The following is a 55,593-nucleotide window of genomic DNA, read 5'->3' as shown; positions in this document are numbered from 1 at the left end:
GGCGACCCGGACGATCCCGATCGTGATGGCCAACAGTGCCGAGCCGGTCAGTGCGGGACTCGTCGCCAGTCTGGCGCGCCCGGGTGGCAATATCACTGGGTTTAGCTCTGAGCCCGGCGATGAGATCAACGGCAAGCGGCTCGAATTTCTGAAGGACACTCTGCCGAACCTCTCGCGTGTGGGTATTCTATGGAATCCGGACTTTGCGCCCAATCAGGACCGGCTGGCGTCGCTGCGGGAAGCTGCCAAAGCGCTGGGGTTGACGCTTGTTCCGGCCGAGGCGCGCGGCTCGGACATACTTGAACAAGCGTTCGCGACAATGGTGAGTGAACGCGCGCAGGTGCTCGTCGTGCTGAGCGATGGAGTGCTGTTCAACCATCGCGGCCTGATTGGCGTCATGGCCGTCAGACATGGGCTGCCTGCAATCTCTGCGGTGAGAGAATACGCAGAAGCGGGCTTCCTCTTGAGCTACGGAACTGACTTGCCAGATCAGTTTCGCCGGTCTGCGACCCTCATCGACAAGATTCTCAAGGGTACGAAACCTGGCGATCTGCCGGTCGAACGGCCGACCAAGTACGAACTTGTAATAAACCTCCAGACTGCCAAAACACTCGGCATCAATATGCCACCGGCCCTGCTGACGCGGGCCGATGTGGTGATCGAGTAGGCACTCTGACGTCGCTTATCGGCCCAAGCCGAACTCAGGGCGAGTGGCCCGCTGCAATCAGGGGCGAAGCAGATCTCGGACGAAGAGCAGCGCTAGCTAAACGGTTGGCGAACGCTCTCGCCGCGTCCAGGTCGCCCGTTCGGCGAACACGCGGCTGACTTCCGTCATGTGCTCCGTGCCCCACGCGCAGAGCGGCACGAGCGCTTGGGCAAGGCTGTGGCCTAAGGGAGTGAGGCTGTAGTCCACTCGCGGCGGCACCTCCTTGTAGTCGGTCCGCTTCACGAGGCCGTCGGCCTCCAATTCCTTGAGCTGCTGGATCAGCATCTTGTCGCTGACGTCGCGCACGGCGCGCCGGAGTTCGCCGTAGCGGGTCGGGCCGTCCTGGGCGAGGAAGTACAGGATCAGCGGCTTCCACTTGCCGGCGATGACCCGCAAGGTCGCATCCAGGCCGCATGTGAAGCCGGGCAAATTTTGCGTGCAACTCTGGACGTTTGGCGGCGACGGCGTCGGCGGAAAGGCTGGGTCTGACATTTTTGGGTACTTACCAAAAGGTGCATACTTGTCGATAGGTGGGTACGCCGCCAGCTCAGTGCAACCTCAGTGAAGGAGCACATCATGAGCAGACTACAAGGCAAGACGGCGGTGGTGACCGGCGGTGGAACCGGCATCGGATTTGGGGCCGCGAAACGGTTCATCGACGAAGGCGCATTCGTCTTTACGATCATATCTTCGACGTCAACGTGAAAGGGCTGGTCTTCACCGTGCAGAAGGCCCTGCCGCTGATGAGAGCAGGCTCGTCGATCATCCTGACCGGTTCGAGCACCGGGGTGATGGGGACGCCGCAGTTCAGTATCTACAGCGCGACCAAGGCCGCGATCCGCAATCTGGCGCGCAGCTGGGCGCTGGACCTGCGCGGCACCGGCATCCGCATCAACGTGCTGTCGCCGGGACCGACCAAGACCGAGCTGGCGTTGGAGATCGTCGGCGAGGAGGCGTTTGATGCGCTTGGGAGCATGACGCCCATCGGGCGCGTGGGCGACCCCTCCGAGACGGGTGCGGTGGCCGCGTTCCTGGCGTCCTCGGACAGCAGCTTCATGACCGGCGGCGAGGTGTTCGTCGACGGCGGCCTGGCGCAGGTCTGAGTCTTGAGCGTGAGGGCTTCGGTCATTCGATCGAATGCCGCCCCAATTGAAATGTGCTCCCTCCCCCGCTTGCGGGGGAGGGTTGGGGAGAGGGTATCTCCACAACCGAGAACCCCCAAGTGAAGAGAGCCCTCACCCGGCGCGTTGCGCCGACCTCTCCCGCAGGCGGGAGAGGTGCACCGAGCCCTTGGCCGCTTGATTCAACCCAAGCCCATCGCGCTTTAGATCCCCAGCAGCTTCCGCGCGTTGGCCTTGAGCACCTTCGGCCGGATCTCGTCGCGGATGTCGATCTTGGCGAAGTCCGACAGCCAGCGGTCCGGCGTGATCACCGGCCAGTCCGAGCCGAACAGCATCTTGTCCTGGAGAATCGAGTTGATGTAGCGCACCAGGATCGGCGGGAAGTACTTCGGCGACCAGCCCGAGAGGTCGATGTAGACGTTCGGCTTGTGGGTCGCGACCGACAGCGCCTCCTCCTGCCAGGGGAAGGAAGGGTGCGCGAGGATGATCTTGAGGTCGGGGAAATCCGCCGCAACATCGTCCATGTACATCGGGTTGGAATATTTCAGCCGCATCCCCATGCCGCCCGGCATGCCCGAGCCGACGCCGGTCTGTCCGGTATGGAATAGCGCGACCGCGCCGCCATTGTTGATCTCTTCATAGAGCGGATAGGCCATGCGGTCGTTGGCGTAGAAGCCCTGCATGGTCGGGTGGAATTTGAAGCCGCGCACGCCGTATTCCTCGATCAGCTTGCGCGCCTCGCGTGCGCCCAGCTTGCCCTTGTGCGGGTCGATCGAGACGAAGGGGATGAGGACGTCGAGATGGTCGGAGGCGGCCTCGATCATCTCGTAATTGTTGTAGCGGCGGAAGCCGGTCTCGCGCTCGGCATCGACCGGGAAGATCACCGCGGCGATGTTCTTGGAGCGGTAATAGGCCGCAGTCTCCGGCACGGTCGGCGGATGCTTGTTCGGCGACTTGAAGTATTCCGCCATCTGCGCCTGGAAGTCGTCATAGCCGTCGTCGGCATGGCAGCCGCAGGGCTCCTCGGCATGGGTGTGGATGTCGATGGCGACGACATCGTCGATATTGGGCAGCTTCAGCTTCGGCATGGGTGTCCTCCCGACGGGTTGCCGAATTGATTATATGATATAACGAATTTGGCAAGGCGTCCTTGAAAGCTTCGGATCCTTTGCGATAAATCAGGCCGGTCCGGCCCGTTCTACTGTGCATGGGGTTGTTTTCGCGAATTTGCCGGTTCGGAAGGCGGCAGTTAACATTGACAGCCCCGCCCGCCATGCCTTAAGAACCGCCCCGTCCCGGGCGGTCAGTCCGCCAGCGGGAAAAATCTCATTTTGCCACATTCGCGCGTGCCGAAACGGTAGTGCCGAACACGGCCTTTCGAACGTTCAGGATTCTGCCATGAAGGTCCGTAACTCGCTGAAATCGCTGCGCGGTCGCCATCGCGCCAACCGCCTGGTCCGCCGCAAGGGCCGGGTCTATGTGATCAACAAGGTGCAGCGCCGCTTCAAGGCTCGCCAAGGCTGATCTGAGGGCTGATCCCGCCCTCGCGGTCGCCTCGCGCGTTCCCGCAAGACCACGGTCTCACACGAGTTTGACGCCGCCCTGCTTTGCAAGGGCGGCTTTGCGCGTTTAGACTTTGGCCATGGCTTTGAGATTCCTTTTTCCGCGCACCCTGTGTCTGGCACTTGTGCTGGGAACCGCTGGCCTCGCTCCAGCTCTGGCGCAGCAGGTTGATCCACCCGGCAAGCAGAAGAAGCTCCCCGAAGCGCCGGCCAAGCTGCCCAAGGTCGATCGCACCAAGAATCTCGATTTCCTGTTCGGCGCGTTGAAGGCGGCGCCCGACGAGGCCAGCGCCAAGCATGTCGAGGCGCGGATCTGGGCGATCTGGCTCCAGACCCCGAGCGACACCGCGGCGCTGTTGATGGCGCGCGCCAAGACCGCGGTCGACGCCAAGAAGATCGAGGTCGCGATCAAGCTGCTGGATTCGGTCATCAAGCTCAGGCCCGACTATATCGAGGCCTGGAACCGGCGCGCCACGCTCTATTACATGCAGAACGATTATGGCCGTTCGCTCGGGGATATCCAACAAGTGCTGGTCCGGGAGCCGCGCCATTTCGGCGCGCTCGCAGGCCTCGGCATGATTATGCAGGAGGTCGGTGACGAGAAGCGCGCGCTCGAGGCCTATCGCAAGGCGCTCGCCGTCAATCCGCATCTCGAAAAGATCCCCGATCAGGTCAAGGCGCTGACCGAGAAGGTCGAAGGTCGCGACATCTAGCCGACAACTCGATCATTTCTTGAGGGAACGTGGCGTCTTCAGATTAACCACGACCGGAAGCGCGGCATCGTGAGGACTATTGCTGGGCCTGCCGCAGGCCTACCTGCATGGCAGGAGCGAAAGCCATGAAGCGTTTGATCTTTGCAGGGTGCTTGCTGATCGCGTCGGGGACGTTGAGCTTCGCCGACGGACTGTTCTGGGTGGTCGGCAACCGCGCCACTGGAAAATGCAATATCGTGACCAGCAATCCGGTCATCATCGGCGACATCTGGTTCGGCGACGGTCCCTACAAGTCCAGGGCCGATGCCAAGCTTGCCCGTTCGACGATCCGCGCCTGTCCCGGGCTCACGCCCGACGAGGAAAAAGACGAGGACGGCGCGAACTAGCCTGCATTCCAAGCACGATCCGGACCCGAAGGGCCGCGTTCGCGAAAAGTGTGCAGCGGTTTTCCGACAAGCTCATGCTCAAAAGAGAGCCTAAAGTGCGATCGATCGCACTTTAGTGCAGGACGCTGCCGCCGCGCTCGGCGAGGCTGTGATCGGCGGCTGCGGCGTAAGCCTTTGCAAGCTCCGTCTCGAGATGCTCGTTGATCAGGAGCAGCGCCCGCACGGCACCGCGCAGGTCGCCGTTGCAGCTCGCGACGATCTCGTCGATTGCAGTGTCGTTCGATCTGAAGCTCATCGAAAATCCTCCGGTTCAAACCAGGACAATTCTGCCGGTCTTTCCCACATCCCCTGGGGCCTGCGAGGAGGATCGGCGCCCACCCGCGCCTAGATGGCGGAACCGACCATGGCGATTATATGGAAGCCGCGATGACGGCCGCATGAAGCTGTTCCGAGGCTTGCGTGTCCTCTCGGAATATTGTTGATTCCATTGAGTTTTTACGTTCCTCAATTATGCACATATCCACAGCCCCGGCAGTTTTGGTGGAAGCATGGAAAGCCGGTGCAGCGAAACTGCCGCCCACAAAACCCGTAACTCCCCTGTGCCCAGCATCTCCCGGATTCTCTCAATGATCGTGATGTCAGTCGTGACGGCGCTGGTTCTGCTGGCGCTGGTCACGCAGGCCGGAATCGTCGCCGTGCAGCGCGCCTTTCCGCAGCAAGGCAGGATGGTCGAAGTCGACGGCGCGACGCTTCACGTCGTCGACATCGGCCCGCGCGACGCAGGGGTGCCGATCGTGATGCTGCACGGCGCGAGCTCCAATCTCGAAGCGATGCGGCGCCCGCTCGGCGACCTCCTCGCCAAAGACCATCGCGTCATCCTGGTCGACCGTCCCGGCCATGGCTGGAGCACGCGGGCGCGGCGCCAGGATTCAACGCCGCAGATCCAGGCGCAGATGATCGATGATGCGCTTCATAAGCTCGGGATCGAGCGTGCCGTCTTCGTCGTGCATTCCTGGAGCGGCGCGCTCGGCGCCCGGATTGCGCTCGATCATCCCGGCCGCGTCGCGGGCCTCGTTATGCTCGCGCCCGTCACCCATCCCTGGCGTGGCGGCGTCGGCCGTTACAACGAGATCATTGCAACGCCGGTGATCGGCCCGCTGCTCGCCTACACCGTCACGCTGCCGCTCGGTTACTTCGTTGCCGAAGCCGGCGCGCGCAGCGTGTTCCTGCCGCAGACGATGCCTGACGGTTTCGTGCAGGATTCCGCGACGCCGCTGTTGTTGCGTCCGCGCGAGTTCATCGCCAATGCCTATGATCTGGTGACGCTGAAGGAAGCGGTGGCGGCGCAGGTCGCGCGCTACGGCGAGATCAAAGCCCCGGTCACGGTCATCGCCGGCGAGCCCGACAAGACGGTCAGGACCAGCATCCACGCCCGCCCGTTCGCGGCCATGGTGCCGAATGCAAAGCTGATCGTGCTGCCCGATCTCGGCCACATGGTGCAGAACGCCGTGCCGGATCTGGTGAAGACGGAGATCGAGACGATGATCGGGAGAATCGTCCCGGCACAAGCGGCCGCCGATTAGAGCGTCTTCGAGCTCTCGTAGGGTGGGCAAAGGCGCACTTGCGCCGTGCCCACGATCTCTCGATGACGGCGAAAGTCGTGGGCACGCTTCCGCCTTCGCTCTTCGAGCTACGGCGGACAAGTCGCTTTGCCCACCCTACGGCACCTTGCTGTGTCGCGCCGCTGTCAATCCTCCGCCGCAAAAATATTCCACTTTACCGAAATTCGGTTTCGGCGTATGTGTCGCTCATCCCGGCTCATCCAAGAGGGGCGATCTTGTGTCGTCACGCATCGCGAGCCGGGCTTGCGGTGGACGCGGCAGCGTCGGCACGAGAGGTGCGGGCAGGGCGGGTAGTCCCTGTGAGCCCGCAACCCGCGTGCGGACGAGCGGCGCTGCCAGGTTCGTCTCGCCTGTAAGTTTCGCAGCTCCGTCGACAGGGCTGGAAAAACTGCGGCGACATGGCGGGCCGTGCGTACGGCAAAACCGTGTGGTCCTGGCCGTCGTTGCTACGGTCAAGCCCTTCGAAGATGCGAGCGAGCCCAACCGGGCAGACTGCATCATCCAATTCGCGGGGCGAGGGAGGCCAGAAGGAAAGTTCGGCTCCCGGGAGATCACGGCATAAGCCGTCCGACCATCGCGCAGGGACGGCCGAGTGTTCGGCACCACCTGTATGCTGCTGTGCGGTTTTTCTGCGCGTGCTTTTCGCGCAGCAGACCGCGGGTGCGAGCTGGCACCCGGCCTTCCCTGCACTCTCTTGGCTCAAGAGGGTGGAGCGACCAAGCAAAGCTCGGGCGAAACCAGCCGCGAGGCTGAAGAGGCATGTCCGTAACCACACACGCACTGTCATCGCCCGCGAAGGCGGGCGATCCAGTATTCCAGAGACGGCAGTGATTGAACCGAGAAGCCGCGGCGTACTGGATTCCCCGCCTTCGCGGGGAATGACAGCGGTACTTGGAGGATGACGGCGTTGCCTCATACGCCGTCATTGCGAGCGCAGCAGAACCCCTCCGCGGAAAGATTCTGGATTGCTTCGTCGCAAGAGCTCCTCGCAATGACGCCGTGGAGAGAGAGTGCCGAAACAAAAGGCTGCAGCTTCGGTCCTGATTCGATCAGAACCGAAGCTGCAGCGATTGCCTTGTGCGCGCTTACTGCTTGATCTTCCCGTCCTTGTCGAACTGGGCGACGAAGGACCAGAGATTGTTGATCTCGGTCTCGTTCTTGACGCCGGCGAACGCCATCTTGGTGCCGGGAATCTTGGCCTTGGGATCCTTGATGTATTCCTTGAACGTGGCCTCGTCCCAGGTGATGCCGGAATTCTTGTTCGCGTCCGAATAATTGTAGCCCTCGGCGGTGCCCGACTTGCGACCGTTGAGACCGTTGAGCTCGGGACCGACCTTGTTCTTGGCGCCTTCGCCGATCGCGTGGCAGGCCAGGCATTTGTTGAACGATGTCTTGCCGGCCGCGACATCCTGCGCCATCACGGCGGGTGCGGTGGCAATCACGGTGAGGATCGTCAGTGCGCCAAAAGTCAATTTTGTCATCGGTTGCTCTTCGTCTCTTCCCTGGTGGGTCTGGCTGGTCAGTCTCTTGCCTGATCGGCAAATCGCCCAACCTGCCGGTTTTGGCAGGCCTGCGCGGCCTGGACAAGTCACCAAACCATGACAGGTTTCATGATTTCCTACTTGTCCCAGAGCGAACTCGCTTGAGATCGTCGATCCGACTTTCGGATAGCCTACCCAAACAGGCGCGGACGTGATTGATTTGCCGAGACAAATTGATCATGGGCTATGAGCCGGAAAGATAGATCATGAAGGATTCGACATGGCCATCATGATGCCTGCGAGCGACCAGGCGGTGCTTGCACGCCGCGCGGGGATCATTGCTGCGTTGCGCGCAATCGTGCCCGGCGAGGGCGTGATCGATACGCCCGCCGAGATGCGGGCCTATGAATCCGACGGCCTGACCGCCTATCGGCAGCCGCCGATGGTCGTGGTGCTGCCGGATACGACCGAGCAGGTCTCGCTCATCCTGAAATATTGTTCAGAGCAAGGCATCAAAGTGGTGCCGCGCGGCTCCGGCACATCGCTGTCAGGCGGGGCACTGCCGCTCGAAGACGGCGTGCTGCTCGGCCTCGGCAAGTTCAAGCGCATCCGCGAGATCGATTTCGACAACCGCGTCGTCGTCACCGAGCCCGGCGTCACCAATCTGGCGATCAGCCAGGCGGTTGCCCATGCCGGCTTCTACTATGCGCCCGATCCGTCCTCCCAGATTGCCTGCTCGATCGGCGGCAATGTCGCGGAAAATTCCGGCGGCGTGCACTGCCTCAAATACGGCATGACCACCAACAACGTGCTCGGTTGCGAGATCGTGCTGATGAGCGGCGAAATCCTGCGCATTGGCGGCAAGGGATGCGAGAACGCGGGCTACGACCTGATGGGCGTCATCACCGGCTCCGAAGGCCTGCTCGGCGTCATCACCGAGATCACGGTGCGCATCCTGCAGAAGCCGGAGACGGCGCGCGCGCTGATGGTTGGATTCGCGCAAGTCGAGGCCGCCGGCGAATGCGTGGCGCGCATCATCGGCGCCGGCATCATCCCCGGCGGCATGGAGATGATGGACAAGCCCGCGATCCACGCCGCGGAGGCCTTCGTCCACGCCGGCTATCCGCTCGATGTGGAGGCGCTGCTCATCATCGAGCTCGACGGTCCCAAGATCGAGGTCGACGAGCTGATCACGCGCGTCGAGGCAATCGCCAATGGCTGCGGTTCGACCACCTGCCAGATCTCGACCTCGGAGGCTGAGCGCAATCTGTTCTGGGCCGGCCGCAAAGCTGCATTCCCGGCCGTCGGCCGGATCTCGCCCGATTATCTCTGCATGGACGGCACGATTCCCCGCGGCGCGCTGCCGAAGGCGCTGGCGCGCATCCGCGAGCTCGGCGAAAAATACCAGCTCGGCTGCGCCAACGTGTTCCACGCCGGCGATGGCAATCTGCACCCGCTGATCCTCTACGATGCCAACAAGCCCGGCGAGATCGAGCGCGCCGAGGCCTTCGGCGCCGACATCCTGCGCGCCTGCGTCGAGTTCGGCGGCGTGCTCACCGGCGAGCACGGCGTCGGCATCGAGAAGCGCGACCTCATGCCGGAGATGTTCAGCGAAATCGACCTCAACCAGCAGCAGCGTTTGAAGTGCGCCTTCGACGCGCAGGGCCTGCTCAATCCCGGAAAGGTATTTCCGACCTTGCACCGCTGCGCCGAGCTCGGCCGCATGCATGTCCATGCGGGCAAGCTGGCGTTCCCTGACATCCCGCGGTTCTAGCGTCAGTCGCTGTGCCTTCACTGCAATGCGCCAAATTTGCTTTCCCTTGTAAACTTGGATACCGGCTCACTCGTGGATACGCTCAAAGTCAGAGACGCCAAAGACGTCGAAGAGGTGGTGCGCGCGGCGATTGCCAATGAGCAGCCGCTCGAGATCATCGGTCATGGCTCCAAGCGCGGCATCGGCCATGCCATGGCGACCAATGCCGTGCTCGACCTCTCCGCGCTCAATTCCGTCACCTCCTACGAGCCGAACGAGCTGATCGTCACGCTGCAGGCCGGTGCGCCGCTGCACGACGTGCTGTCGCTGATCGATGCCAAGAACCAGCAATTCGCCTTCGAGCCTGTCAACACCGCGCCGCTGCTCGGCACGCCCGCGCTTGGCACCATCGGCGGCATGATCGCGGCCGGGCTCGCCGGCCCGCGGCGCATCAGGGCGGGCGGGGCGCGCGATCACCTGCTCGGGGCGCATGCGGTCTCCGGTTTCGGCGACAGCTTCAAGACCGGCGGCAAGGTGGTGAAGAATGTCACCGGCTACGACCTCTGCAAGCTTCTCGCGGGGTCCTGGGGCACGCTGTCTGTCATGACCGAGGTCACGCTGAAGGTGATGCCCAAGCCTGAGGCCGAGCGGACGCTGCTGCTGCGCGGGTTAGATGATGCCGCCGCCAACAAGGCCATGACCGCGGCGCTCGGCTCGCCCTTCGACGTCTCCGGTGCGGCGCATCTGCCGAAATCGGCGTTCCGGGCCAAGACCGAGGGGTTTGGCGATCTCGAAGCGGAGGGCGAGGCGCTGACCGTGCTGCGGCTCGAGGGCATTACCGCTTCCGCCGCCCACCGCGCCGGATCGCTGCGCGAATTGCTGGCGCCGTTCGGAAACGCGACGCTGGTCGAGGACGTGGCCTCTGCGGCGCTGTGGGCGACGATACGTGACGTGCTGCCGTTCGCGGCCAGCGGCGCGCTCGGCGCCTGGCCGGTCTGGCGCATCGTCTGCCCGCCGGCCTCGGGCGGCACGCTCGGCGAGCAATTGGCACGCGAGACGGGGGGCGATGTGATCTACGATTGGGGCGGCGGCCTGATCTGGGCGGCGCTACCGCCGAAGTCTGACGCGCATGCCCCGGCCGTGCGCGCGCGTGCGAACGCGGTCGGAGGGCACGCCACGCTGATCCGGGCGGCCGAGGATGTCAGGCGGGATGTCGACGTATTTCATCCGCAGGCGCCAGGTATTGCAGCACTGAGCGAGCGGGTGCGCGCCAGTTTCGATCCAAAGACCATTCTCAACCGCGGACGTTTGAGGCGGGGCGCTGGGGCATGAAGACCGAATTCTCACTGGCGCAGCTCGCCGACCCCGATGTCGCGGAAGCCGACAAGATCCTGCGCGCCTGCGTCCATTGCGGCTTCTGCACCGCAACCTGTCCGACCTATGTGCTGCTCGGCGACGAACTCGATAGCCCGCGCGGCCGCATCTATCTGATCAAGGAGATGCTGGAGAAAGACCAGGCGCCGACGGCCGAGGTGGTCAAGCATATCGACCGCTGCCTGTCGTGCCTGGCCTGTATGACGACCTGCCCCTCGGGGGTGAACTACATGCATCTCGTCGACCAGGCCCGGGTCAGGATCGAGCAGCGCTATCAGCGGCCGCTCACCGAGCGGCTGCTGCGCCAGGTGCTGGCCTTCGTGCTGCCGGACCCGCAGCGTTTTCGCGTGAGCATGGTCCTGGCGCGGCTGGCCCGCCCGCTTGCCGTGTTCCTGCCGACGCCTCGTCCCTCGGCCACGCCGGGCCTGATCCAGCGCCTCAAGGCGATGCTCGCGCTGGCCCCACACCGGCTGCCATCGCCGGGCCCCGCCGGCGGCAGCGTGTTCGCGGCGCTGGGCAAGAAGCGCGGCCGGGTCGCGCTGCTGCAGGGCTGCGCCCAGCAGGTGCTGGCGCCGCGCATCAACCAGGCTGCCATCAGTCTTCTCACCCGCCACGGCATCGAGGTTGTCCTGGTCCGGGACGAGCAGTGCTGCGGCGCGCTGACCCATCACCTCGGCAACGACCAGGATGCATTGGCGCGGGCGCGGGCCAATGTCGCGGCCTGGCGGAAGGAAGTGGCCGGCGAGGGGCTCGACGCTATCCTCGTGACCACATCCGGCTGCGGCACGGTGATCAAGGACTATGGCTATTTGCTGCGCGAGGATGCTGCGTTCGCCGCCGACGCGGCGAAGATGTCCGCGCTCGCCAAGGACATCACCGAATACATCGCCGGCCTCGGACTCGAACCGACCGCGCGGCAGGACAACATCGTCGTCGCCTATCACTCAGCATGTTCGTTGCAGCACGGACAGAAAATCACGACCCTTCCGAAAGAATTGCTTTCCAAGAATGGATTCGTGGTGAAAGATGTGCCGGAGAGCCATTTGTGTTGCGGTTCGGCGGGGACCTACAACATTCTCCAGCCCGAGCTTGCGGGCCGGTTGCGCGATCGCAAGGTCGCCAACATCGCGAGCGTCAAGCCGGACATGATTGCCGCGGGCAATATCGGCTGCATGGTGCAGATTGCCAGTGGCACGTCAGTTCCGGTCGTACACACGATTGAGCTTCTCGATTGGGCTACGGGCGGGTCGCGGCCGGCATTGAACGCGCAAGTTTGAGCTTTCGAAGGCCAAGCTTTTGTCCGGAGGTGACGGCAGAACGAACGCCCGATCGACCATTGTTTGGCGGCAACAGGAGGACCACGATGGCGAAAGCGAAAAAGAAGAAAAGCAAGAAGGCCAAAAAGGCGAAGAAGGCTGTAGCGGCGAAGAAATCCGCCAAGAAGGCAGCCAAGAAGTCCGCGAAGAAGTCCGCGAAGAAGTCTGCGAAAAAATCGGCCAAGAAGTCGGCCAAGAAAGCTTCGAAAAAGGCCGCGCCGAAAAAGGCCGCCAAGAAGGCCGTGAAGGCAACGGCCAAGAAGGCTGCACCGAAGAAGGCCGCGAAGAAGGCGGCACCGAAGAAGGCGAAGGCAGCTCCCGCGCCGAAGCCATCAGCACCGGCGGCAGCTCCGGCCCCCGAGCCGGCAGCCGAGACAAGTTGGGCGATGCCTTCGTCTTCTGCGGAAGCGGCACCGGCTGAGGGGCAAAGCTAGGTCCTACCCGGCGTCCGCGATCGACAACAGGAAGGCCGCTGCGGTGACGCTGCGGCCTTTTTGCATCGCTCAAGTCCCGCCGGAAGCGGTCCCTTTCCCGCCCCTGTCTGATTCGTAGCCCGGCCGCCACGCGGCCCGCCGACCCCGTACTTGCACGGTCCCTCCGTGCACTTTGGAATACAAATAATGTGATCGAGAAGACACACAGGCTGACAACCTTTCTTGGAATTGTCAAAACGCCCAAAAAGTCGGCAGATGCCCGTGATTTTTGCTTCACGGCCCACATCCCTCAATCCAGATTGTCGCAGTAACGCAATTTTGCACGCAGGTCGTTCGCCCGGGGGGCTTCCGGGATCCGACTGGTAAGAGCTTGGCGATGGGGATCGAAATGAAAAAAGTGGCTTTGTTGGCAACGGCGCTGGCAATCGTGACGACGGGTTCGGCTTTCGCGGCAGACTTGCGCGTGAAGGCATTGAAGGCCCCGCCGCCGGCGGCCTTCGATCCCTGGGATATCGCCTTCGGCGGCGCGGTCATGAGCGACTACATCTTCCGCGGCATCACCCAGTCGAACCACAAGCCGTCGGTCTCGGCCTATTTCGAGCCGCGCTACAACGTCACCAAGGACCTCCAGCTCTATGTCGGCGTCGCCGGTGAGAGCATCTCCTTCCCGAACCGTGCCGCCGCCGAGATCGACATCTACGGCGGTATCCGCCCGACCTTCGGTGCGTTCGCCTTCGACATCGGCGTCTGGGGTTATCTGTATCCGGGTGGGACCTGCTATTACGGCGCCCCGATCGACACCGCCGGCAACCCGCTCAGCGCGCAGTGCGCCGCGAACGCCCTGCTCAACGGCAACGTGATGAAGAAGGACGTCAGCTTCTTCGAAGTCTACGGCAAGGTGAATTACACCATCAACGACAATTGGAGCGTTGGCCTCAACGAGTACTACACGCCGAGCTTCCTGAACTCCGGTGCGTGGGGCGATTACGTCTCGATCACCGCCAAGTGGACGGCACCCAGCACGACGTTCGGTGCGAGCGGCGTCGGCATGTACGTCTCGGGCGAATTCGGCCGCCAGTTCCTGGGCACGTCCGACTCGTTCTACGGCACGGGCATCGCCGCGCCGGGCTTCGCCGGTCCGTTCCCGAACGGCATCAAGTACGCCGACTACAACACCTGGAATATCGGCGTCGGCTTCACCTACAAGGTCTTCACGCTCGACCTGCGTTACTCCGACACCGACCTGTCGAAGGCGAACTGCAACGCGTTCACCAGCGACTACACGGCAGTCGCCAACGGCAGCTTCAGCAACATCAATCCGACCGGCGTCGGCTCCAACTGGTGCGGCGCGGCCGGCATCGCCAAGCTCTCTTTCGACCTGACGGCGATGACCAACCTGAAGTAAGTTTCCTCCCGAGACATCTACGAGGGCGGCAGAGCAATCTGCCGCCCTTTTGCTTGGGGGGCGCGAGTGCTCGGCCATCGTGGGCTCGAGACGCCCGCCTGCCTCTCAGCGCGCCGCGGTCGGCTCCACCCGGGCCGGCTCGCCGGTTTTGCCGAGGACGTGGATCTCGCCGTCCTCCACCAACGCCACCTTGCGGGTATGGAAGGCATCCAGCGTCGAGCGGTGGCCGATCGAGACGATGGTGGCCTGTGGCAGCTTCTCCGTCAGCAGCCGATAGAGCCGGTCCTCGGACGGCTCGTCCAGCGAGGCGGTCGCTTCGTCGAGGAATAGATGGTCGGGCCCGTGCAGCAGGGCACGAGCAAGTCCAAGGCGTTGCTGTTCGCCAAGCGACAATGTCCGGTTCCAGTGACCGTGCTCGCCGAGCCGGTCCGCCAGCCGCTTCATGCCGACTGCAATCAAGGCGTCGCGAATCTTCTCGGGCGGGATGGAGCCGTGCTCGGCCGGGTAGATGACGGCGTCGGCCAGCGGGCCGATTGGGAAATACGGCCGCTGCGGCAGCATCATCAGCTTCGACTTCTCGGGAATGGCGACCGTGCCGGTGCCGAACGGCCAGACGCCCGCAATGGCCCGGAACAGTGTCGACTTGCCCGAGCCCGACGGGCCGGTCACAAGCACCCGCTCCGACGGCTGGATCGTGAAGGCATCGGCCGCGACCAGAGGCTCGCCGTTCGGCAGTCTGACCAGCAATTGCTCGAGCGCGATGGCCTTGCCGTTCGACGGTGTGACGTCGATGGTCGGTTCGAGCGCCGCGCCGTGGGCGGAACTGACCGACATCTCGAAGCCATCGAGGCGGGCGATCACAGCGCGCCACTCGGCGAGCGAACGATAGGCGGTGACGAAGAAGGACAGCGCATCCTGCACGCTGCCGAACGCCGAGCCGGTCTGCATCATGTCGCCGAGCTGGATGCGCTTGGCGAAGTAGGCCGGCGCCACCACCACATAGGGAAAGATCGTTGCAGCCTGACCGTAGCTTGCCGTGAACGCGGTCAGGCGCTTGGTCCGGCTCATGATCTCATACCAATTGCCGATGACGAAGCCGAAGCGCCGCAGGAGATATCCTCGCTCCGCGTTCTCACCTTTCAATAGGGCGATCTGCTCGGAATTTTCGCGCACGCGGATCAGGTTGAAGCGGAAGTCGGCCTCAAAGCGTTGCTGCTCGAAATTGAGATTGATGAGCGGGGCGCCGATCCAGTGCGTCAGCCCGGTCCCCAGGATCGCGTAGACCAGCGCGCACCAGACCAGAAAACCGGGGATGAGGATATCGGTGCCGTAGATGTACAAGGGGGCCTTGTAGGACAGACCCCAGAGGATGACGACGAACGAGGCCAGCGTCACGATGGACGACAAAAGGCCAAGGCCGATGGTCAGCGTCTGTTCGACGAAATTCTTGACGTCCTCGGTGATGCGCTGGTCCGGATTGTCCGCGGCGTCGCCCTTGAGCTGCATGCGGTAATGCGTGGCGCCTTCGAGCCATTCGCCGAGATAATGTTGCGTCAGCCATTGCCGCCAGCGGATCTGGAGCCATTGGTTCAGATAGAGCTTGTAGACGGCCAGTGCGACGAAGGTGAAGGCAAGGCCAAGGAAGATCCAGACCTCCTTGACGAACTCGGGCAGATCGTAGGCCTGCAGCGCGCTGTAGAACCGGTTCTGCCATTGATTGAGGAGCACATTGATCGCGACCAGCACCAGCTCCATCGCGACGACGACGGCGAGCAGGCCGCGGCCGACCCATTTGTCCTCCGACCGGAAATAGGGGGCGGCGATTCGCCAAACGATCGCGAGCGTGGCGCTAATATTCTTCACAGAGCAGAGTCTCCTCGGGAAATGTGCATAAATGCCCTTAGCCAAGAACTTGAAGCCATGGCGGAAAGCGGCGCGCTTAGACTAAAGTCGCAAGTTCTGTAATTTGCGTTGTCTTGTCGCACCCTGCAACCCTAGCATGGCGTTCGACGGCGCGGGGTGGGGGTGCTCCGGGATTTCGCGAGCTTGTGAGCGGACGGGAACCGCTGCAATCGCGAGGCATTCGCGTCCAACCCGGGGCTTATCGCTTCCAGCGTCAAGCAGGATCGGCTCTCCACGCGGGCCGTCTGCCGCAAATATGCGTGGGGGAGGAAGATCATGTGGAATCAAGTCTATGATCCGCTGCACAGCCCGGTGCTGTCGACGATTGCGGCGGCAGTGCCGGTCGTCACGCTGCTGGTCCTGATCGCGAGCGGCCGCGTCCAGGCGCATATCGCGGCGATCATCGCCGTGATCGTCGCCAATCTGATCACGATCTTCGTCTTCACGATGCCGGCGAACATGTCGATCCGCGCCTCGGTGCTGGGCATCGTGACCGGCTTCTTTCCGATCGGCTGGATCGTCCTCAACGTCATCTTCCTCTATCAGGTGACGGTGAGCACGGGACGCTTCGAATTGCTCAAGCGCGCCGTCGGCGGCGTCACCGAGGACCGGCGGCTGCAATTGCTGCTGATCGCGTTCTCCTTCGGCGCGTTCTTCGAGGGCGCCTCGGGCTTCGGCACGCCGGTCGCCATCACCGGCGCCGTGCTGATCGGCCTCGGCTTCTCGCCGCTCGCAGCCTCCGGCCTGTCGCTGATCGCCAACACGGCGCCGGTCGCCTATGGTGCGCTGGGCACGCCGATCCAGGGCCTGGCTTCGGTCACCGGGCTCGATCCCTACATCCTCGGTGCGATGGTCGGCCGGCAATTGCCGTTCTTCTCGCTGATCGTGCCGTTCTGGGTGGTGTGGGCGTTCGCGGGCTGGAAGGGCATGAAGGATGTCTGGCCGGCGATCCTCGTCACCGGCGTGTCGTTTGCGGTCCCGCAATTCGTGATCTCCAACTTCATCAATCCCTGGATCGTCGACATCGGTGCGTCGCTGATCTCGATGGGCGCGCTGATCCTGTTCCTGAAGGTCTGGCAGCCCAGGCAGCTCTGGCTGTCGCCGGCGCTGCGCGGCAATGACGAATCGGCCGCCACCATGGCCGCGGCAAAACCACTCGACAAGACGCCGCTGACGCAGAGCGAGATGTTCAGCGCGCTGCTGCCGTGGATCATCGTCTGCATCGTGATGCTGATCTGGGGCAACGGCGCCTTCAAGTCCTGGGCGAATTCGATCTTCGTCTGGAACTATCCGGTGCCGGAGCTGCACCAGATGATCAACAAGATGCCGCCGGTCGCGCCAGCGCCGACCAAAGAGAGCGCGGTGTTCGGCTTCACCTATCTGTCGTTCACCGGCACGGGCATGCTGATCGCGGCCATCATCTCAGGCTTCCTGATGGGCGTCGGTCCCGGCAAGCTCATGACCGAGTACGGCCGCACCATCCGGCTGTGCGCGATCTCGCTGATCACGATCTCGGCGATGCTGGCGATCGGCACCCTGACGCGACTCTCCGGCGTCGACGCGACGCTCGGCCTCGCCTTCGCCGCAACCGGCGTGCTCTATCCCTTCTTCGGGACGCTGCTGGGCTGGCTGGGCGTGGCGCTGACGGGATCGGACACCGCCTCGAACGTGCTGTTCGGCAATCTGCAGAAGATCACATCCGAGCAACTCGGCTTGTCGCCGGTCCTGATGGCTGCGGCAAACTCGTCCGGCGGCGTGATGGGCAAGATGATCGACGCGCAGTCGATCGTGGTCGCCTCCACGGCCACCAACTGGTACGGCCACGAGGGCACGATCCTGCGCTTCGTGTTCTGGCATTCGATCGTGCTGGCCTGCCTCGTCGGTGTGCTCGTGACGTTGCAGGCCTATGTCTGGCCGTTCACGGCGCTGGTCCTGAAATAGCAGGCCACGCCCGGCTTCGGTGCAAATCCCCGCGAGGTTCGCCCTCGCGGGGATTTTTGCATCCGATGTGAGCGAACCTTCTCAATGGCGCCGCCGTCTTATAAAAAGGTGCGGCAAATCAGGTCGGTCGAGAGGTCTCATGGTTTCGCTCAAGCGGTTGGTGTGTGCGGCGGTTGCAATGCTCGCGATGTCCACGCTCGCGCGTGCCGAGGACGGTTTTCCGTTCGGCACCGAGATGACGCTGGAAGCACTGCCGCAGCCCGGCTCCAAGCGGATTCCGAACATCGAGATCGGCGACCATGGCGAGGTCGTGCTCGAGCTCTGGTGCAAGGGCGGCAAGGGCCAGTTCTCCGTCGCCGGCAACACCGTGATCTTCGTTCCCGGTCACATCCAGGATCGTTCCTGTCCGCCGGCGAGGGCGCAGGCCGACGACGAGCTCGTGGCCGCGCTCGGCAGCGTCGAGACCTGGAAGCGCCAGGGCGACGTGCTGACGCTGATCGGCCCGAAGTCGCTGCGCTTTCGCACGACGGGGAATTGACCATTAGGTCATTCCGGGGCGCGCGATGCGCGAACCCGGAATCTCGAAATTGTAGCGCGAGATTCCGGGTTCGACGCTGACGCGTCGCCCCGGAATGACTACGTCACTTCCACACCGACTTGTCGGCATCCCAGCGCTGACCCCTAAGCTCCTTGGTGAGCGCCTCGATCGAACCGTTGTCGTCGGGCTGCTCGCCTTCCTCGTCGACGGATGCGTCATCGGAGAGATTGAGCTTGGCGCCGCTGCTCTCGTCGGCAGTCGTCGTCGCGGGGCTGCCGATCCAGAGCATGAGCTTGTCGGTCGTGCCGGGCTTGTCGGGCGAGACGAGCCCTGCGACCTCGATCGTGTCGGTGAGCTCGAGCGCGGGGAAATCCTGGTTCGGCCGCTTGAAGACCAGCTTCAGCTTGCCCGTGGCGGGATTGAAGCTTTGCGAGACCGGCTTTGCCGCCAATGTTCGGCTCAAAACGTTCGAGACGGCGGCCGCGAGCTTGTTGCGGCTGATCTTGTCGCCCTCGCGCCAGTCGGCCGCGGCGAAGCGGATGGTGCGGTCCATTTCGGTCATGCCCGCGGTCCAGCCTGCGGCGGTGACGCCCGGCATCGCCTTGAATTTCGCCAGCAGCGCGCCGGCGCGCTCGGGATCGACCGACATGTTGATGGTCTGCTCGCCGGCGCGCAGCGCATCGCAGCCGACGTTGAGGCTCGCCAGCGTCACCTCGACCTCCTGGCCCCTCAGGCTCTTCAGGAAGTCGGTCGCCGCATCGAGCTTGACCTTGACCGCGATCGCCTCCGGCGAGACGTCGGTGAAATCCTTCGGCTGCGGCATGATGCCGTCGTCGGAGGTCTGGTTGTCCTGAAATTCCTTCTCGCTGAGGTCGGAATTGTCGGGTGAGGTCACCTCGGTCACCACCTGGCCAATGCTGATCTGGCCGCGGAATTCGAAGCTATCCCCGGCCTGCTTGCGCAGCAGCTTGACGCTGACAGGAGCCTTCTCGCTCATGCTCTGCGTGGTGCCCGTCAGCGTTTGGCCGGCAACCTGGAGATTGACGACGAAGCGGTCCTTGCGGTCGGAATTCTTTGCGACGGGATAGCAGACGTCGAGCACGGCCGCCGTGACCGTCTTGCCCTGACGCGTCTCCTTGAGGATCACATCGGCATTGCCGTCCATGAGCCCGTCGATCGAGGTGAAATAGCGTGTCTCCACGCCCCCGGGCGCCGTGGCCTTGGGTGACAGCTTCATCTGGGCGGAGGCGACCTCCGGCGAAGCTGCGAGCAGAACCGCCAACAGGGCTGTCGAACAAACCAGAAGCGCACGCATCGATGAAACCTCGCGCAATCGAATCGGCGCGCCACCGTAGTGGGTTTTGGCCGTCGGTTGAATCGGAAAGCTGAAGGCAGGGTCTGCAAAAAAGAAGGCCGCCCGGAGGCGGCCTTCGCAACATTGTAATGAAAGGATCGGCTTAGAAGCCGCCCATGCCGCCGCCGGCGGGCATGGCGGGCGCGGCTTCCTTCTTCGGCGTCTCGGCGACCATGGCCTCGGTGGTGACCAGCAGGCCGGCCACGGAGGAGGCGTCCTGCAGCGCGGTGCGCACCACCTTGGCGGGATCGATGATGCCCTTCTCGACCATGTCGACATAGTCCTCGGTCTGGGCGTCGAAGCCGAAGGTCTCGGACTTGTTCTCCAGGATCTTGCCGACCACGATCGAGCCTTCCACGCCCGCGTTCTCGGAGATCTGACGGATCGGGGCTTCCAGCGCCTTCAGCACGATGTTGATGCCGGCCTGGACGTCGGCATTGGCGTTGGTGAGACGGCCCACGGCCTTCTTGGCGCGGAGCAGCGCGACGCCGCCGCCGGGGACGATGCCTTCCTGCACCGCGGCGCGGGTGGCGTTGAGGGCGTCCTCGACGCGGTCCTTCTTCTCCTTGACCTCGATCTCGGTCGCGCCGCCGACGCGGATCACCGCGACGCCGCCCGCGAGCTTGGCCAGGCGCTCCTGGAGCTTCTCACGGTCGTAGTCCGAGGTGGTTTCCTCGATCTGGGCCTTGATCTGGCCGACGCGGGCCTCGATCTCCGGCTTCTTGCCGGCGCCCTTGACGATCGTGGTGTTCTCCTTGTCGATCACGACCTTGCCGGCGCGGCCCAGCATCTTCACCGTGACGTTCTCGAGCTTCATGCCGAGGTCCTCGGAGATGAGCTGGCCACCGGTCAGGATCGCGAGATCCTCGAGCATGGCCTTGCGGCGATCGCCGAAGCCAGGCGCCTTGACGGCTGCGACCTTGAGGCCGCCACGCAGACGGTTGACGACCAGGGTGGCCAGCGCCTCGCCCTCGACGTCCTCCGCGATGATGACGAGCGGCTTGCCAGACTGCACCACCGCTTCCAGCACCGGCAGCATGGCCTGCAGGCCCGAGAGCTTCTTCTCGTGCAGGAGGATGTAGGCGTCCTCGAGCTCGGCGGTCATCTTCTCGGGGTTGGTGACGAAGTAGGGGCTGAGATAGCCGCGGTCGAACTTCATGCCCTCGACGATGTCGACTTCGGTGTCGAGCGACTTGTTCTCTTCGACGGTGATGACGCCCTCATTGCCGACCTTCTGCATCGCCTGAGCGATCATCTTGCCGATGGCGGCATCGCCGTTGGCCGAGATGGTGCCGACCTGGGCGACCTCGGAGGAGGCCGCGACCGGCTTGGCGCGCTTCTCGATGTCCTTGACGACGGCGGCCACCGCGCTGTCGATACCGCGCTTGAGGTCCATCGGGTTCATGCCGGCGGCAACCGCCTTGGCGCCTTCGCGCACGATAGCCTGGGCCAGCACGGTCGCGGTGGTGGTGCCGTCGCCGGCGAGGTCGTTGGTCTTGGAGGCGACCTCACGCACCATCTGGGCGCCCATGTTCTCGAACTTGTCCTCGAGCTCGATCTCCTTGGCGACGGTGACGCCGTCCTTGGTGATGCGGGGCGCGCCGAACGACTTCTCGATGACGACGTTGCGGCCCTTCGGGCCCAGCGTCACCTTGACGGCATTGGCGAGAATGTCGACGCCGCGCAGCATGCGATCGCGCGCGTCTCCGGAAAACTTGACCTCTTTGGCAGCCATATTCTGCAATCCCTCTGGTTTCGTGATGTGTCTATCGCTCGCCTCGTCGCATCATGTCCGGGGGTCCGCAGGTCGAACCCGGTGGAATGATGGATGCCCGGATCTCGGCGACCCGGGCATGACATTCAGCGGCTGTTCAGGCTGACGGCCTTAGGCCAGAACGCCCATGATGTCCGACTCCTTCATGATCAGGAGATCTTCGTTGTCGATCTTGACCTCGGTGCCCGACCACTTGCCGAACAGCACGCGGTCGCCGACCTTGAGGTCGATCGGGGTCAGCTTGCCGGCCTCGTCGCGGCCACCGGGGCCGACGGCGACAACCTCGCCCTGGGATGGCTTTTCCTTGGCGGTGTCCGGAATGATGATGCCGCCCTTGGTCTTTTCCTCGGCGTCGATACGTTTGACCACGACACGGTCATGCAGCGGACGAAATTTGGATTTAGCCATGACGTTTCCCTTTGGAGGCTCGCTTCGGAAGTAGTGGAAGTGGGTGGGGCGGCGCTTCCGTCCACCCCCTATCCCGAGGATCGAACGGCGCGCTTAGCAATCGGGCTTTCCGAGTGCTAATAGTGGGCCCGGAAATATGGCTTGGCCGCGATCCTGTCAAGCAAAGGTGGTTAAGCGATTGGTGAGGCGGATATAGCATGGTGGCATTGGAAACTTGTTCGGGGCGCCGACGTATCAAAGGACGTCATTGCCCCGGCAGCGGTTTTGCGCTTGGCTGCGGGAGGGGTGCGGCCATGGTTTTGTCCGGGGGAATGCCATGATCAGTTCAGCTCACGCGCGCACGGTTGCCAATCTGGCGGCCGCCTCTTGTCTGGCGCTGCTGCTGGGCGCATGCGGCGGCGGCATGAGCCTGCCGTCCTTCTCGTCGTCCTCGCCGCCGCCCGAAGCCGAGCCGGGAGTAGCCCCGGAAATGCCTGCGACCATTCGCGGCGACGAGATCGTCGGCCGCTGGGGTCTGGCCTCGTTCCAGAACCCGGCCGACCGCGCCCGCACCGAGGCGGCCGCGCGGGCCCAGTGCAAGAATCCCTATGTGATCACCGCCGGCTCCTCCGGCGGCGTGATCATGCACCTGGCCGACCAGGCAACGCCCCAGGAGCTGCGGCTGAAGGGCTCGCCGAGCGGCAAGAACTACATCGGACCGGCGGGGCCGACCCCCGGCGACCAGGACCGCGAAATCATCTCTTTCGACGGCCGCGTCCTGATCACCCGCTTCATCGACAAGGACGCCGCCACCCGCTACGGCAACATGGTCTACGTCCGCTGCGCGCCCAGGGCGTGAGCGGGCACCGGTCCAACCACACGTCATTGCGAGCGTAGCGAAGCAATCCAGACTGTTTCAGCGGAGGCAGCCTGGATTGCTTCGTCGCTTCGCTCCTCGCAATGACGACAAACAAAAAAACGCCGGCTTGCGCCGGCGTTTTGTTCTTCTCTATCTCGCGTCCGCTTAGTCGAACAGCGCGTCGATGTCGTCCTGCGAGGCGTGGCCGACGTCGCCGGTGAGCTTCGGACCGTTGAGAAGCTTTTCGTCCTCACTGCGATTGTCCACCTGCGCCGGCACGTGGGACTTGATCGCGTCGACCCCGCCCCAGATGTCCATCATCGCATTGATGTGCTGCTCGATGAACTTCATCGTGCCCATGACCTTGCTGATGCGCTGGCCGGTCAGGTCCTGGAAGTTGCAGGCCTCGAAGATCGAGATGACGCGTTCCTGGATGTCGTCGGCGAGCCGCTTCTGCTGGTCGACCGAGTCCACCTTGGACATTGCGCTGGCGGCCTGGTCGATCGATTCCGCGGCTTCGAGGATCTGCTGGGTCGCCTGCTCGGTGCCGCCGACGACCGCGCCGAGCTCGCCGTTGACCTTGGCCATTTCGCCACCGTCAAAGCTCTTGCCGTGCAGCGTCGCGATCTCGCGCTTGGTGCGGTCGATGGCGTCATGGATGAGGTCGAGCTCGACCTTCAGCTTCTCGCACTGCTCGATCTGCGCGCGATAGGTGTCGAGCATGGTACGAGCCTCGGAGAGCTCGTGGGCGGTGGAGGCGTCGATGGCCGCCATGGCTGCGCTACCCGACAGGGGCACGCTGCCCTTCGCCATCTGGGCGCGGATCGCACGTAGTTCGGCCATGATCTCGCTATGCATCGGGATTGCCTCTTCGGTTACGTCCAAAATCGGCATCTCGCCACCAGCGATATCCTCGACGCGAAAACGTTTGCGGTGAACAGCCATCAGGATACTCCCCCCACCTCACTCACGCGTCTTTGTAGTCAGAAGCGATTTAACACGAAGTTCACAGCCGGAACTGTTGTGCGGCGTCGCGCGACGGCGCGCAAAGAAGCGATTAACCATGGCCTCGCCGCGTTCATCGAAAATAAACGCTGATCGCCAAATTGCCCCTCGGTTGACGACGTGGTGAATCCAAACGCCCGATACGTTTACCAAACGAAACGGCTTTTGCTTTTTATTGACCACGTCGAGGGGCGCGGACCAGCCATCAGCTCTCCACGGCGCATGTGATCTAGACGAAACAGTACAGAGTACGTCGATGTTCAAGAAAATGTCTGTTGCGCTGCTCGGCAGCGCTTGCACCTTCATTGCCGGCGCAAACAGTGCCAGCGCCTTCGACAATAGCGTGCCGAACGATCCGCCCGCGGTGCTCTACCAGCCGCGGGTGCCGCCGGCGCCAGTGCGCGTCGCGTCCAATTCGAATATGGGCGGCGGCTTCATCGAGTTCCTGTTCGGTGACGGCCCCGGCCGCGGCCCGGCCTACGCGCCGGAGCAGCCGGTGTATCAGCAGCAGCCGGGCTATTACGACCAGCGCCGCCTGCCGCCGATGGGCGAGCCGCAGGTGCAGGGCGGATATCAGCAAGGCACGCTCCAGCAGGAGCCGGTCGATCCACGGCAGCGTCCGTTCGATCCGCGGTTCGAGAAACAATCTGTTGACTATAGCGGCAAGGAAGGTCCCGGCACGATCGTGGTCGATACCCCGAACAAGTTCCTCTACCTCGTCGAGGGCAACGGCAGGGCGATGCGCTATGGCATCGGCGTCGGGCGTCCCGGCTTCACCTGGTCCGGCGTGAAGTCGATCACGGCCAAGCGCGAATGGCCGGACTGGACGCCGCCGGCGGAAATGATCGCGCGCCGCCCCGACTTGCCCCGGCACATGGAAGGCGGTCCGGAAAACCCGCTCGGCGCCCGCGCGATGTATCTGGGCTCGACGCTCTACCGGATCCACGGCTCCAACGAGCCCTGGACCATCGGCACCAACGTCTCCTCCGGCTGCATCCGCATGCGCAACGAGGACGTCATCGACCTCTACGGCCGTGTCAATGTCGGCACCAAGGTCGTGGTGATGTGAGGCCTGATGCGCTCGATGCGAGCCGTCAACTCGGCGTGCCGCGCCGGCTCGCGATGCGCGGCATCGAAGCCGTTGCGTGCGGCCGGCGCCTTCCGGCGACGGTCTATGCGCGCTGACGACGCCTCGCCGACCTGCGACGAGGGGCAACGGAGCCGCGACGGCGCGTCGATGAATGGGAGGCCGCTGCGCGAGCCGAGCGTTTCAACCGCCCCGCCGACAGCTCCGCCTTCCTGACGCGCTCGTGCAGTCCCTCCAACTCGTACAATTCGGTGATGAGATGCGTCGTCACGTCGGCCAAGGTTGCAATGCGGTGCTGAAGAGGACTCATTTTTGAAACCCCGAAGAGGCAGCTACATCGTGTGTGGCATGAGCAACGTGTTCTTCCAGTTGAACACCCATGTCCGAATTTGGAAATCCGGGAGTCTACGTACCGGAATGCGATTTCGTTTTTCATGGTGAACTGAGGCGCGTCCGGCAGTCAGTGCAATCTCCGGGCGCATTAGTCATACTATATCGCGCGGGCTTCTCTGCGTGCTGTGGCGCAGAAGGCGCTCGAGTGGGGCGCAAAAGAAAACGGCCGCCCTGGAGGCGGCCGTTTCGCATCTACTGGGCGAATTGCTTACGCGTAGTCGCTGTCGCCATCATCACCGCCGCCGAAATCGCTGTCGTCGGCCATGTCCATATTGCCGTCGTCGCGATTGTCGTCGTAGTTCTGATCGTTGTTGTTGTTCCGATCGTCGTTCGACGCCTGGTCGGAGAAGCCCTGACGGGAATCGCGATTCGAGCCGATGTCGTTGACGCCCGCATCGCGCGCGAGTGAGCCGCCTGACTGGTCGCTGCCGCTCCAAGGGCTTCCACCAGTGCTGCGGTCGCCGAGGGCATTGGTATCGCCGAAGGCCTGCTGGTGCGATCCACCCATCATGCCGCGGATGCTGGACAGCAGCAGCGAACCGCCGACGACGCCGGCTGCGGCCGCTGCCGCGGTGCCGAGGAACGAGCCGCCGCCACCACCGACCGGGGGCGCACCGTAGCCCTGGCCCGGGCCTTGGCCGGGACCCTGGCCATAAGGCGGCTGGCCGTAGCCCGGCTGGGTCTGCTGCATCGCCTGCCCGCTGTTCCACACCGGCCGTGCGTCGCGCGGCGGAACGTTCGGAACCGAGCCGCGCGAGGGGCCTCCGCCGAACAGCGTGTCACGCATCGTATCGAGGAAGCCGCCGGACGGCGCGGACTCGGGCGCATGGGCCGCTTCCAGCTCCTGGATGCGGTTATGAGCACGTTTCAGCGCTTCGTCCTGCAACAGCGTGGTCTGCACCAGCGCGTAGATCGCGCCCGGCGCTTTGCGCAGGCCGTCCGAGATCGCGGCGATGGCGTCGGGATCGCGGGGTGCATTTTCCAGTTTCGAAAGCCGATCGAAAAGGTCGTCGACGAGCTGGCGTTCCTGCGGCGTCATGATCAATCTCCTTCGCGCAAAACAAGCGCGCAGCAGATGTAGGGTTCCATTGTGGCCCCAACAGTGCCGGCCGGATTAAATTTCGGTATGCGACAAGCTGCCCCTGCAGCTTGCTTTCAGCCGGATTCATCCCAGCGTGGCGCCGCTGTCCGCCAGCAAACGCACGAAGGCGTCGCCTGAGAGATACGCGTGCTCGCGTTCGCGGACATCCGTCATCGGGTCGAGGCCGGCGAGGATGTCGTCGACGAAGCCGGGATGGCACATCACGAGGCCGCCATCCGGCAAGCCTTCCAGGAATTGCCGCATCAGCTCGCCAAAATCGGCCGCCCGCGTGAAGTCATAGGCGCCGGCAAAGCCGGGGTTGAAGCTGAGGCCGGCGCTGCCGGCGCGGCGGCGGAATTGCGCGCTCAGGATATCGAGCACCATGGCCTTGGGCGAGGCCAGCCGCTGCTTGAGCGGCAGGTCGCGGCCGCCCTGGCGCACCCATGCGTTTGGCGCGACTTCGGCGACCGCATCGACAAAGCCGTCGCGCACCTGGGGATAGAGCTGCACGTGCTGATGGCCGTCGACGAAATCAGGCGCGCGCCCGAACGCCTCCGCGAAGGCGGCGAGTTGCGCCTTCACCTCGTTGCGGAAGAATTCAGGGTCGAGCCGCCGCAAAACGCCCGCGCGCAGCAGCTTCGGAAACGGCATGAACATGTCGCCGTCGAGCGGGCGAAAATGCATGGTGAGCGGCCGGAACGGCGCCGACAGCGTCACGTGCAATCCGATCGCGCAGCGCGGGTTTTGCCCGGCTGAAGCCTGAAGCGCCTCGACCTCGCTGCGCTCGATCGCCGGGCCCACCATCATCACCGAGGTGGCGTTGAGGCGGCCGCGTTCGATCAGGTCGCGGATGGCGCGGTTGACGCCCGGGCTGATGCCGTAATCGTCGGCGCAGAGCCAGATCCGCCGCAGGACCGCGGCGGCGCTCATTCGGCCGCGGTCCTCTTTGGGGCGTCCTGACTTGGAGCGTCCTGGCTTGAAGCGTACTGGGCCTTGTCGGTTTCGAAGGGCTTTTCACTGTGCTCGGCGACGAAGTAGATCGGACGCGCCTTCAGCTCGGAGAGAATCTTGCCGATATATTCGCCGACGATGCCGATCATGATGAGCTGGACGCCGCCGATCGTCATCAGGCCGATCACGAGGGAGGGATAGCCGGGCACCTGCTTGCCGGTCGTGAACACCTCCCAGAGGATCGAAAGGCCGAACAGGAAGGCGCCTCCGGCGAGAATGACACCGAGCAGGCTCGCGAAGCGCAAGGGTGCGACCGAAAACGAGGTCAGGCCCTCAATTGACAGGCCAAGCAGGCTTGCGGCGTTGAAGGTGGTGACGCCATGGGCTCGCGCCGCAGGCTCGTAATCGACGCGGATCTGGCGGAAGCCGATCCAGCTGGCGAGGCCCTTGAAGAACCGGTTGCGTTCCGGCAGCTGCCTGAGGGCCGCGACCGCGCGCGGCGAGAGCAGGCGGAAGTCGCCGGCGTCCTCGGGAATCTTCTGGCGCGCGCCCCAATTGATCAGCGCGTAGAAGCCGTGCACGGCGAGCCGGCGCAGGAAGGTCTCGTTGTCGCGATGCGCCTTGGCGGTGTAGACGACGTCATAGCCGTCTTCGATCCAGTGCCGCACCAGCTGTTCAATCAGGGCCGGCGGATGCTGGCCATCGCCGTCCATGAACATGACGGCGCCGAGCCGGGCATGGTCGAGGCCGGCCATCAGCGCTGCCTCCTTGCCGAAATTACGCGACAGCGACACCACCTGGACGCCGATCGCATCGGCCGGCAATGAACGCGCAATCGAGAGCGTCGCGTCCTTGCTGCCGTCATCGACATAGACGACCTCGCAAGCCAGCCCATAGCGCTCCCGCAAGGTCTTCGCGAGATCGCAGATGCGCTGATGCAGGGCGGCGAGGCCCGCCGCCTCGTTGTAGACGGGGACGACTATCGACAGTCCCTTCGCGGCGGCGTTGGCCGCGGTGGTCGTCATGCCGGAAACGTCAGAGCCCAGCGTCATCGATCAAGGTTCCAGAGGCGTTCAAAGTCATCTCAACAGCATATGGTAGCTGCCGTTTGCTGTCGCAAAGCTGAACGGAACAGCTGAACGGACACGGGGCTCACCGCCGCAGGAACGCCTCGAGCTTGGCGAACAGCGGGTTCTCCCGGTCGAACACATAGTCGAGCGAAACCACCGAGACGGTCTCGGCGCCATGCTCGCGCAGGAAGCTTGCCAGCGCATAAAGCTGCCCCGGTGGGCAGTGCAGCGTCAGCATGCCTGACGAGGTCGGCCCGCCGAACGGGGTCTCGACGCCGTACCGGCTGTGGGCTTCGTCGAGCAGGGCGGCGTCGCATTGCCGGAAGCGGGTGCGGACCTCGCGGTACTTGTTGGCCCGCGCCCGCGCTGCGATGTGATCGAGGATGACGCGCGCCGTCTCCCGCGCCTGCGGCGACCAGTCGGCCTCCTTCGACGCCACGAGATTGGCCTGGCTGCGCAGGATCACGCCGTCGTCGAGCACCCGCAAGCCGTTGGCGGCGAGCGTCGCGCCCGTGGTGGTGATGTCGACGATCAGCTCGGCGCTGCCGGCTGCCGGCGCGCCTTCGGTTGCGCCTGCGCTTTCAACGATGCGGTAATCGGTGATGCCGTGGCTCTGGAAGTACGCGCGGGTGAGATTGACGAACTTGGTCGCGACCCGCATCCGCATGTGATGCTGCTCGCGGAAGCCGGTGGTGACGTCGTCGAGATCGGCCATGGTGCGGACGTCGATCCAGGCCTGCGGCACCGCGACGACGACGTCGGCGTAGCCGAAGCCGAGCCCTTCGATCAGCGACACGCGCTTGTCGGCATCCGCGATGGTCTCGTGCACGAGGTCCTCGCCGGTGACGCCGAGATGCGCGAAGCCGCGCGACAGCTGCGAGGCGATCTCGCTCGCCGAGAGATAGGCGACCTCGACATTGTCGAGGCCTGCGATCGTGCCGCGATAGTCGCGGGCGCCGCCGGCCTTCGACAGCTTGAGGCCGGCGCGGGCAAAGAAGGCTTCGGTGTTTTCCTGGAGGCGGCCCTTGGAGGGAACGGCCAGAACGAATGGCGCGCTCATGTTAAGCTCCCACCTTGCGGCCGATCCGGGTCAGCGCGTCCACCCAGACCGAGAAGCCGACCGCGGGGATCGGCTCGCCTGAACCGAGCTGGGTCATCAGCCCGTCATAACGGCCGCCGGCAACCAGTGGCTCGGCGCCGTTGCCCCGGTGATGCAGCTCGAATTCGAAGCCGGTGTAATAGTCGAGGCCGCGTCCGAACGCGGTCGAGAAGCGCGTCTGCTTCACGTCGATGCCGCGCGCAGCCATGAAGCCGACCCGGCTCTCGAACTGATCGATCGCCGCAGCAAGGTCGAGCTTGGCATCAGTGGTGAGCGCGCGCAGCCCGGCGATGGCGTCGTCGGGATTACCCGCGATCGACAGGAAGCGCTTGAGCACGGTGATCGCCTCGCGCGGCAGCGCGCCGCCCTTCAACGTCGATTGCTCGAGGAAGCGGTCGGCGATCTCGGCCGTGGTGCGCCCGCCGACATTGGTGGTGCCGGCAATCGACATCAGATCGGTGACGAAGGCGAGCGCCGCCTTGCGATCGGAGCCGGCCAGCGCGGCGAGCACGCCCTCATATTCGCTGGGGGACGCGGTGGTCGCGGCCGCCAGCCGCTCCAGATCCTGCTCCAGGCTGATCTTGCGGTTGAAATCCTTGACCAGGCGGCGTCGCCAGACCGGATAGAGATCGAGCGCGTCGAGCAGCGCATTGAACAGCGCCACGTCGCCGGTGCGGATCTCGACGTCCTGGACACCGAAGGCCGCGGTCGCCTCCAGTGCCAGGGCCAGCGTCTCGGCGTCGGCTGCGGCGCGGTCCTGGCGGCCGAACGATTCGATGCCGGCCTGCAGGAATTCGCTGGCCTGGCCGCTGCGGTAACGGAACACCGGGCCGAGATAGCTGAACCCGGCCGGCTGGCCGGCGCTGTCGGAGGCGAGATAGTCGCGGGCAACGGGAATGGTCAGGTCCGGGCGCAGGCACAGCTCCTCGCCGGACAGATCCGTCGTCAGATACAGACTCTTGCGGATGTCCTCGCCAGAAAGGTCCAGGAACGGCTCGGCCGGTTGCAGGATGGCGGGCTCGGCCCTGACATAACCGGCCTGCGCGAACGACAAGAGCAGCGTGTCCGCCCAGGCGGCGGAGCCGGCAGCATTTGAGGTGGCAGTCGCGGTCATAACAGGGTCCATTGTCCCGGTGGAACCGGGCAGGCAGGGGATAAGGACAGGATTGGCGCAGCCCTTAGCATGGTCGATGCGCGGTTTCGACCTCCAAAGGATCAATCGCTTAACGGCGGGATCAGGCGGTCTTGCCGCCCCAATCGCCCAGCACCGCCTGCACCAGCGCCAGGGCCGCCACTGCGGCGGTGTCGGCCCGCATGATGCGGGGGCCCAAGGCCAGCCGGAGGATCTTTGGCTGCCGCAGCAGCAGGGCCCGTTCCTCTTCGGCAAAGCCGCCTTCGGGGCCAATCAGGACGTCGATACCCTGTCCGGCCGCCCGCGCGGCTTGCAGGCTCTGAACCGGGTTTTGGACCTCCGCCGCCTCGTCGCAGAAGATCAGCAGGCGGTCGGCCGGGCGCTGGCTGAGGAAACGCTCCAGTGGCACCGGTTCGGCGACGGTGGCGATGCTCAAAATGCCGCATTGCTCGGCAGCCTCGACGACATTGGCGCGCATCCGCTCGGTGTTGACCCGAGAGGCCTGGGTGAACCGGGTCAAAACCGGATGCAGGGCGGCGGCGCCCATTTCGATGGCCTTCTGGACCATATAGTCGAGCCGGGCGTGCTTGAGCGGGGCGAAGATGTAAGCGAGGTCGGCAAGCCGGTCCTGCGGCCGGGTCTGCTGGAGGATGACGAGGCCGTCCGGCCGCTTGCGGCCTTCAATGGCGGCCTGCCACTCGCCGTCGCGGCCGTTGAACGCCAAAACCTCGGCCCCCGCGGCAAGCCGCAGCACATTGCCGAGATAATTGCTCTGGTCGCGGTCGAGTGTGACCCTGGCGTCCTGGGCCAGGGGAGCATCGACGAACAGGCGGGGAGCGCGAAAATCGTGGGAAGGCATCGTTCAAAAGTCCAATCTGGCGCCGTTATTAACCGAAAGCAGCCATTTCGGGGGTAAATATTGCCAAACCGGTGCGTCGGCGCGCCGCGCTCTTGCCCTATTCGGCGGGTTGTTAAGCGCCGGCGGGAATCGTAAAATCGCGAGCACGCTGGTTGCGTTTCAGTTTGTGAAACGCCGAACCCCGTAAGCTCCTGCCGGAGAGACTGTCTTGATGATCCGTCATTTGATGGTTCCGATCACTGCCGCCATGGTCACCCTGAGCGCCGCGGGCGCGTATGCGCAAAGCGCCTTCCCGGCGCCGCTGCCGAACCAGGCCCCTACCAGTTCCGCGTTTCCCCCGGTGAACGGCTCGGCGCCGGCCGCTTCGGTCGGCGCGGCGCCGCAATCGTCCTTTCCCGTGAATGGCGCCGCGCCCGTCGGTGGCGCTGGTGCGTTCAGCGCGGCTCCGCCGACGCAAGCCGGCCCCGGCGAGGATTGCATGAAGGCGTTCATGCCCCTGCGCGAAGAAGCCGAGAAGCGCGGCAAGCTGATCAAAGCCGCCAGCGACCGTCACGCGCCGCCCGACGAGGCCTGCAAGCTGATCCGCAATTTCAGCCAGGCAGAGGGGAAGATGCTCAAGTACATCGAGGCCAATGCCGCGAAGTGCGGAATTCCGCCGCAGGTCGGCGGGCAGATGAAGGAAGGCCACAAGAACACCGAGGCCATGCAGGCGAAGGTTTGCAACGTCGCGCAGCAAATGCAGCAACAGCAGGCGCGTCCGGCCGGCCCATCGCTGAGCGAGGTGCTGGGTTCGGGCTCCGCGCCTGAGGCCAATGCCGGCAAGAAGGGCGGCAGCACCTTCGACACGCTCAACGGCAACGTCCTGACGCGATGAGCGATACATCCGCCCGCGTTGCCGATTCCACCGGTAACTGGGTCGATACGCTGGCGCCGCCATGGGCGCGGCCCTATCTCCGCTTGTCTCGCTTCGACCGTCCGATCGGCTCCTGGCTGCTGTTGATGCCGTGCTGGTGGTCGGCGGCGCTCGCGAGCGGCATGGCGCATGACGTCCGCGGCCTGCCGCTCACCATCGTGCTGTTCTTCGTCGGCGCCTTCGTGATGCGCGGGGCGGGCTGCACCTGGAACGACATCACCGACCGCGACCTCGACGACAAGGTCGAGCGTACGCGCTCGCGGCCGCTGCCGTCCGGCCAGGTGACCACGAAGCAGGCGCTGGTCTTCATGGTCGCGCAGGCGCTGATCGGTCTCGTGGTGCTGCTGCAGTTCAACCGCTTCGCGATTGCGACCGGCATCGCCTCGCTTCTGATCGTCGCGATCTACCCCTTCATGAAGCGCATCACCTGGTGGCCGCAGATCGTGCTCGGGCTTGCCTTCTCCTGGGGTGCCCTGATGGGATTTGCCGTCACCTTCGGGCGTATCGACGTCACCGCGCTGGTGCTCTATGCCGGCGCGATCTCCTGGGTAATCGGCTATGACACGATCTACGCGCATCAGGATGCCGAGGACGACGCGCTGATCGGCATCAAGTCCACCGCGCGCCTGTTCGGCGCGCATACGCACCAGGCGCTGATCCTGTTCTACGGACTTGCAGTGATGCTGATAGGCGTCGCACTGGCCTCGGGCGATGCCCGCTGGCCGGCCTGGCTCGGGCTCGCCGCCTTCGCCGTGCATCTGGCATCGCAGATCGTGCGTTTGCGGATCGACGATCCCGAACTGTGCAAGCGCCTGTTCTATTCGAACAGGGATGCGGGGCTGTTACTGTTTGCGGGATTGCTGGTCGACGCGGTGATGCGGGCGGCGTAGGTCTCGTAGGGTGGGCAAAGGCGCGCTTGCGCCGTGCCCACGATCTCCTAGTGATTGACAAAAACGTGGGCACGCTTGCGCTTTGCCCACCCTACGGCACCGTGATTGCCGCTCAATCCCTCGCGATGATCTCGCGTTCTTCGCGATGAACCGGCAGCTCGCGTGCGATACCGGCGCGGCGGCGCATCAGGAATTTCGGACGGCGGGCGCGGATCGCATTGGCGCGGCGGCGGCGGGCCGCGGGCTTGCGCGCACCTTCGTCGAGTTGGGGCAGCGCGAAGAGCTCGCTCCAGGTCGCCCAGGCCTCGGTGAGCTCGTCACCGTCGGCGCCGACCAGCAGCGGCACGGACAGCGAGGGATCGCGATGCACGAGGACGAGGGCTTGTGCCTCGTCATTGCCGCGCAGCGCGACACCGGTGAAGTCGCTGACGCGGACGTTGATCGCCATCTGCATGCCGCGGACGGCGCGGCGCAGCACGACACGTTCGCGATGAAGCTCGATCTGCCGGACATGGCCGTCGGCGCGCGGATCGTGCGCGTCGAAGCGGACCGGAAGGGAAAGAGGGTCGAGCCGCAGGGAGCGGCTCGACCCGGCGGGAGTGACCCCGCATGTTGCTGTTTGACGCCTCACGGCTTTAGTTCTCCCCGCCGGGATTATGTTCCCGGTCGATGCGAGGACCTTAGCGCGCGGCTTTCCGAAACCGCTTAAAAAGGCTGGTTAACCCACCGTCACTGCTGCTCATGATTGACAAGAGCTTGGCGCACATGATTGACGAGACGTTGCGCGCAAGCTGCGAATCTGAGCTTTTGGCAGGCTGAAAATGCTTGAAGTCCGCGCCATTAGGGCACATCTGTGGGTTCCGGTCCCGACCCCCGCCCCAACAGGATTTCGTTCGTGAACTCTTCACCAAGCTCGACGCTTTCGCCTAAAGCCAGTCGCGACCTGTTCGATCAGTCCGCGCTCTCCGACCTCGCGCAGCGGCTGGTCGAGGCGGCCAAGCGCGCCGGCGCGGACGCGGCCGATGCGGTCGCGGTGCGCGGCGTCTCGCAAGGTGTCGAGGTGCGCGACGGGCGCGTCGAGGAATCCGAGCGCTCGGAGGGCGACGATGTCGGTCTGCGCGTGCTGGTCGGGCAGCGCCAGGCGGTGGTCTCGACCAACGACGTAAGCGGCGATGCCGTCACCAAGCTCGCCGAACGCGCGGTCGCGATGGCGCGCGTTGCGCCCGACGACAAGTATGTCGGCCTCGCCGATCCCGCGCTGCTCGCACGCGACTTTCCCGATCTCGACCTGCTCGATCCCGACGTGCCCGCCACCAGCGAGCTCGAGCGTCGCGCGCTCGCGGCCGAGGCTGCGGCCCTCGCCGTGAAGGGCGTCACCAAATCCGGCGGCGCCTCGGCCTCCGCCGGCATGGGCGGCATGGTACTGGTCACCTCGACCGGCTTCCACGGCTCCTATTTGCGCTCCAGCCAGGGCATCTCCGCCACCGCCATCTCTGGCGAAGGCACCGGCATGGAGCGCGATTACGACTTCACCTCGGCGCCGCATGGCGCGGACCTGTTGTCGCCGCAAATCGTCGGCCGTTCCGCCGGCGAGCGCACCGTGGCGCGCTCCAATCCGCGCAAGGTCGAGACCTGCAAGGTGCCGGTCGTGTTCGATCCGCGCGTTGCCGGCTCCCTGGTCGGCCATGTCGTCGGCGCCATCAACGGCGCCTCGATCGCGCGCAAGACCAGCTTCCTGAAGGACAAGCTCGGCCAGCAGCTGTTTGCGAAGAACATCCGCATCGTCGACGATCCCTTGCGCAAGCGCGGCCTGCGCTCGCAGACCTTCGATGCCGAGGGCGTCGCGGTGAAGAAGATCGCGCTGATCGACGAGGGCGTGCTGACGACCTGGCTGCTCGACTGTGCCACCGCGCGCGAGCTCGGCCTCACCACCACCGGTCACGCCCATCGCGGCGTCTCGTCCTCGCCGTCACCGGGCCCTTACAATCTGCATCTCGAGCCCGGCACGCCGACGCCCGCCGAGCTGATCTCCGACATCAAGCAGGGTTTCTACGTCACCGATCTGATCGGCTCGGGTGTGAACGGCGTCACCGGCGATTACAGCCGCGGCGCCTCGGGCTTTTGGATCGAGAACGGCGAGATCACCTATCCCGTCAGCGAGGTGACGATCGCCGGCCATCTGTTCGAGATCTTCAAGTCGATGCAGCCGGCGAACAATCTCGAGTTCCGCTACGGCGTCAATGCGCCGACGGTGCGCATCGAGGGTTTGACGCTTGGCGGACGTTGAGGCGAACGCCCCGGGCGAAACCATCCTGACGCGCGACGCCGCGCTGCTGCGAGACACGGTGCGAGAAGCGGGTGCGCTGGCGCAGTCCATGTTCCGCACCGAGCTGAAGAAGTGGACCAAAGGCGCCTCTTCGCCGGTGTCGGAAGCCGACATCGCCGTCAACGACCTGCTCGAAGCACGCCTGCGCGCGGCGACGCCGGATTATGGCTGGCTCTCGGAGGAAAGCGTCGACGACGCGGCGCGGCTGTCGCGGCGGCTGACTTGGATCGTCGATCCCATCGACGGCACGCGCAACTACCTGGGCGGCCACGACGACTGGTGCGTCAGCGTCGCGCTGGTCGAGGATGCCACGCCGGTGCTCGCCGCGGTGTTCGCGCCGACGAGCGGGGAGTTCTTCTTCGCCGCACGCGGCCAGGGCACCACGCTCAACGGCGCGGCCGTGCAGGCTTCGCCCGGATCCGCGCTCGACTTCTCCCGTGTCGCCGGCCCGAAACCGCTGGTCGAGCGGCTCAACAGCTCAGGCAGCGAGATCAAGCTGCATCCGCGAATCGGTTCGCTTGCGCTGCGCCTGTGCCGGGTCGCTCATGGCGCGCTGGATGCGGCTTTTGCGGGGGGCAACAGCCATGATTGGGACCTTGCGGCGGCCGATTTGATCGTGCAGGAAGCCGATGGTAGGATGAGCGACCTCTCCGGAGAACCCATCCTCTATAACCGCCGGGAAGTGGCGCACGGGGTGCTGGTGGCAGCGGGGCGCGATCGTCATGCGGGCATTGTCGCGCATTTTCGAAACCGTCCCATAGCCTAAGGCGCTTTTCGTCGTGCTTGTCGAACACTGCTTTGCCGGGCAGCCCGTTAGGAACAGGACTCATGCCAGATAGTGCCCCGCAACAATTGCTTCACCTCGTCGTCGGCGGCGAACTCGTCGATCTCGAGCACAACACCTTCAAGAATCTCGACGACGTCGAGATCGTCGGCCTCTATCCGAATTATGCCACCGCCCACGCCGCCTGGCGGGCCAAGGCGCAGAGCACGGTCGACAATGCGCAGATGCGCTATTTCATCGTCCATCTCCACCGGCTGCTCGACCCGAATCAAGAACCGGCGCGTTGAAAAAACTGCTTCGCAATACGCTGCGAAGCAGCTGGTTTCAGCGTGCCGTCGGGGTTCTGGCGGCCGAATATCTGCGTCTGGTCTGGCGCACCAACAAATTCACGTTCGATCCGCCTGATGTCTATGACATCGTCGAGCCGCAGATCCCGGCGATCTTCGCCTTCTGGCACGGCCAGCATTTTCTCACCCCCTTCATCAAGAACAAGGAATCCTATCGGGCCAAGGTCCTGATCTCCCGTCACCGCGACGGCGAGTTCAACGCCATCGCGGTGGAGCGGCTCGGCATCGGTTTGATCCGCGGTTCCGGCGATCATGGCAGCGCGTTCCACCGCAAGGGCGGGGTCGGCGCCTTCAAGGAAATGGTGCGGACGCTTCAGGACGGTTGTAATGTCGCGCTGACCGCCGATGTCCCCAAGCGCGCGCGCGTGGCCGGGCTCGGCATCATCATGCTGGCACGGGAATCGGGGCGGCCGATCATGCCTTTCGCGATGGCGACCAGCCGCTTCATCCGGCTGAAGAACTGGGACCGCACCACCATCAATCTGCCATTCGGGCGGGGCGCGTTGGTCGGCATCAAGGAAATCCACGTTCCACCGGATGCCGACGCAGCCACGATGGAAGCGCTGCGGCTGGAGCTGGAAGAGACGTTGAACGAGGCGACCCGCCGCGCCTACGCGCAGCTCGGCCGCCCGGGGCCCCAAGATGCCTAAATCGCTGCCCATTGCGCTGCCGATCACGCTGCGAATGTATCGGCGTCTGGCCTCCGGCCTGGTGCCGCTTGCGCCTGCGCTGATCAAGCGGCGGCTGAAGCAGGGCAAGGAAGACCCTGCGCGCGTCGGTGAGCGGCGGGGCCTGTCCCGGGACGTGCGGCCGCACGGCCCGCTGGTCTGGATCCACGGTGCCAGTGTCGGCGAGGTGCTGGCCGCAGCGGCGCTGATCGAGCGCTTGCGCGATCTCAATTTGCGCATCCTGCTCACCTCGGGGACCGTCACCTCGGCCGCCGTGGTCGCAAAGCGCTTTCCGCCCGACGTCATCCATCAATACGTGCCGTATGACTCGCCCCGCTATGTCGCGCGCTTCCTCGATCATTGGAAGCCGTCGCTGGCGCTGTTCATCGAATCCGATTTGTGGCCGAACCTGATCCTCGCCGGCGCAGCGCGCCGGGTGCCGATGGTGCTGATCAACGGACGGATGTCGCCGCGCTCCTTCCCGCGCTGGCAGCGCATGCACGGCACCATCTCGGCGCTGCTGTCGCGGTTCGACATTTGCCTGGCGCAGTCGAAGACGGATGCCGAACGCTTCTCCGCGCTTGGCGGCCGCGACGTCGTCACCACCGGCAATCTCAAGCTCGACGTGCCGGCACCGCCGGCCGATCCCGCCAAGCTCGAGCGGCTGATGGCGATGACGCGCGGGCGGCCGATCATCGTCGCGGCCTCGACCCATCCGGGCGAGGACGAGATACTGGCCGCGGCGCATCGCAGCCTCGTCGGTTTCTTTCCGCAGCTGCTCACCGTGATCGTGCCGCGGCATCCCGATCGCGGCTCCTCGATCTCAGGCTTGATCACGGCCTCCGGCCTGAAGCCGGCGCTGCGCTCACGCGAGGAGCTGCCGACCGCGACGACCGACATCTATGTCGCCGACACCATGGGCGAGCTCGGCCTGTTCTATCGCCTGTCGCCGATCGTGTTCATGGGTGGATCGCTGATCCATCATGGCGGGCAGAACCCGATCGAGGCGATCAAGTTGGGTGCCGCCATCGTCCATGGACCGCACGTCTTCAACTTCGCCGATGTCTATGCGGCGCTCGATGGCAGTGGCGGTGCGCGGCAGGCCGACACGCAGGAGGCGCTGGCCAAGCAGCTCGGCCAGTTGCTGGCCGACCCCGTCATGCGCGACAAGATGCAGCGCGCCGGCAGCGGCGTGGTCGAGCAGCTCGGCGGCGCACTGGAGCGCACCATGACGGCGCTCGAGCCGTATCTGTTGCAATTGCGGATCGAGATGGGGGCCGCCAATGCGTGAGCCGGCCTTCTGGTACCGGCCTCGCTCCTTCACGTCGTATGCGTTACAGCCGCTGGGTCTGCTCTACGGCGCGATCACCGAGCGGCGCATGCTGCGCACAGGCGCAGACGCCGGCATTCCCGTGATCTGTGTCGGCAACTACCATGTCGGAGGCGCCGGCAAGACGCCGACCGTGCTGGCGCTGACGAGGCTCCTGCGCGAGCTCGGCGAGACGCCGGTGGTGCTGAGCCGCGGCTATGGCGGACATCTTAAAGGCCCGGTCATGGTCGACCGCGCACGCCACAATGCTGCGGATGTCGGCGACGAGCCTCTGATGATGGCGCGCGACGTCCCGGTCGCGGTCGCGCGAGACCGTCTCGATGGCGCCGCGCTGGCGAAGTCGCAAGGCGCCACCGTGATCCTGATGGACGACGGTTTCCAGAACCCGCGCCTGTTCAAGGACGCCTCGCTGATCGTGATCGACAGCGAGCGCGGCCTCAGCAATTGCGAGGTGTTTCCCGCCGGTCCCTTGCGCGCGCCGCTGAAGGCGCAGCTTGCGCGCACCGATGCGTTGGTGCTGATCGGCGATGGCCGTGCCGCCAACGACGTCGCGGCAGAGCTTGCCAAGCGCGACAAGCCGGAGCTGCGCGCGCGCCTGAAACCGAATGCGGCCTCGCTCGCGCAGCTGTTCGGCAAGCGGGTTCTCGCCTTCGCCGGCATCGGCGATCCCGAGCGCTTCTTCCGCAGCTTGCGTGCCGGCGGCATCGACGTCGCGCGCACGCGACCTTATCCCGACCACCACATGTTTTCGCGCGAGGAGATCGCAGCGCTTGCGGCGGACGCCCGGCGCGAGCAGCTCACGCTGGTGACGACGGAAAAGGACCTCGCACGCCTGCGCGGCAGCGAGGGTGTGCCTGATGACATCGTGCCGTTCGCCGTCGAGCTCGAATTCGACGAGCCGGCAAAGCTCCGGCAATTGATCAGCGATCATCTGTACAAGGCGCGCGAGCGGCGGTTCAGCACGCGTTGATCTCGAACATAAGGCAACGTCTCTGCCGTAGCCTGAAAAGCAAAGAGTCGCGACTGGCGAATCCTCTTCCGCGCGTTCGGGAGTTGATGTAGCCTTCGATGAGAGCCGTCACCGGGACGTGCCGAACTCCCGGCAATCATCGACGGCGTTGATGCCCACGGCGGGCAACGTATCTTCATCATTCAGGCGCAGCGGCCGTAACGACCAGTTCGGGACGGCACGGAGAGTTATTGCCAAAAGATCAGAGGAGAACATGCCATGCATTTTTGCCTCAGCGGCCAATACACACCACGCGCTCTCAACGCCATTTTGGAAAACCCCACGACTGATCGTCAGGAGGCGGCCAGAAAACTCATCGAGGCGGCCGGCGGAAGGCTGATCTCGATGTACAGTGTTGCGGCCGACGGTCCTGGCGTTTTGGTGATTTTCGATGTGCCTGATCCCAGCGCGGCTCCGGCCATCTCTGGCCTGACCGTCACGGCGGGCACCCTGCAGAACGTGAAACTCACTCGCTTGTTCACGCAGGATGAGATCAAGCAGGTCCGCCAGAACGCGGCGAAGCTGCGCTCTTCGTATTCCCCGCCTGGAAGCTGACATCCGATTTGAAGCGGAGCCGCCGCAGCACCAAGCGGCGGCAACGCTCACATCACGAAACAATCACGTCTACAGACCGAAAAGACTTTCCGGCGTCTATTGGCCGACAATGGAAAAACGGCGCGTGCTGCGTTCGTCTGTCGTTGGCGGACCTGGTCACCGTCCGCGATCGCAGTCGGTCATGTTCACCACGCCCCGACGGCCATCAATCCCATGATGGTCAGGCACGAGACGCAGGCGACCATGACGGTATAAGATTCGGGTGTGTTCATCGCTTCTTCCTCCCAAACTGTTGCCAATTGCTTGGTCACTGCTACGCGGGAGAGATCGCCCGTCCTGGGCGGTTTCAATTCGGTGCGCCCTGGCCGGTCTTGCGCTGCGCGTCCGTCCTACTATCGTCACCCTGAACCGCGGGATGATGATACGCTTCGAGAGCTTCAGAACGTTCGGCTGCGATCAGAAGCTGTTTGCGCATTTCAGCAAGGCGAGCGCGGCAATATTCACGATAGAGCATGTCTAGTATGGTGGGCATGATCACCCCCATCGTTGACTTTCCATTTACAGATATGCCGCCGCGAATTTTTTGAGGTGATCGTAGCCCGTCAGTATGGCTCTTCGATATGAGCCCGTTCACAGACTGCGCCAATTCCAAAGCTCGATGGCCGTTTGGTTGACTTGATTGTCTGTGCGATAAAAGAGCAGGGCCAATTACCTAACACGCACTATAGCAGCTCTCTGTTTCACCAAGACTTCGTCAAACAACTTAAGGGCGCCAAGCTGCAACAAAAATTCCAACCACAGCGCGAAATGACTTACCTCGGAGTGCAAGAACTCTTCGATGCAACGCGGATCGGCACGAGGGAAGTCAGTACAGTGTGAGAGCCGCAGTCAGCCGCGCGTGACCACGTCTGCATCCCGTTGCCGCGTGGAAGGCGCACCAATCCCGTTGCCCCGGCGAGGCAATCCTGCTTGGCGAAGTCCTGCCGGAGCCTGCCATTCAGGCGACATTCATCGCAAAACTTCTATCGATCTCGGACGATCAGGAGAATTCGATGAAACTGCCGTCTGCGTTCGTCGCCGCCAGCCTCGCGTGTCTGATCATTGCGCCGGTGTCCGCACAAACGACGCCGTCCGCTGCTCCCACCACGGTGCCGGTTCCTGCGACCAAACGCGTGACGTGTCTTGCCACGACGGCAAGCTTGAAGGGGCAGGACAAGCGCGACCAGCTACAGCTCTGCCTGGCGCAGGCACGGCTCGACTGCCTGAAGCAGGCGATCGATCAGAAGGTCGTCGGTGAATCCAGGAAGAGTTTCGTCAAGACCTGCGTGGGCGGCGATGGCACCGAGCCCCAATAGCCGAACCATGCCAAGAGTTCGATCTTGTCGGGTGGGCAGAGCGAAGCGTGCCCACGTTGCTCGTCGCGGTCATGGTGAGACGGTGGGCACGACGCGTTGCGCCTTTGCCCACCCTACGAGCGCCGAAGGATCACGATTGCTGCGGTTTCGGCGCACCGGGAAAATGCCGCTGCAGCACGGCGGCCGGGGTAGCGTAGGCCTCTTGCAGATCCACGCTCCAGTACTTCAGCTCGTCGAGCGGAATCCGCGTGTCGGTGATGGCACAGCGCACGAACGTCCCCGGCGAGATCACGCGGAAGTCGCCGTCGAGATACTGCACCTGCGCTTCGCCATGGCCCGAGGGGCCGAACTTGTTCAGCACGGTCGAAAGTCTCCGTGGAAGGCCTCTCCGTGGAAAACCTTGGAGGGCACGATGTGGTGGACGGGATGTAGCATAGATAGGGCGGCTTGTCCGCCCGGTAAACCCACCGGTTTGTGATGTTTTGCCGCCGTCTCCGCGTGATAGTGCTTGCGCGAAGGGTCGCTGGTTCCGGTACCTCCTACGGCAGAGTCCGATGCGCCTTCGATTAACCACTCTGTTCCTGACGTTGCTGATGTCGGCCGCGCGCGCCGCGCCGGCGCCGCAACCGGTCGACATTCCGCTGGCGTCGGGCGTCCTCCATGCGCAGCTCTACAAGCCTGAAGGTGCGGGCCCGTTTCCGACCGTGATCGCGCTGCATGGTTGCGGCGGACTCGGTGGCCATTCCGATCCCGTGCTGGCGCGCTATCGCGACTGGGCCGAGCGCCTGCTCAGGGCGGGCAATGCCGTGCTCTTGCCCGACAGCTACGGCTCGCGCGAGCTTGGGCCGCAATGCCGCGTCAAGGAGATGCACGTCAAGGCGCGGCGCGAGCGCGTCACCGATGTCGCAGCATCGCGCGCCTGGCTGATGAAGCAGAGCTGGGTGGCGCGCGACCGCGTCAGCCTGATGGGATGGGCCAATGGCGCGAGCGCGCTGCTCTGGGCCGTGCGCCCGCAGAGCGCGGCGCGCGATCTGGGGCCCGATTTCCGCGCTGCGATCGCATTCTATCCGGACTGCCGAATTTCCGCCGGGCTCGGCTGGAGCACGCGGGTGCCGACCCTGGTGCTGATCGGCGCCGATGACGACGTCTCGTCGCCGCCGGCCTGCCGCCAGATGGTCGAGGGCGCGCATGGCCGCAGCGCGCTGGCGCGCATCGTGGTCTATCCCGGCGCCTATCACGATTTCGACCGCGCCAACACGCCGCTGCACGCAGCTGCCGGCAGCAACGATGCCGCCGCGCCCGAGCGCGGCCATCTCGGCACGGATGCAGAGGCGCGCGCGGAGTCGCAGAAAGAGGTTGCGGAGTGGCTGGCGCGGTGACGACCGCGCGGTACGCGTCCCACATGAAGCGGGGCCGCCCGAGGAACAACGTCAGGCGGACAGCCCCGCATCGACCACCGCCCTGCACGGAAAATGGCCGACCGTGAATCTACGGGTGGCGAACGGTTGCGGTTTCAGCACGCGATGGCGCCTTAGTTCGACCACGATGTCGATTAAACGCAATCCTCATGCGCAACCGCATCGTCCTCTTCTCCTCCGCACTGGTCGTCTTCACCGTCGCGATCTTCCTCTATGAGGCCCACGCCGGCGCTCCCCAGCGCGCGCCGGAACATTGCGGCTTCTGGACCACGATCGACGCGGGATTGTCCTGCCGCTGAAGTCTGCCAATCGGTCACCGTCACCCTGAGGTGCTCGCCTCTTCGGCGAGCCTCGAAGGGTGACGGCCCGGCTGCATCTCGGCCGTACATCCTTCGAGGCTCTCTACACGATGCTGCGCATCGCGCAGCTCGCACCTCAGGATGACGGGCTGACACGCGGAATGCTGCGATAGTGTCGTAGCCCGGATGAGCGCAGCGACATCCGGGACACCGTTCCCGCATATCGCTTTGCTCATGGGGGCTACGCGCTGCTTTCACAGCCGTCATTGCGAGCGGAGCGAAGCAATCCAGAGTCTCTCCGCGGAGGGATTCTGGATTGCTTCGTCGCTTCGCTCCTCGCAATGACGAGCTTGTGGTTACACTCGCTCCCACACGCTCGCTGTCATCGCCCGGCCAGTGCGCAATTGCGCACTAGGACCGGGCGAGCCAGTACTCCGAGGCCTCAGTGATTAAGCGAGGGGCTGCGGCGTACTGGATTCCCCGCCTGCGCGGGGAATGACATCGAGATTGAGGCGAGGCCTCGCGCCTCAGAACAAGCTGCCCTGATCCACCGGCTTGGCCACGCGCTTCGGCGCGGGCTTTGTTTCCTGCGGGGCCGGCTTGGCCTGCGACGGCGCGCGCTTTGCCGCGGGAGGCGGGCGATCCGCGTCCGCGGTCGCTGCAACACGGCCATCCGCAAATTCGATCTCGAGCCGCGCGTTGGGCCCAACGCTGTCTGCTGCATGGAGCGGATGACCCGCTTCATCGCGCACCAGGGCAAAGCCGCGCGCGAGCACGCTGCGATAGGACAGCGCGGACAGCAGCTTGCCGCTGTTGTCGACACGCGCATCGAGCCGCTGCAGCAACGTGACAAGCGCGCGGCCGGCGCGCTCGGCCAGTCGATGGGTGCGCTCGCGCTGGCGGGCGATGGCGTTGCGCTGCGCCTGAGCGTTGGAAAGCTTCGAGGCGCGCAAGCGAACCTCAAGTCCGGCAAAACGGTCGCGTCTTCGGCGCAGCAGCGAGCGCGCGGACAGCCCGAGCCGTTCGCCGCACACCGTGAGCCGGTGGTCGGCCTGTGAAATCTGGCCGTGCAGCACCCGCAGCGTCAGTTTTGAACTTGCGGCAGTGAACCTGCGGAAATGCGCGTGCGTGTTGGCCTTGAGACAGCGGGGCAGGGACGCGCCCGCCGAGTCCAGCCGCTGCCTGGGAATGGCGAGGAGATCGCCGGCCGCAGGCAGCGCGCGCGCGGCGGCACGCAGCTCGCTGCGGCGGCTTTCCTGGGCACGCTGCCAATAGGCGCGGGTGCGGCGCCCGAGATCGGCGACCTCGACGAACAATTCGCTGCGCACCGGCACCGCCATCTCGGCCGCCGCCGTCGGCGTCGGCGCGCGCTTGTCGGCGACGAAATCGATCAGCGTGATGTCGGTCTCGTGTCCGACCGCCGAGATCAACGGGATCATGCTCTCGGCTGCCGCACGCACCACGATCTCCTCGTTGAACGACCAGAGATCCTCCAACGAGCCGCCGCCGCGCGCCACGATCAAGACATCGGGGCGCGGAATCTTGCCGCCCTCGGGCAGTGCGTTGAAGCCGCGGATCGCGGCCGCGACCTGCTCGGCCGAGCCTTCGCCCTGCACCTTGACCGGCCACACCAGCACGCGGCGGGGAAAGCGGTCCTCCAAGCGATGCAGGATGTCGCGGATGACTGCGCCGGTCGGCGAGGTCACGACGCCGATCACCTCCGGCAGCCAGGGCAAGAGCTGCTTGCGCGCCTCGTCGAACAGGCCTTCGGCGGCGAGCTTCTTCTTGCGCTCCTCCATCAGCGCCATCAGCGCGCCGATGCCGGCGGGCTCCAGCGCCTCGATCACGATCTGGTATTTCGAGGAGCCCGGATAGGTGGTGAGCTTGCCGGTGGCGATGACCTCCAGCCCCTCCTGCGGCTTGAAGCGCATGCGTCCGTGCACGCCCTTCCAGATCACCGCCTCGATCTTGGCGCTCTCGTCCTTGAGCGCGAAATAGCAATGGCCGGACGAATGCGGCCCGCGAAAGCCGGAGATCTCACCCCGAACCCGGACATGGCCGAAGGCGTCCTCGACCGTCCGTTTCAGGGACAGCGAGAGCTCGGAAACGGTGAATTCGGGGGCGTTGAGCAGTTGTTCCGCAGGCGGCATCGGCAAACGATTCGGCATTTTGGGGTCAGACCCGACGTTAAGGATTTTCGCCGCGCGGCGCCAATCCAGGGATTGATCAGGAGAGTACTCTGTATTATAGAGTTCTCTATTGATTGATATGTTTGAGGGGATGAACCATGGCGTTCCGGTTGCTGCGCAGCGTTTTGAACGGCCTGAAATGGGTCCTGTGTGCGGTCGGCGGCGTGGCGCTGATCCTGGTCGCAATGATCGCAACGCCGCTGGAGCGGCCGCCTGAAATGCGGTCGGTCTCCGACTCGACCAAAGGCATCGACTGGTCCACGCTGCCCCCGCTCGAGCGTTTCCAGGCGCGCGACGGCACCTGGATCGGTTATCGCCACTACGCGCCGAACGGCCCTGCGGCAGGCCGGGGTGCGATCTTCATCCATGGCTCCTCCGGCTCCAGCGGCGCCGTCAACCATGCGCTGACACATGCGATCGCCTCGCGCGGCGTGGAGACCTGGGCGCTCGACATCCGTGGCCATGGCGGCTCTGGCACCCGCGGCGATATCGGCTACGTCGGCCAGCTCGAGGACGATCTCGTCGATTTCGTCGCCCATTTGCGCAAGACCGCGCCGGACCTGCCGCTCACCCTGATCGGCCATTCCGCCGGCGCCGGCTTCTCGCTGCGCGTCGCTGCCACGTCGATCATGCAGGACATGTTCGTGCGCACCGTGCTGCTCGCGCCCTATCTCGGCTATGACGCACCGACCAACAGGCCGAGCAACGGTGGTTGGGTCAGTGCCGACATTCCACGCTTCCTCGGACTGGCGGCGCTGCGCAAGCTTGGCATCGACTGCTGCGCGCAGCTTCCGGTGCTCGCCTTTGCGGTACCGGCGACCTCGGCGAAGTACCTCACCTCCACCTATTCCGATCGCCTGATGCGCAACTTCGCGACGCGCGGCTATCGCGTCGATCTTCCGGCAACCACACGTCCGATCACGATCTTCGGCGGTTCCGAGGACGAGATGATGATCTCGGACAAATATGCGCAGACCGTGCAGGCGGTGAAGCCGTCGATCGACGTCAAGATCATTGACGGCATCAACCACATGGGCATCGTGACCCAGACGAAGGCGATCTCGGTCATCGCCGAGGATGTGGCAACGCGCGGGGCAGGGCAGTCATGATCGACAGCAAGGAGGCGTCCGCAGCGCTGGCCGATATCGACGACATCGTCCAGCGCGTGAAGCGATCGCAGCTCTATCAGCTGGCGAGCCTCGCCGCGGTGTGGTGGGGCGTCCTGGTGTTCGCGGCCAATCTCGTGACCTGGCTTTGGCCGGTCTACGCGGTCTATGCCTGGGTTGCGGTGGACGTTCTGGGCGTCGGCGGTCTGATTGCACTTCGCGTGTTCAATCCGTCGGATCACCCCTTTGGCGCCAGCGTTGGCATCAGGTTGTTCCTGATCTTCGCCCTGTTCTTCGCGTTCGGCTATCTCGTGACCAACGTTGTCGGTCATTTCGGCCCACGCCAGTTGGGAACGTTCTGGCCGATCTATTTCATGTTGTTCTACACACTCGCCGGCCTCTGGTTCGGCTACGCCTTCGTTGCGATCGGCCTCGGCATTACCGCGCTGACGCTATTTGGTTTCTTCTATATCGGCGAGGCGTTCCCGCTGTGGATGGCCTTCGTCAACGGCGGCGGCCTGATCCTCGGCGGGCTCTGGATGCGGCGGATCTAGCGAATGCCTGAGCTCGACGCCATCATGCACCCGGCTGCACCCATTGCAGAAGAAGGAGCGCTCACGTGATCGACCGCAAGCAAGCCTCCGACGCGCTGAATGATCGTGTGACGACTGTTCGCGTCGGGTCGCGGGCGCAGATCTACCTGGTCTCCGGTCTCGTCCTGCTGATGTGGGCCGTGCTGCCGTTTGCCGACGACCTCCTGATCTGGTTCTGGCCGCGCTACGGGGCCTATTATTGGAGCAGCTGGTTCGTGGCGAACGACGGGCTCTATTTCTGGTTTGCGCTGTACACCGTCTCGGCCCTCGGCCTCGTTGCTTTCGGCATCTATCATCTGTCGAGAAAGGGCATCAGCCTGTTCGACAGCCGCAATCTGCTGGCGCTCCTGCTCATCGTCGCTTTCGGTGTCCTCTTCTGCTATTTCGGCAGGTTCTCGCCGCGGCAGCAGACAGTGTTTTGGCTGATCTACATCACGCTGTTGTACATGATGGCGACGGTCCGGTTCGGCTACGCCTTCCCGGCGCTCGGTGCGGCCGTCATCGCGCTGACGCTGATCGGATATTTCTCCATCCCGGGAGTACCGCTGTTGCCGTGGATGGCGGCCGTCAATGGCGGCGCGCTCATCGTTGGCGGCTTCCGGATGCGGCGGGGCTAGGCGTGGCTGAGCTCGACGACATCATCCACCAGCCGCTGCGGTTGAAGATCATGGCGGCGCTGAACGCGCTGCCGCAGCAGGTCGGCCTGGACTTCGCGCGGCTGAAGAAGCTGACCGGGGCGACCGACGGCAATCTCGGCGCGCATATCGAGACCTTGGCCAAGGCGGGATATGTGTCCGTCGAGAAAGCCTTCGTCGGCAAGAAGCCGCAGACCACGGTCACAGCGACCGCAGCCGGCCGCGGCGCCTTCGCGCGGCATGTGGCGACGTTGCAGGAGATCATCGCGGGCAAGCAGGTTTAGCGCGCCGCCGGTTCGGAGCTCCCTCTATCCACCGTCATTACGGGGCGCGACGAAATCGCGAGCCCGGAATCCATTTCACCGCCGTCGCTGAAGCTCGATGGATTCCGGGCTCGCGCTACGCGCGCCCCGGAATGACGGGGAGGGTGAGGCGTTTCCCCTTGAGACCCGCGCCGATTCGTGCGACCTCCGCACGCAGCAAACCCTTATTTTCTGAGCCCTCGATGCACATTCTCCTGCTCGGTTCCGGCGGCCGCGAACATGCCCTGGCGTGGAAGATCGCAGCTTCCCCCCTGGTGACCAAATTCTGGTGCGCGCCCGGCAATGCCGGCATCGCGCGGGAGGCGGAATGCGTGGCGCTGGACGTCGCTGACCACGCCGCGGTGATTGATTTCTGCAAGACGAACAAGGTCGAGCTCGTGGTGGTTGGCCCGGAGACGCCGCTGGCGGCCGGCATCGTCGACGACCTCACCGCCGCCGGCATCAAGGCGTTCGGTCCGAGCAAGATCCCGGCCCAGCTCGAAAGCTCCAAGGGTTTCACCAAGGCGCTGTGCACCGAATTTGGCATTCCGACCGGCGCCTACAAGCGTTTCACCAAGGCCGGGGATGCCCGCGACTACGTCAACAGCCAGGGTGCGCCGATCGTCGTGAAGGCCGACGGGCTCGCCGCCGGCAAGGGCGTCGTCGTCGCCAAGACCGTGCGCGAGGCCGAGGACGCCATCGCCATGATGTTCGAGGGCGCCTTCGGCGAAGCCGGCGCCGAGGTCGTGATCGAAGAGTTTCTGCCCGGCCGCGAGATCAGCTTCTTCGCGTTGTGCGACGGCGAGACCGCCATTCCATTGGCCTCCGCGCAGGACCACAAGCGCGTGTTCGACCATGATGTCGGCCCGAACACCGGCGGCATGGGCGCCTATTCGCCGACGCCGCTGGTCACGCCTGCGATCCATGACGCGATCATGGCGAAGATCATCCTGCCGACGGTCGCCGGCATGAAGCAGCGCGGCACGCCGTTCCGCGGCGTGCTCTATGCCGGCATCATGCTGACGACGCAGGGCCCGAAGCTGTTCGAGTTCAACGTGCGCTTCGGCGATCCCGAGTGCCAGGTTCTGATGCTGCGCATGATGTCGGACATCGTGCCGGCGTTCCTGGCGTCCTGCGACGGCCAGCTGAAGAATTTCGATCTGCGCTGGCATCCGGACTCCGCGCTCACCGTTGTGATGGCGGCGAAGGGTTATCCCGGCGACTACGAGAGAGGCACGCTCATCGAGGGGCTCGATGAAGCCGCCAAGGTCGAGGGTGCGGAGATCTTCCATGCTGGCACCTTCGCGAGGGAGGGCGCGATCCACGCCAATGGCGGCCGCGTGCTCAATGTCTGCGCGCTCGGTAAGACCGTGACGGAGGCGCAGGCGCGCGCCTATCAGGCGGTCGACCGCATCCGCTGGCCGGACGGCTTCTGCCGCCGCGACATCGGCTGGCAGGCCGTGGAGGCGGAGAAGGCCAGGAATTGACGAGCCCGAGAGCGCGATCCCGGACGGCGTCCAAGGCGCGCCAATCCGAAATCGCGTGGCTCGGTGTCACCGCGCCGCCACATCGACGTTCCAGAATGTGCAATCGGCTGTTGGGGTTAGTCGCCCCGCCGATAATACCGTTACTGTGCATGGGGTTGTTTTCGACTTTTTGTTTGTCGGGATGACCTTTGGACTGACCATAAGGATGCAAAAAGATGTCCGATCTCGCCGACCTCTATCCGGGCTTTCGCTCCGAATGGATCGACACCTCCTTCGGCCGCATCTTCGCCCGCGTCGGCGGCAGCGGACCGCCGCTGCTGCTCCTGCACGGCTTCTCCGAGACCAACGTGATGTGGCACCAGGTGGCGCCGCAGCTCGCCGATAAGTTCACGCTGATCATCGCCGATCTGCCGGGCTATGGCTGGTCCGACATGCCCGAGAGCGATGCGCTGCATATCCCCTACAGCAAGCGCGCGATGGCGAAAGCCATGGTCGAGGCGATGGAGCGTCTCGGTCACGTGCACTTCGCGCTCGCCGGCCACGACCGCGGCGGCCGCGTCTCCTATCGCCTCGCGCTCGACCATCCCGGCCGGCTGTCGAAGCTTGCTGTGCTCGATATCCTGCCGACCTATAATTACTGGGAGCGGATGAACCGCGCCTATGCGCTGAAGATCTATCACTGGACCTTCCTGGCGCAGCCTTATCCGCTGCCGGAGACGCTGATCTCGAGCAACGGCGAGTTCTTCCTGCGCTTCAAGATGGCGAGCCAGACCAAGTTCAGGACGCTCGATGCCATCGATCCGCGCGCGCTCGAACACTACATCGCTCCATTTCGCGATCCGGCCCGCGTGCATGCGATGTGCGAGGATTACCGTGCCGGCGCCTATTTCGATTACGACCTCGACAAGGCCGATTTCGAAGCCGGCAAGAAGATCACCATTCCGATGCTGGCGCTGTGGGGCAATGCCGGCGTGGCGCAAGCCGCGGCGACGCCGCTCGATACGTGGAAACAGTGGGCCACGAACGTGGTCGGCATGCCCGTGGATTCCGGCCACTTCCTCACCGAGGAGAACCCGGACGTCACCGCGAGTGCGTTGCGGGAGTTTTTTTCGGGCTGAGCCACGCAGCTGCACACCACACACTCAACTGTCATCGCCCGGCTTGACCGGGCGATCCAGTACTCCGTGACGGCAGTGATTGATCGACAGGCTGCGGCGTACTGGATGCCCCGGTCAAGCCGGGGCATGACAGCGGAGTTAGGAGCCGTCAGCGCCGCTCCCGGAAGAACTCCTTGAGCAGCCGCGCCGCCTCGCTCTCGCCGACGCCGGAATAGACATCCGGGGCGTGATGGCAGGTCGGCGAGGCAAAGAACCGCACGCCGGACTCCACCGCGCCGCCCTTGGGATCGGCCGCGCCGTAATAGAGGCGCCTGACCCTTGCAAACGAGATGGCGCCCGCACACATGGTGCAGGGCTCCAGCGTCACGTAGAGGTCGCAGTCCACCAGGCGCTCGCTGCCGATCTTTTTCGCCGCCTCGCGCAGCGCGATGATCTCGGCATGGGCGGTCGGGTCGTGGTCAGTTAACGTCCGGTTGGCGGCGGTGGCGATGATCTCGTGATCGCGCACGACCACGCATCCGATCGGAACTTCGCCCGATTTTCCGGCATTTTCGGCCGCCAGAAGCGCCAAATCCATGAAAGAAGGGGCTTTCATGCCTCGTATCATCGCCAGAAACCTGCTACTAGCTCCGCCTTCAGCAAGAGTGGATACCGATTTTGCCTGAGCATGCGGCTCGGAACGAGCGCGCACAATGCTTTCCGGCCACCCCCTAAGTGAGATTATTCATGCCTCGCGACAGCGACAAAGACAACGATTCCCGCGGCCGGCGAGGCCCTCCCAAGGGACCGCCCAAGGGCCGGTCCGGCAAGCCGCGTGGTCCTGAGAAGAAATTCGCCAAGCGCGGCCCTGAGGGCAGGAGCGACGCTCGCCCGCCTCGTGGCGACCGCGACAGCCGCCCGCCTCGCGCCGACCGCGGGGATCGTCCGTTCCGCCGCCGCGAGGAGGGCGATGCCCCGCGCCGCGATTTCAGCGACCGTCCGAAATTCAAGCGCGACGACCGTGGTGGTGAGGGGCGCGGCGAACGCAGCTTCAAGCCACGTGGCGACCGTCCGTTCTCGGATCGCTCCTCGCGCGACGGTGAGAAGCGGCCCTTCAAGCCGCGCGGTGACCGTCCTTCCTATGGCCGCGACGATCGTCCGCCGCGCAGCCGGGATCGTGACGATTCCCGCCCCGCCGGTCGGACCGGTGACAGGAAGTTCGGCGACAAGCGCCCCTACGCGCCGCGTGGCGATCGTCCCGAGCGCAAGTTCGACGGCGAACGGAAGTTTTCGCGAGGCGGGCCGGATCGCGGGCCGCGTGAGGATCGTGGCGAACGCAGCTTCAAGCCGCGCGGCGACCGTCCGAATTTCGATCGCGGTGATCGCGCGCCGCGGAGTGATCGCCCGGAGCGCAAGTTCGACGGCGAGCGAAAGTTTTCGCGTGGTGCACCGGATCGTGGGCCGCGCAAGGATTTTGGCGGTCGTGACCGCGGCGAGGACAAGCCCTGGCAGAAGCGCGACGACCGTCGCGACGGTGGTCGCGGCGACGACCGTCCGCGCTTTTCGCGCTCGCGCGACGACCGTCCGTCGGGTGATCGCCCGTTCCGTGACCGTCCGAAATTCGATCGTCCGCGCGAGCGGTCGGAGGGCCGTTCCGATTGGCACGAGCATCCGCGCAGCGAAGGCCGTTTTGGCGACCGCCCGCGGCGCGACAACGAGGACGACAGCAGGATCTTCGAGAAGCGCCCCGCCTTCGGCGGCCGCGGCGCCTATCGCGAGCGCGATCGTGATTTCGACCGGCGGCCGCGCCGGGAAGAAGAGCCGAAGCCGAAGAAGGCCGGCGAGCGCATTGCCAAGGCGCTGGCGCGTGCGGGGCTTGCCTCGCGCCGCGACGCCGAGGAGATGGTCACGCAGGGCCGCGTCACGGTCAATGGTCGCGTCATCAACTCGCCCGCGCTCGACATCACCAAGAACGACGTCGTCCTGGTCGACGGCAAGCCGTTGCCGGAGCGCGAGCGCACGCGGCTGTTCCTCTATCACAAGCCGCGCGGGCTGATGACCACACATGACGACCCAGAGGGGCGTCCGACTGTGTTCGACAATCTGCCGGAAGGCCTGCCTCGGCTGATCAGCGTCGGCCGGCTCGACTTCAACACCGAGGGCCTGCTGCTGCTCACCAATGACGGCGGGCTCGCGCGCACGCTCGAGCTCCCCGATACCGGCTGGCTGCGCCGCTACCGCGTTCGCGCCCATGGCGACGTCACCCAGGCTCAGCTCGACGAGCTCAAGAATGGCATCGAGGTCGAGGGCGTCAAATACGGTCCGATCGAAGCGACGCTGGAGCGCGATCAGGGTGCTAACGTCTGGCTGGTGTTTGCGATCCGCGAAGGCAAGAACCGCGAGGTGCGCAATGTCTGCGCCCATCTCGGGCTCGAGGTGAACCGGCTGATCCGCGTGTCCTATGGTCCGTTCCAGCTCGGCGAAGTCCCCGAAGGACAGGTCGAGGAGATCAAGTCGCGCGTGCTGCGCGATCAGCTCGGCGACAAGGTGATTGAGAAGTCGGGCGCGCAATTCGACGTGCCCTCGAAATCGACTTCACGCGTCGATGACGCGCCGAGCGAGAAGAAGCCCGCCAGCAAGCGTGCCGTGATCAACGACCGCAAGGGCCGCCGCGTGCTGGTGCAGCGCACCGGCAGCGATGAGGCGCGTGAGCGCAACGAGGAAGAGGCCAACGGCTACGGCCCGCCGCGCCGTCCCAAGCGCGGCTATCACGGCAAGCGCGATCTGACGCCGCGGGAGGACTGAGGTTGCGCGTCGTCGGCGGTCGCTTGAAGGGGCGTAATCTCGCCTCGCCGTCCTCGCGCGACATCCGCCCCACGGCGGACCGCTTGCGCGAGTCCGTGTTCAACATCCTCGTGCACGCCTACGACGATCCGATTGAAGACGCGCGCGTGCTCGATCTCTTCGCCGGCACCGGTGCGCTTGGCATTGAAGCCTCGTCACGTGGTGCGAAGTTCACGCTGTTCGTCGACAATGGCGCAGAAGCTCGGGCGCTGCTGCGCAACAATGTCGAGACGCTCGGTCTCGGCGGCGTCACAAAAGTCTATCGCCGCGATGCGACCGATCTCGGCCCCGCGCATCCCGTCGAGCCGTTCTCGCTGGTGTTCCTTGATCCGCCTTATGGCAAGGGTTTTGCGGAGAAGGCGCTGGCAAGCTTGCGCGACGGCGGCTGGCTCACGCCGGGCGCGCTGCTGGTGGTGGAAGAGGCAAAGGTCGCGCAGTTCGCGACGCCGGAGGGCTTTGAGGAACTGGAGCGGCGAGCGTACGATGATACAGAGTTCGTGTTTTTGAGGAAGCCGTAGGCAAGCTCTCGTAGGGTGGGCAAAGCGGAGCGTGTCCACCACCTGGCTCGATCATGCAGAGATCGTGGGCACGGCGCTTTGCGCCTTTGCCCACCCTACGGCACCGTCATTACGGCACCGTCACCTCCGTCCGAACAGCTTCTCCACATCGCTCAGCTTCAGCTCGACATAAGTCGGCCGGCCGTGATTGCACTGGCCTGAGTTCGGTGTCTCCTCCATCTCGCGGAGCAGCGCGTTCATCTCCTCGGGCCGCAAGCGGCGGCCGGCGCGCACGGAGCCGTGGCAGGCCATGGTGGCGGCGACGTGCATCAGGCGACGTTCGAGCGGAAGTGCCTCGTCCCACTCGGCCATATGCTCGGAGAGATCGCGCAGCAGCCCGCCCGCATTGGTCTTGCCGAGCAGCGAGGGCGTCTCGCGCACCGCGACTGCGCCGGGGCCGAAGGATTCGATGGCGAGGCCGAACGAAGCCAGCTCCTCGCTGCGCTCCAGCAGGCGCTCCACCGTCGCTTCGTCCATCTCGACGATCTCGGGAATGAGGAGGATCTGCCGCTGCACGCCGTTGGCGGCCAGCGAGGCCTTCAGCCGCTCGTAGACGATGCGCTCATGCGCGGCGTGCTGGTCGACGATGATCAACCCGTCGCGGGTCTGCGAGACGATATAGGTCTCGTGGATCTGCGTCCGCGCGGCGCCGAGCGGCCGGTCGACGAGATCAGCCACCGGCTGCGTCTCGATCCGCACGTCCGCACTGGGCGCGCCGACGTCGAAGGCGGCTTGAGCGCGCTCGGCGAAGGCAGGCGCCGCGGCGCCTTCGAAGGACGGCATCGGCCCGACCGGGGCGGACGGCGAGGCGCGCCAGTCCCAGCTCGCCGGACGCGGTGGCGTGAAGGCGGGGCGGAACGAGGACAAGGCGCTCTCGCCGCTGTTGGCGGCGGTGCGGCGGCCCTCGCGCGCGAGACCTTCCTTCAATCCGTGCACGATCAATGCGCGGACGAGGCCCGCGTTGCGGAAGCGCACCTCGGTCTTGGCCGGATGCACGTTGGCATCGACCTCGCGCGGATCGAGTGTCACGAACAGTGCCAGCACGGGATGGCGGTCGCGCGGCAGGTAATCGGCATAGGCCCCGCGCACGGCGCCGAGGATCAGCTTGTCGCGCACCGGACGGCCATTGACGAAAAGATATTGCCCGAGCGCGTTGGCCTTGGTCAGCGCGGGTGCGGCCGCATAGCCCGAGACGACGACGCCCTCGCGTTCGGCATGAACCTCGAAAGCGTGGCTGCGGAACTCCGCGCCGAGGATGTCGGCAAGCCGCGTCAGCCGGCCGGCCGCGCCGGGCAGGGCGGCGGCCCAGGTCACCGGCGCGCGCTCCTCGCCGGCGAGCGTGAAGGCGACGTCCGGCCGCGCCATCGCAAGGCGCCGCACCACCTCGCGGATCGCTTCGGCCTCAGTGCGGTCGGTCTTCAGGAATTTCAGCCGTGCCGGCGTCGCATAGAAGAGGTCGTTGACCTCGACGCGCGTGCCATGAGCCAGCGCCGCCGGCATGATCTCGGATTTCTCGCCGCCCTCGACATTGAGTGCCCAGGCATGGGACTCACTGGCATGCCGCGTGGTGATCGACAGTCGCGC

General features: G+C 64.8%; 55 protein-coding genes and 1 pseudogene (2 of these 56 cut by a window edge). 35 read left to right on the top strand and 21 right to left on the bottom strand.

Translation table 11 applies throughout. The features are described 5' to 3' along the window. Positions 1 to 667 carry the 3' portion of an ABC transporter substrate-binding protein gene (locus tag IVB26_RS33670; RefSeq protein WP_247969272.1) on the top strand. It extends 305 nt beyond the left edge of the window, so 667 of the gene's 972 nt are visible here — the last part of the coding sequence; the start codon falls outside the window, past its left edge; its stop codon occupies positions 665 to 667. Between the two features lie 96 nt (positions 668 to 763). Here IVB26_RS33670 and IVB26_RS33665 read toward each other — a convergent pair whose 3' ends face one another. Continuing rightward, a complete protein-coding gene (locus tag IVB26_RS33665; protein ID WP_247973338.1) occupies positions 764 to 1,135 on the bottom strand; it encodes a winged helix-turn-helix transcriptional regulator in 372 nt (123 codons plus the stop codon). 147 nt (positions 1,136 to 1,282) lie between these two features. On the opposite strand from IVB26_RS33665, the pseudogene IVB26_RS33660 reads away from it, so the two are divergent. Next, positions 1,283 to 1,809 (top strand): annotated as a pseudogene (locus tag IVB26_RS33660) (SDR family oxidoreductase). A 221-nt stretch (positions 1,810 to 2,030) separates the two neighbouring features. Here IVB26_RS33660 and IVB26_RS33655 read toward each other — a convergent pair. Further along, on the bottom strand, positions 2,031 to 2,915 hold the full coding sequence (locus tag IVB26_RS33655; RefSeq protein WP_247969271.1) for an amidohydrolase family protein: 885 nt from the start codon (positions 2,913 to 2,915) through the stop codon (positions 2,031 to 2,033). A gap of 310 nt (positions 2,916 to 3,225) precedes the next feature. Here IVB26_RS33655 and ykgO point away from each other — a divergent pair, with 310 nt between their 5' ends. From ykgO to IVB26_RS33640, 3 genes are all read left to right on the top strand, one after another. Then, positions 3,226 to 3,351, top strand: coding sequence for a type B 50S ribosomal protein L36 (gene ykgO, locus IVB26_RS33650; RefSeq protein ID WP_006611362.1), 126 nt, complete (start codon positions 3,226 to 3,228; stop codon positions 3,349 to 3,351). Between the two features lie 118 nt (positions 3,352 to 3,469). Next, on the top strand, positions 3,470 to 4,102 hold the full coding sequence (locus IVB26_RS33645) for a tetratricopeptide repeat protein (RefSeq protein ID WP_247969270.1): 633 nt from the start codon (positions 3,470 to 3,472) through the stop codon (positions 4,100 to 4,102). Between the two features lie 125 nt (positions 4,103 to 4,227). Further along, complete coding sequence (locus IVB26_RS33640; protein ID WP_247969269.1) at positions 4,228 to 4,488, top strand: hypothetical protein; 261 nt, start codon at positions 4,228 to 4,230, stop codon at positions 4,486 to 4,488. A 112-nt stretch (positions 4,489 to 4,600) separates the two neighbouring features. Here IVB26_RS33640 and IVB26_RS33635 read toward each other — a convergent pair whose 3' ends face one another. After that, entirely contained in the window at positions 4,601 to 4,783 is a 183-nt protein-coding gene (locus IVB26_RS33635; RefSeq protein WP_247969268.1) for a hypothetical protein, read from the bottom strand. 331 nt (positions 4,784 to 5,114) lie between these two features. On the opposite strand from IVB26_RS33635, the gene IVB26_RS33630 reads away from it, so the two are divergent. Further along, positions 5,115 to 6,071 (top strand): alpha/beta fold hydrolase, encoded by a 957-nt coding sequence (locus tag IVB26_RS33630; protein ID WP_247969267.1) that lies wholly within the window; start codon positions 5,115 to 5,117, stop codon positions 6,069 to 6,071. Positions 6,072 to 7,195: 1,124 nt separating this feature from the next. On the opposite strand, the gene cycA is transcribed toward IVB26_RS33630, so the two are convergent. Continuing rightward, complete coding sequence (gene cycA, locus IVB26_RS33625) at positions 7,196 to 7,591, bottom strand: cytochrome c-550 CycA (protein WP_247969266.1); 396 nt, start codon at positions 7,589 to 7,591, stop codon at positions 7,196 to 7,198. Positions 7,592 to 7,871: 280 nt separating this feature from the next. Here cycA and IVB26_RS33620 point away from each other — a divergent pair, with 280 nt between their 5' ends. The 5 genes from IVB26_RS33620 (at position 7,872) to IVB26_RS33600 (ending at position 13,873) form a co-directional block, all read left to right on the top strand. After that, a complete protein-coding gene (locus IVB26_RS33620; protein WP_247969265.1) occupies positions 7,872 to 9,365 on the top strand; it encodes an FAD-linked oxidase C-terminal domain-containing protein in 1,494 nt (497 codons plus the stop codon). A gap of 72 nt (positions 9,366 to 9,437) precedes the next feature. Then, on the top strand, positions 9,438 to 10,676 hold the full coding sequence (locus IVB26_RS33615; protein ID WP_247969264.1) for an FAD-binding protein: 1,239 nt from the start codon (positions 9,438 to 9,440) through the stop codon (positions 10,674 to 10,676). Beyond that, the gene (gene glcF, locus IVB26_RS33610; protein ID WP_247969263.1) at positions 10,673 to 11,995 is read left to right on the top strand and encodes a glycolate oxidase subunit GlcF; all 1,323 of its coding nucleotides are present in this window, start codon (positions 10,673 to 10,675) and stop codon (positions 11,993 to 11,995) included. The genes IVB26_RS33615 and glcF overlap by 4 nt, the downstream gene beginning before the upstream one ends. A 19-nt stretch (positions 11,996 to 12,014) precedes the next feature. After that, complete coding sequence (locus tag IVB26_RS33605) at positions 12,015 to 12,455, top strand: hypothetical protein (protein WP_247969262.1); 441 nt, start codon at positions 12,015 to 12,017, stop codon at positions 12,453 to 12,455. A 401-nt stretch (positions 12,456 to 12,856) separates the two neighbouring features. Continuing rightward, positions 12,857 to 13,873 carry a TorF family putative porin gene (locus IVB26_RS33600; protein WP_247969261.1) on the top strand — a complete coding sequence of 339 codons (1,017 nt, stop codon included), beginning with the start codon at positions 12,857 to 12,859 and terminating at the stop codon, positions 13,871 to 13,873. Between the two features lie 105 nt (positions 13,874 to 13,978). Here IVB26_RS33600 and IVB26_RS33595 read toward each other — a convergent pair whose 3' ends face one another. Continuing rightward, the gene (locus IVB26_RS33595; RefSeq protein WP_247969260.1) at positions 13,979 to 15,736 is read right to left on the bottom strand and encodes an ABC transporter ATP-binding protein/permease; all 1,758 of its coding nucleotides are present in this window, start codon (positions 15,734 to 15,736) and stop codon (positions 13,979 to 13,981) included. 315 nt (positions 15,737 to 16,051) lie between these two features. Here IVB26_RS33595 and IVB26_RS33590 point away from each other — a divergent pair, with 315 nt between their 5' ends. Together IVB26_RS33590 and IVB26_RS33585 are read left to right on the top strand one after the other, a co-directional pair. Next, positions 16,052 to 17,716 (top strand): L-lactate permease, encoded by a 1,665-nt coding sequence (locus IVB26_RS33590; protein WP_247969259.1) that lies wholly within the window; start codon positions 16,052 to 16,054, stop codon positions 17,714 to 17,716. Positions 17,717 to 17,855: 139 nt separating this feature from the next. After that, positions 17,856 to 18,254 carry an META domain-containing protein gene (locus tag IVB26_RS33585; RefSeq protein WP_247969258.1) on the top strand — a complete coding sequence of 133 codons (399 nt, stop codon included), beginning with the start codon at positions 17,856 to 17,858 and terminating at the stop codon, positions 18,252 to 18,254. Positions 18,255 to 18,357: 103 nt separating this feature from the next. Here the strand turns inward: IVB26_RS33585 and IVB26_RS33580 are convergent, their stop codons facing one another. The 3 genes from IVB26_RS33580 to IVB26_RS33570 form a co-directional block, all read right to left on the bottom strand. Next, on the bottom strand, positions 18,358 to 19,569 hold the full coding sequence (locus tag IVB26_RS33580) for a hypothetical protein (RefSeq protein ID WP_247969257.1): 1,212 nt from the start codon (positions 19,567 to 19,569) through the stop codon (positions 18,358 to 18,360). 142 nt (positions 19,570 to 19,711) lie between these two features. Further along, positions 19,712 to 21,343: a chaperonin GroEL gene (groL, locus tag IVB26_RS33575; RefSeq protein WP_247969256.1), complete on the bottom strand. Its 1,632-nt coding sequence runs from the start codon at positions 21,341 to 21,343 to the stop codon at positions 19,712 to 19,714. A gap of 150 nt (positions 21,344 to 21,493) precedes the next feature. Next, entirely contained in the window at positions 21,494 to 21,790 is a 297-nt protein-coding gene (locus tag IVB26_RS33570) for a co-chaperone GroES (protein WP_212080141.1), read from the bottom strand. A gap of 316 nt (positions 21,791 to 22,106) precedes the next feature. Between IVB26_RS33570 and IVB26_RS33565 the strand changes: the two genes are divergently transcribed. Then, positions 22,107 to 22,628, top strand: a complete 522-nt coding sequence (locus tag IVB26_RS33565; protein WP_247969255.1) for a hypothetical protein — start codon at positions 22,107 to 22,109, stop codon at positions 22,626 to 22,628. A 165-nt stretch (positions 22,629 to 22,793) separates the two neighbouring features. On the opposite strand, the gene IVB26_RS33560 is transcribed toward IVB26_RS33565, so the two are convergent. Next, positions 22,794 to 23,573, bottom strand: a complete 780-nt coding sequence (locus tag IVB26_RS33560) for a protein phosphatase CheZ (protein WP_247969254.1) — start codon at positions 23,571 to 23,573, stop codon at positions 22,794 to 22,796. A gap of 316 nt (positions 23,574 to 23,889) precedes the next feature. On the opposite strand from IVB26_RS33560, the gene IVB26_RS33555 reads away from it, so the two are divergent. Then, positions 23,890 to 24,702, top strand: coding sequence for a L,D-transpeptidase (locus IVB26_RS33555; protein WP_247969253.1), 813 nt, complete (start codon positions 23,890 to 23,892; stop codon positions 24,700 to 24,702). A gap of 619 nt (positions 24,703 to 25,321) precedes the next feature. On the opposite strand, the gene IVB26_RS33550 is transcribed toward IVB26_RS33555, so the two are convergent. The 6 genes from IVB26_RS33550 to IVB26_RS33525 form a co-directional block, all read right to left on the bottom strand. Continuing rightward, complete coding sequence (locus tag IVB26_RS33550; protein ID WP_247969252.1) at positions 25,322 to 26,152, bottom strand: DUF2076 domain-containing protein; 831 nt, start codon at positions 26,150 to 26,152, stop codon at positions 25,322 to 25,324. 126 nt (positions 26,153 to 26,278) lie between these two features. Further along, positions 26,279 to 27,124, bottom strand: coding sequence for a ChbG/HpnK family deacetylase (locus tag IVB26_RS33545; RefSeq protein ID WP_247969251.1), 846 nt, complete (start codon positions 27,122 to 27,124; stop codon positions 26,279 to 26,281). Next, the gene (locus tag IVB26_RS33540; protein WP_247969250.1) at positions 27,121 to 28,197 is read right to left on the bottom strand and encodes a glycosyltransferase family 2 protein; all 1,077 of its coding nucleotides are present in this window, start codon (positions 28,195 to 28,197) and stop codon (positions 27,121 to 27,123) included. The genes IVB26_RS33545 and IVB26_RS33540 overlap by 4 nt, the downstream gene beginning before the upstream one ends. A gap of 100 nt (positions 28,198 to 28,297) precedes the next feature. Further along, complete coding sequence (hisG, locus tag IVB26_RS33535; RefSeq protein ID WP_247969249.1) at positions 28,298 to 29,275, bottom strand: ATP phosphoribosyltransferase; 978 nt, start codon at positions 29,273 to 29,275, stop codon at positions 28,298 to 28,300. A 1-nt stretch (position 29,276) separates the two neighbouring features. After that, the gene (locus IVB26_RS33530; protein WP_247969248.1) at positions 29,277 to 30,428 is read right to left on the bottom strand and encodes an ATP phosphoribosyltransferase regulatory subunit; all 1,152 of its coding nucleotides are present in this window, start codon (positions 30,426 to 30,428) and stop codon (positions 29,277 to 29,279) included. Between the two features lie 121 nt (positions 30,429 to 30,549). Further along, positions 30,550 to 31,305, bottom strand: coding sequence for a 16S rRNA (uracil(1498)-N(3))-methyltransferase (locus IVB26_RS33525; protein ID WP_247969247.1), 756 nt, complete (start codon positions 31,303 to 31,305; stop codon positions 30,550 to 30,552). Between the two features lie 211 nt (positions 31,306 to 31,516). On the opposite strand from IVB26_RS33525, the gene IVB26_RS33520 reads away from it, so the two are divergent. Both IVB26_RS33520 and ubiA read left to right on the top strand, forming a co-directional pair. After that, entirely contained in the window at positions 31,517 to 32,179 is a 663-nt protein-coding gene (locus tag IVB26_RS33520; protein ID WP_247969246.1) for a hypothetical protein, read from the top strand. After that, entirely contained in the window at positions 32,176 to 33,108 is a 933-nt protein-coding gene (ubiA, locus tag IVB26_RS33515) for a 4-hydroxybenzoate octaprenyltransferase (RefSeq protein WP_247969245.1), read from the top strand. Before IVB26_RS33520 ends, ubiA begins: the two co-directional genes overlap by 4 nt. Before the next feature lie 112 nt (positions 33,109 to 33,220). Here ubiA and IVB26_RS33510 read toward each other — a convergent pair whose 3' ends face one another. After that, positions 33,221 to 33,739 (bottom strand): DUF6101 family protein, encoded by a 519-nt coding sequence (locus tag IVB26_RS33510; RefSeq protein WP_247969244.1) that lies wholly within the window; start codon positions 33,737 to 33,739, stop codon positions 33,221 to 33,223. Positions 33,740 to 34,003: 264 nt separating this feature from the next. On the opposite strand from IVB26_RS33510, the gene IVB26_RS33505 reads away from it, so the two are divergent. From IVB26_RS33505 to IVB26_RS33475, 7 genes are all read left to right on the top strand, one after another. Next, positions 34,004 to 35,395: a TldD/PmbA family protein gene (locus IVB26_RS33505; RefSeq protein ID WP_247969243.1), complete on the top strand. Its 1,392-nt coding sequence runs from the start codon at positions 34,004 to 34,006 to the stop codon at positions 35,393 to 35,395. Between the two features lie 58 nt (positions 35,396 to 35,453). Next, positions 35,454 to 36,200 (top strand): 3'(2'),5'-bisphosphate nucleotidase CysQ, encoded by a 747-nt coding sequence (locus tag IVB26_RS33500; protein ID WP_458309379.1) that lies wholly within the window; start codon positions 35,454 to 35,456, stop codon positions 36,198 to 36,200. 62 nt (positions 36,201 to 36,262) lie between these two features. Further along, a complete protein-coding gene (locus IVB26_RS33495; protein ID WP_007596929.1) occupies positions 36,263 to 36,505 on the top strand; it encodes a DUF4170 domain-containing protein in 243 nt (80 codons plus the stop codon). Beyond that, positions 36,502 to 37,215 (top strand): lysophospholipid acyltransferase family protein, encoded by a 714-nt coding sequence (locus IVB26_RS33490; protein WP_247969241.1) that lies wholly within the window; start codon positions 36,502 to 36,504, stop codon positions 37,213 to 37,215. Before IVB26_RS33495 ends, IVB26_RS33490 begins: the two co-directional genes overlap by 4 nt. Continuing rightward, positions 37,208 to 38,524: a 3-deoxy-D-manno-octulosonic acid transferase gene (locus tag IVB26_RS33485; protein WP_247969240.1), complete on the top strand. Its 1,317-nt coding sequence runs from the start codon at positions 37,208 to 37,210 to the stop codon at positions 38,522 to 38,524. Before IVB26_RS33490 ends, IVB26_RS33485 begins: the two co-directional genes overlap by 8 nt. Beyond that, positions 38,517 to 39,533, top strand: a complete 1,017-nt coding sequence (lpxK, locus tag IVB26_RS33480; RefSeq protein ID WP_247969239.1) for a tetraacyldisaccharide 4'-kinase — start codon at positions 38,517 to 38,519, stop codon at positions 39,531 to 39,533. Before IVB26_RS33485 ends, lpxK begins: the two co-directional genes overlap by 8 nt. Positions 39,534 to 39,791: 258 nt before the next feature. Further along, positions 39,792 to 40,127, top strand: a complete 336-nt coding sequence (locus tag IVB26_RS33475; protein WP_247969238.1) for a GYD domain-containing protein — start codon at positions 39,792 to 39,794, stop codon at positions 40,125 to 40,127. Between the two features lie 346 nt (positions 40,128 to 40,473). Here the strand turns inward: IVB26_RS33475 and IVB26_RS33470 are convergent, their stop codons facing one another. Beyond that, positions 40,474 to 40,671: a hypothetical protein gene (locus IVB26_RS33470; protein ID WP_247969237.1), complete on the bottom strand. Its 198-nt coding sequence runs from the start codon at positions 40,669 to 40,671 to the stop codon at positions 40,474 to 40,476. A 508-nt stretch (positions 40,672 to 41,179) separates the two neighbouring features. Between IVB26_RS33470 and IVB26_RS33465 the strand changes: the two genes are divergently transcribed. Beyond that, complete coding sequence (locus tag IVB26_RS33465; protein ID WP_247969236.1) at positions 41,180 to 41,482, top strand: hypothetical protein; 303 nt, start codon at positions 41,180 to 41,182, stop codon at positions 41,480 to 41,482. A 130-nt stretch (positions 41,483 to 41,612) separates the two neighbouring features. Here the strand turns inward: IVB26_RS33465 and IVB26_RS33460 are convergent, their stop codons facing one another. Continuing rightward, positions 41,613 to 41,843 carry a DUF2093 domain-containing protein gene (locus tag IVB26_RS33460; protein ID WP_246931492.1) on the bottom strand — a complete coding sequence of 77 codons (231 nt, stop codon included), beginning with the start codon at positions 41,841 to 41,843 and terminating at the stop codon, positions 41,613 to 41,615. Between the two features lie 193 nt (positions 41,844 to 42,036). On the opposite strand from IVB26_RS33460, the gene IVB26_RS33455 reads away from it, so the two are divergent. Both IVB26_RS33455 and IVB26_RS33450 read left to right on the top strand, forming a co-directional pair. Beyond that, a complete protein-coding gene (locus tag IVB26_RS33455; RefSeq protein WP_247969235.1) occupies positions 42,037 to 42,861 on the top strand; it encodes a dienelactone hydrolase family protein in 825 nt (274 codons plus the stop codon). 188 nt (positions 42,862 to 43,049) lie between these two features. After that, positions 43,050 to 43,199, top strand: coding sequence for a hypothetical protein (locus tag IVB26_RS33450; RefSeq protein WP_246932810.1), 150 nt, complete (start codon positions 43,050 to 43,052; stop codon positions 43,197 to 43,199). Positions 43,200 to 43,726: 527 nt separating this feature from the next. On the opposite strand, the gene xseA is transcribed toward IVB26_RS33450, so the two are convergent. Further along, the gene (gene xseA / locus IVB26_RS33445; RefSeq protein ID WP_247973337.1) at positions 43,727 to 45,349 is read right to left on the bottom strand and encodes an exodeoxyribonuclease VII large subunit; all 1,623 of its coding nucleotides are present in this window, start codon (positions 45,347 to 45,349) and stop codon (positions 43,727 to 43,729) included. A gap of 137 nt (positions 45,350 to 45,486) precedes the next feature. Between xseA and IVB26_RS33440 the strand changes: the two genes are divergently transcribed. From IVB26_RS33440 to IVB26_RS33415, 6 genes are all read left to right on the top strand, one after another. Beyond that, positions 45,487 to 46,497 (top strand): alpha/beta hydrolase, encoded by a 1,011-nt coding sequence (locus IVB26_RS33440; RefSeq protein ID WP_247969234.1) that lies wholly within the window; start codon positions 45,487 to 45,489, stop codon positions 46,495 to 46,497. Beyond that, the gene (locus IVB26_RS33435) at positions 46,494 to 47,048 is read left to right on the top strand and encodes a hypothetical protein (RefSeq protein ID WP_247969233.1); all 555 of its coding nucleotides are present in this window, start codon (positions 46,494 to 46,496) and stop codon (positions 47,046 to 47,048) included. The genes IVB26_RS33440 and IVB26_RS33435 overlap by 4 nt, the downstream gene beginning before the upstream one ends. 65 nt (positions 47,049 to 47,113) lie before the next feature. Further along, the gene (locus tag IVB26_RS33430) at positions 47,114 to 47,704 is read left to right on the top strand and encodes a hypothetical protein (protein ID WP_247969232.1); all 591 of its coding nucleotides are present in this window, start codon (positions 47,114 to 47,116) and stop codon (positions 47,702 to 47,704) included. A 2-nt stretch (positions 47,705 to 47,706) separates the two neighbouring features. Further along, entirely contained in the window at positions 47,707 to 48,006 is a 300-nt protein-coding gene (locus IVB26_RS33425) for a winged helix-turn-helix domain-containing protein (protein WP_247969231.1), read from the top strand. A gap of 221 nt (positions 48,007 to 48,227) precedes the next feature. Next, positions 48,228 to 49,511 (top strand): phosphoribosylamine--glycine ligase, encoded by a 1,284-nt coding sequence (gene purD, locus IVB26_RS33420; protein WP_247969230.1) that lies wholly within the window; start codon positions 48,228 to 48,230, stop codon positions 49,509 to 49,511. 215 nt (positions 49,512 to 49,726) lie between these two features. Next, positions 49,727 to 50,629: an alpha/beta fold hydrolase gene (locus tag IVB26_RS33415; protein ID WP_247969229.1), complete on the top strand. Its 903-nt coding sequence runs from the start codon at positions 49,727 to 49,729 to the stop codon at positions 50,627 to 50,629. Between the two features lie 148 nt (positions 50,630 to 50,777). On the opposite strand, the gene IVB26_RS33410 is transcribed toward IVB26_RS33415, so the two are convergent. Next, positions 50,778 to 51,236 carry a nucleoside deaminase gene (locus tag IVB26_RS33410; protein WP_247969228.1) on the bottom strand — a complete coding sequence of 153 codons (459 nt, stop codon included), beginning with the start codon at positions 51,234 to 51,236 and terminating at the stop codon, positions 50,778 to 50,780. 119 nt (positions 51,237 to 51,355) lie between these two features. On the opposite strand from IVB26_RS33410, the gene IVB26_RS33405 reads away from it, so the two are divergent. Continuing rightward, complete coding sequence (locus IVB26_RS33405) at positions 51,356 to 53,413, top strand: pseudouridine synthase (RefSeq protein WP_247969227.1); 2,058 nt, start codon at positions 51,356 to 51,358, stop codon at positions 53,411 to 53,413. Positions 53,414 to 53,415: 2 nt separating this feature from the next. Next, positions 53,416 to 53,970, top strand: coding sequence for a 16S rRNA (guanine(966)-N(2))-methyltransferase RsmD (rsmD, locus tag IVB26_RS33400; RefSeq protein WP_247969226.1), 555 nt, complete (start codon positions 53,416 to 53,418; stop codon positions 53,968 to 53,970). A gap of 120 nt (positions 53,971 to 54,090) precedes the next feature. Here rsmD and mutL read toward each other — a convergent pair whose 3' ends face one another. Continuing rightward, positions 54,091 to 55,593 carry the 3' portion of a DNA mismatch repair endonuclease MutL gene (gene mutL / locus IVB26_RS33395; RefSeq protein WP_247969225.1) on the bottom strand. It continues 312 nt past the right edge of the window, so the window shows 1,503 of its 1,815 coding nt (coding positions 313–1,815); the start codon falls outside the window, past its right edge; the stop codon is at positions 54,091 to 54,093.

Origin of the sequence: Bradyrhizobium sp. 195 (assembly GCF_023101665.1) — a bacterium.
GTDB lineage: Bacteria > Pseudomonadota > Alphaproteobacteria > Rhizobiales > Xanthobacteraceae > Bradyrhizobium.
The sequence above is the reverse complement of the archived record's forward strand: the minus strand, read 5'-3'. Positions and strand labels throughout refer to the sequence as shown.

What these genes read in the sequence shown, in the direction of transcription:
- IVB26_RS33590 (WP_247969259.1), top strand. Translation starts at nt 16,052, where the DNA reads ATGTGGAATCAAGTCTATGATCCGCTGCACAGCCCGGTGCTGTCGACG.
- IVB26_RS33550 (WP_247969252.1), bottom strand. Translation starts at nt 26,152, where the DNA reads ATGACGCCGCAGGAACGCCAGCTCGTCGACGACCTTTTCGATCGGCTT.
- IVB26_RS33570 (WP_212080141.1), bottom strand. Translation starts at nt 21,790, where the DNA reads ATGGCTAAATCCAAATTTCGTCCGCTGCATGACCGTGTCGTGGTCAAA.
- IVB26_RS33585 (WP_247969258.1), top strand. Translation starts at nt 17,856, where the DNA reads ATGGTTTCGCTCAAGCGGTTGGTGTGTGCGGCGGTTGCAATGCTCGCG.
- IVB26_RS33415 (WP_247969229.1), top strand. Translation starts at nt 49,727, where the DNA reads ATGTCCGATCTCGCCGACCTCTATCCGGGCTTTCGCTCCGAATGGATC.
- cycA (WP_247969266.1), bottom strand. Translation starts at nt 7,591, where the DNA reads ATGACAAAATTGACTTTTGGCGCACTGACGATCCTCACCGTGATTGCC.
- IVB26_RS33525 (WP_247969247.1), bottom strand. Translation starts at nt 31,305, where the DNA reads ATGCCTTCCCACGATTTTCGCGCTCCCCGCCTGTTCGTCGATGCTCCC.
- IVB26_RS33555 (WP_247969253.1), top strand. Translation starts at nt 23,890, where the DNA reads ATGTTCAAGAAAATGTCTGTTGCGCTGCTCGGCAGCGCTTGCACCTTC.
- IVB26_RS33580 (WP_247969257.1), bottom strand. Translation starts at nt 19,569, where the DNA reads ATGCGTGCGCTTCTGGTTTGTTCGACAGCCCTGTTGGCGGTTCTGCTC.
- groL (WP_247969256.1), bottom strand. Translation starts at nt 21,343, where the DNA reads ATGGCTGCCAAAGAGGTCAAGTTTTCCGGAGACGCGCGCGATCGCATG.
- IVB26_RS33440 (WP_247969234.1), top strand. Translation starts at nt 45,487, where the DNA reads ATGGCGTTCCGGTTGCTGCGCAGCGTTTTGAACGGCCTGAAATGGGTC.
- IVB26_RS33620 (WP_247969265.1), top strand. Translation starts at nt 7,872, where the DNA reads ATGGCCATCATGATGCCTGCGAGCGACCAGGCGGTGCTTGCACGCCGC.
- IVB26_RS33495 (WP_007596929.1), top strand. Translation starts at nt 36,263, where the DNA reads ATGCCAGATAGTGCCCCGCAACAATTGCTTCACCTCGTCGTCGGCGGC.
- IVB26_RS33435 (WP_247969233.1), top strand. Translation starts at nt 46,494, where the DNA reads ATGATCGACAGCAAGGAGGCGTCCGCAGCGCTGGCCGATATCGACGAC.
- IVB26_RS33565 (WP_247969255.1), top strand. Translation starts at nt 22,107, where the DNA reads ATGATCAGTTCAGCTCACGCGCGCACGGTTGCCAATCTGGCGGCCGCC.
- IVB26_RS33410 (WP_247969228.1), bottom strand. Translation starts at nt 51,236, where the DNA reads ATGATACGAGGCATGAAAGCCCCTTCTTTCATGGATTTGGCGCTTCTG.
- IVB26_RS33635 (WP_247969268.1), bottom strand. Translation starts at nt 4,783, where the DNA reads ATGAGCTTCAGATCGAACGACACTGCAATCGACGAGATCGTCGCGAGC.
- xseA (WP_247973337.1), bottom strand. Translation starts at nt 45,349, where the DNA reads ATGCCGCCTGCGGAACAACTGCTCAACGCCCCCGAATTCACCGTTTCC.
- ykgO (WP_006611362.1), top strand. Translation starts at nt 3,226, where the DNA reads ATGAAGGTCCGTAACTCGCTGAAATCGCTGCGCGGTCGCCATCGCGCC.
- IVB26_RS33470 (WP_247969237.1), bottom strand. Translation starts at nt 40,671, where the DNA reads ATGGGGGTGATCATGCCCACCATACTAGACATGCTCTATCGTGAATAT.
- purD (WP_247969230.1), top strand. Translation starts at nt 48,228, where the DNA reads ATGCACATTCTCCTGCTCGGTTCCGGCGGCCGCGAACATGCCCTGGCG.
- lpxK (WP_247969239.1), top strand. Translation starts at nt 38,517, where the DNA reads ATGCGTGAGCCGGCCTTCTGGTACCGGCCTCGCTCCTTCACGTCGTAT.
- IVB26_RS33450 (WP_246932810.1), top strand. Translation starts at nt 43,050, where the DNA reads ATGCGCAACCGCATCGTCCTCTTCTCCTCCGCACTGGTCGTCTTCACC.
- hisG (WP_247969249.1), bottom strand. Translation starts at nt 29,275, where the DNA reads ATGAGCGCGCCATTCGTTCTGGCCGTTCCCTCCAAGGGCCGCCTCCAG.
- IVB26_RS33645 (WP_247969270.1), top strand. Translation starts at nt 3,470, where the DNA reads ATGGCTTTGAGATTCCTTTTTCCGCGCACCCTGTGTCTGGCACTTGTG.
- IVB26_RS33655 (WP_247969271.1), bottom strand. Translation starts at nt 2,915, where the DNA reads ATGCCGAAGCTGAAGCTGCCCAATATCGACGATGTCGTCGCCATCGAC.
- IVB26_RS33485 (WP_247969240.1), top strand. Translation starts at nt 37,208, where the DNA reads ATGCCTAAATCGCTGCCCATTGCGCTGCCGATCACGCTGCGAATGTAT.
- IVB26_RS33600 (WP_247969261.1), top strand. Translation starts at nt 12,857, where the DNA reads ATGAAAAAAGTGGCTTTGTTGGCAACGGCGCTGGCAATCGTGACGACG.
- IVB26_RS33630 (WP_247969267.1), top strand. Translation starts at nt 5,115, where the DNA reads ATGATCGTGATGTCAGTCGTGACGGCGCTGGTTCTGCTGGCGCTGGTC.
- IVB26_RS33530 (WP_247969248.1), bottom strand. Translation starts at nt 30,428, where the DNA reads ATGACCGCGACTGCCACCTCAAATGCTGCCGGCTCCGCCGCCTGGGCG.
- IVB26_RS33475 (WP_247969238.1), top strand. Translation starts at nt 39,792, where the DNA reads ATGCATTTTTGCCTCAGCGGCCAATACACACCACGCGCTCTCAACGCC.
- IVB26_RS33540 (WP_247969250.1), bottom strand. Translation starts at nt 28,197, where the DNA reads ATGACGCTGGGCTCTGACGTTTCCGGCATGACGACCACCGCGGCCAAC.
- IVB26_RS33545 (WP_247969251.1), bottom strand. Translation starts at nt 27,124, where the DNA reads ATGAGCGCCGCCGCGGTCCTGCGGCGGATCTGGCTCTGCGCCGACGAT.
- IVB26_RS33405 (WP_247969227.1), top strand. Translation starts at nt 51,356, where the DNA reads ATGCCTCGCGACAGCGACAAAGACAACGATTCCCGCGGCCGGCGAGGC.
- glcF (WP_247969263.1), top strand. Translation starts at nt 10,673, where the DNA reads ATGAAGACCGAATTCTCACTGGCGCAGCTCGCCGACCCCGATGTCGCG.
- IVB26_RS33560 (WP_247969254.1), bottom strand. Translation starts at nt 23,573, where the DNA reads ATGGCTGTTCACCGCAAACGTTTTCGCGTCGAGGATATCGCTGGTGGC.
- IVB26_RS33640 (WP_247969269.1), top strand. Translation starts at nt 4,228, where the DNA reads ATGAAGCGTTTGATCTTTGCAGGGTGCTTGCTGATCGCGTCGGGGACG.
- IVB26_RS33465 (WP_247969236.1), top strand. Translation starts at nt 41,180, where the DNA reads ATGAAACTGCCGTCTGCGTTCGTCGCCGCCAGCCTCGCGTGTCTGATC.
- ubiA (WP_247969245.1), top strand. Translation starts at nt 32,176, where the DNA reads ATGAGCGATACATCCGCCCGCGTTGCCGATTCCACCGGTAACTGGGTC.
- IVB26_RS33455 (WP_247969235.1), top strand. Translation starts at nt 42,037, where the DNA reads ATGCGCCTTCGATTAACCACTCTGTTCCTGACGTTGCTGATGTCGGCC.
- IVB26_RS33520 (WP_247969246.1), top strand. Translation starts at nt 31,517, where the DNA reads ATGATCCGTCATTTGATGGTTCCGATCACTGCCGCCATGGTCACCCTG.